We start from the raw sequence: 57,671 nt of genomic DNA, 5'->3' as shown, positions 1-57,671 counted from the left end.
TAAAAATGTACCCCTTGCCATGCCCCATATTCGTAATCGGAATATGCATAGCGCTTAGCGCCTCCATATCTCGGTATATGGTACGTTCTGATGTTTCACAACGTTCGGCAAGCTCTCTTGCCAATATTCCTGGATTTGCCTGAACAATAGTAATAATCCGCATTAAACGTATCAACCGATCAGTCAAGGAAGTCTCTCCTTTACAAAAAGATAGTAAATTAGACTCACTAATTTGCACAAATAAACTAGCACAATTACCTATCTCAACCTATTATTCTTCGTAAAACGAACATCTCCTAACGATATTTCCTTATTAAAAAAGACCTTAGAACTATACGCAGTAAACGATACAAAAGACCCACTCCATTTATTGCGTATGGATAGAAGTAACTCGGCTTCCTCAAGATAATCCATGTCTTCGCTTCTAGCTGCACATATAAGCAATTCATCTGCTTGTCTCGTAAGGATGAACGCCCCTCGCTCAGGCTCCCCTTTCTCATACATACGTAATGCCTTTTTTACAATTGGGGACGTCTCATTCAGCTTTATGTATTTTTCCACCTTCGGGTTGGATGGAATGCTCAGCAGACCAAGATGATGCGTGTAATGGATATAAAGCTGGTCTGTGCGGATCAGCGTTCGCTTTTCCTGTGATGGCTTGCGCCAGCTCCACTCGATCATTCCAATCGTATGTCTTCCGGACGCGTGAGCCGGTATAGAAAACGTTAAAATAGCTTGTCTATATTTTCCCCGTCGCACATCACCACAGTGAACCAGCATGCAATCTCCGTTTTCTGATTGTTTAAACCCGAGCCTCACCCCTTCAGCTTTTAATAGATTTACCCCGTTTTCTGGAATGAACTGAAGTTGAAGGTCACATCCCGCTGCCTTCGGTATTAGATTCCCTTTTCTTTTACGTATAGCCCCATAGCCCCATTCTATCAGTAGATTTACTTGTTTGGACCCATTCGCCGATATAGACTCTTTGTCCCATGTGTACGTTACATTGAGCATTGACTTCACCACTGGTAAATTCCCCCTAAAAGAACATGTAACTCTAAATTAACAGTGTTATCTGACACTATATTGTCAGGGAACATATGTTTGATTGTGAAAATTATACATGGTAATCTTTATGAAAGGGGACCTAATTCGGCAAATAACATTTTCATCCATTCTAATTACATAAATACGCAAAAATAGCCCGGCTTTTGCCGGGCTACATGATAGTCTGCTTCTATATTTAAAATTATGAAATCGTAGTTTCTGTTAAAGATACTTTCGTATTTGTGCAAATATCGGATATTGGAGCAAAAGTAGTGCTATCCACGATAAGCTCCTTCGATAATGGTTTGCCATTTACAGTGATTTTTAAAATTGTATAGTTTTGTTCTCTCTCATTCATCTTTCAAAATCTCCTTCTATATCTATTTTAATATTTCTAGTTCATATATTTTGTTCAAGCCCTGATCAGGTGCGGATGGTTCTTGACTCGTTTGTTGGGAAAAATGCCGGAATGTTGCCGCTTCCTTGATATACCCGTTTTAGGTTACACTTAAACTAATAATCGAGTTTTTTTGATAATCTTTTCCCGTATTTGTCGTCTATATATTCTAAAAGCTGCATCCAAATCATTATATTGTACGTAACCATGTGATATGGGTAATGATCTGTAACATCTAACATCTTGGTTTCTCAAAAGGGGGAACATCACTTGGCACGAGCAACTTATCGCTTTGCTTTGTACCGCCGCATTGTCTGCGCTGCTATAGCGCTTTTGTTTATTTTTGGAGTAACCCGTGTACCCGAAGCTCATGCTGCTTATTGGGATGATGTATATCAAGGCTTTGAGCAGTTTTCACGTTTGCCAGGCGATGTATATCAGCTCAAGGAAAGCTACCGCCAAACACAGGAAGACCTGGAAAAGGCCCGTACCAGCATCGAGACCTACCAGAAGCAAAACGCCCAACTGCTGGAGCAAAATCGCAAGCTGAACGACACCGTTACAGAACTGAAAAATCTCCAAACCCAGCGCGATCAGGCTTCACACCGAAATAAAATGCTCATCCTCACGGCTGTCATTCTGCTGGCCGGTTATTTTATCGGTATCCGACTGTTACGTTATGGGATGCGTCGACGCTCGGGAAGATACTAACTGCCTGAAAGGATGAAGGGTCTGAATGGACATACAAGCAGGACAACACCATGATGAAAGTGTCGGTTCGGTCGTAACGCTCGACCTGGCTGAAGGGGAAAAGCTGCACGTTCTGCATCCGCAGCAAATCATCGCATATCGCGGTCCCAGCTCAGGCCGCAGTGATAAGCTGATGAATATTAAAGGCATGTATCGCAAGCACAAACTGATTCAGGCCGATTTTACAGGCGCTTGCCGGCTAATTGCCGCACTTCCTCCTGGCTTTAGTCTGAAGATGATCAAGCTGGAAGGAAGCGACGATTTGCTATACGATTTCCGCAACCTGTTCTGGTACAGCGCCGGCATCCAAATGCGTACCAAGCTGCTAAGCATGAAAAACATGTTGTTTAGCCGTGATGTCATTAAAATGAAATTTGACGGTATCGGCCACATTGGCATTTTGACGCAGGGATTGGTATGTCAAGAACAGCTTCATCCGTCGGAGCCGATCTACGTCGATGCGAGCAGCGTCATTGCCTATCCCGAAAACGCCAAGCTGGAGTTAACCGTATATGGTAACCATTTGGCCAGCCAGCATATGAACTATCATTTTAAAATGACGGGACACGGTACCGTACTATTTCATGCTGGTGAGCATCATCGGCGACTTCAGCAGGATATGAACGACGATGGCGTGATCAAACGATTTTTAAGGGAAGTCATTCCATTTGGTGGAGTGTTTATCAAATAGCCCTGCCATGCTATAATGGCAATGCTATCAAGGAAGCTGTCTGTCCTTGTGGCAGCTGCTAATGAAGAAAATCCATGCATAACGCATGGGAGAGGTTCGCGAACTCCCTCTATAAAAAACTAACGATGCTTTGTCCTCCGCATTGAAAAATGAATTTGCGGGGCAAGGCCTGTTTTTTGTTGAAGCCGGTTCAAGAACTCTCCTTCTTCCACGTGACAAGACTCTGTGTCTTACACCATTCCAAGAAGATCGAGAGGTTTTTTTTATGTTTACAAACGAAAAAGCAGTCGTCGTATTCAGCGGCGGCCAAGACAGTACAACCTGTTTATTTTGGGCAAAAAAACATTTTGCCGAAGTAGAAACTGTGACGTTCGATTACGGTCAGCGCCACAAGCAGGAAATTGAAGTTGCCGCCGGAATCGCCAGCGAGCTGGGTGTTCCGCAAACGGTACTGGATATGAGCCTGCTCAACCAACTTGCCCCGAATGCCCTCACACGCACCGACATTGACATTACTCAAGAGGAAGGCGAACTGCCTAGCACCTTTGTAGACGGTCGTAATCTATTGTTCCTAAGCTTCGCAGCGGTTCTCGCCAAGCAAAAAGGAGCGCGCCACATCATTACAGGCGTTTGCGAGACAGATTTCAGCGGCTATCCCGATTGCCGGGATTCCTTTATTAAATCGCTGAACGTCACACTGAACCTTTCGATGGACTATCCCTTTGTAATTCATACCCCGCTCATGTGGTTGAACAAGGCCGAAACCTGGCAAATGGCCGATGAGCTGAAAGCTTTTGAATTTGTAAGAACCCGTACACTAACGTGCTATAACGGCATCATTGGCGATGGCTGTGGCGAATGTCCTGCTTGCAATCTTCGTCGTGCTGGACTGGAGCAGTATCTTGCAGTTCGCGGCGCTTCGTCCCAAGGAGCTGAAGGCCATGCGTGAGCCAGGTACCTTTCGTATTGTCGACAAGCTCCAGCAGTTCGGGACAGACATTGAACGCTCTCAGTTGCGTTATCACCGCAAGCGTGTACTCGTAAGCAAACAATTTACGTTCGATGCAGCCCACCATTTGCACTGTTACGAAGGCAAATGCAAAAATCTGCACGGACATACTTATATCGTCGTATTTGGCATAAGCGGTATCCCGAGCGAGATAGGTCTAACGCTGGATTTTGGTGATATCAAAACGATCTGGAAAGAGCGAATTGAGCCTTTTCTGGACCACCGTTACTTGAATGAAACGCTCCCGCCAATGAATACAACGGCAGAAAACATGGTCGTCTGGATCTTTGAACAAATGGAGTCAGCCCTGACCTCGGATGCATACTGCAATCGTGTTGAAGGCGGACGTACCGAGTTTGTACGACTGTTCGAGACACCTACCAGCTACGCCGAATTCCGACGGGAGTGGATGTTCGATGAGTAATACTGTAACTGCTAATACTGTAACTACTCACCAACCTATGGCAACCCCCGACAGGGCTAAAGCAGCCCCTATTCCTGTGCTGGAGATGTTTGGTCCCACCGTGCAGGGCGAAGGTATGGTCATTGGTCGTAAAACGATGTTTGTGCGTACCGCAGGCTGCGATTACCATTGCTCATGGTGCGACTCCGCCTTTACCTGGGACGGCAGCGCCAAGGATCAAATCCGTCGTCTCAGTGCCACTGATATTTGGCAGGAACTACAGTCCATCGGCGGCGAACGGTTCTCGCATGTGACCCTTTCCGGAGGCAATCCCGTCCTGCTGCCACAGCTCGGGACGCTGATTACCCTGTTACGCAGTCAAGGCATTGCTACAGCGGTCGAAACACAAGGCTCCCGTTGGCAGGAATGGCTGTACGATATTGATGAGGTGACCTTATCCCCGAAGCCGCCCAGCTCTGGCATGACGACCAACTGGGACGTGCTGGATGATATCGTGGTCCGTCTGACCAACCGGAAAATGGCTGGAGCGTCCAAGTCTACAACAAACGTCTCCATCACAACGTCCGCAAAGAAATCAGAGGATGAATCGGTCAGACTATATGCTGGAGCATGCAGCCTGAAGGTCGTCATCTTCGATGACACCGATCTTGCCTATGCCCGCACCGTTCATGAGCGCTATCCACACGTACCGTTGTTCCTCCAGACGGGTAATCCAGATGTGAACACGGAGAACACCGGGCAGATCGCAGAGTCTCTTTTACATCGTTATGAATGGCTTATCGACCGCGTCATGGACGATTCCAGACTAAACGATGTAAGAGTACTCCCGCAGCTCCACACCCTCGTATGGGGCAACAAACGCGGCGTATAACATGCATATACAATATATTCCATATGGTCTGTATGTGATACACAAGATACACCAAATTAGTCGAAGTACACCCTCGACACCCAAAGCCATATAAAAAGTGAGAAACCCTCGTCTGCAAGGACGGGGTTTCTCAATAAAATAACGCTCCTTTCATATAGGAGTGCGCATTATTCTCTTCTACACCAATCTATAAGTAAACGGGTAGGGACTTTATGGTGTTGACGGCGGTCAGCAGCGGAGCGGAGGATTTGAAGCTGGAGAAGCGTTAGCGTTCGCCTTTGAAATGGGATTCTAACCTATAGATCTTTTATCAGAAAGAATCCCATTTCAACAGCGATCGGAAGCTCAAATCCTTCGCGAAGCGTCGCCTAACCGAACCGAACCTCCCCACCACCATAACTCCCTCTCTCTTTTACCAAACTAAACCAACTTTAAGGAGCCTCACTCAACATGACCGGAAGAAAACCTGAAGAAATGACCGACGTTACCCTACTTGGCAATCAAGGCACACAATACACATTTGCCTATGATCCCGCCATTCTCGAAAGCTTTGATAATAAACACCCGTACCGCGATTATTTTGTAAAATTCAATTGTCCAGAGTTCACCAGCCTTTGCCCGATTACAGGACAGCCTGATTTTGCGACCATCTACATCAGCTACATTCCTGATATTAAAATGGTTGAAAGCAAGTCCCTTAAGCTGTACCTATTCAGCTTCCGCAACCACGGTGATTTCCATGAAGACTGCGTCAATATCATCATGAATGACTTGATTAAGCTGATGGACCCTCGCTACATTGAAGTATGGGGCAAATTTACGCCACGCGGCGGTATCTCTATCGACCCGTACACCAACTACGGCAAGCCGGGAACGAAGTATGAGCAAATCGCAGAACACCGTATGATGAACCATGATATGTATCCAGAGACGGTGGATAATCGATAGGCTGATCCTCTCTATGCGCTTGCATACAAATATAAATAAGGGGCTGTCCCAATAGTCATAAAATGACTCAAGGACAGCCCCTATGTTTCTAGTCTATCGAAATCATCCATAAGAGTATATCGCTTGTGGCGTCGTTTACACACTCAGATCAAATTTTGATTTTTTATATTCATAAGGGGTCTTACCCATAACTTCCTTAAAAGCTTTTCTAAAAGACTTCTCGTTGGGAAAGCCTGCCTCGTAAGAAATTTCTGTAAGTGACTTATTCGTTGTTTCCAATAAATCAATCGCCTTTTCCAAACAAAGAATTTGCTTGTACTCCGTAAACATCTGACCTGTATATTCATGAAACATTCTCGACAAATAAGCCTCCGAATAGCCACATATTCGGGCTGTTTTCGCTAGGCTAATATTTTCAGCGTAATGTTCTTTAATAAAGTCCATGATCGTCTTTATCTTTTGCTGCTTTTCACTAAATACCTCCGGCTGTAGGTCTGCTGCCTGACTAAAATGATTAACAAGCAAATACTTAAGTTCAATAATTCGGCTTTGCTCTAAAATATAGTCATATTTCCCTTTGGAAATATGCAGGTTATATATATCCATAAATAACTCTCTTAATTTAGAAAGTATAGTATGTTCAACTTGTTGCTCTTGCGTGTTTAATTGGATGGATACTTGTTCATTGGCAAAAAAGGTAGCTGGAAATTGCAGTACAACGACCTGGTTTTCCGTAATACTTTGGGTGGAATGCGGTACATTGCTATTAATGAACAGTGCATCCTTTTCCATCAAAATGGTTATCTTTCCTTCATGCCACACCTTGAGACTTCCACTTGTACAATAAATTAATTCCATATTACTGTGAAAATGCATGGGGATGACTCTTTCTGTATCTGTCGATTGAAACATAAAGAGGTTAATCATTTTTCTTCTGTCTATTTCAATATGTTCATATATTTTCTTCATACGACACCTCATCAACCAGCTATGAGTAATCAACAGTAATTATATTCAGTCATATACTCTAATACTCATACTATACCGATAGTAAAATGCCTACACAAGCTGAAATCTCTTCAGCCGACTAAGACAAAAAAAGGCAGTTCTTCTCGCAAACGGAGAAATGAACAGCCTTTCCTTGCCTGCTTGTAGCTCTCAGGTAAAAGATAAGAATAAAGTTTTAATGATTGATTATGGTATCACATTCCTGCAACTGATAAATCTCAATTTCTCCTTCATTGTCTCCTGCTTCAAGCACCATACTGCGTTGTTCCGTATCTTCCAGGAAATAACGCAGAGAAAATACTTCCTCGCCTTCGTTCACAAAGATCTCCAGACTTGAGCTTTCTATAAATATTTGCATGCCTGCAACTTGACTGGCTAACGTTGCTTTTCTGTACTCTCTCTGGTTCGTCAACCAGTTGGTTCTCCATACGGTTAAACTGTTTTTTTCCGAATCATAGTCAATTTCCACCGCATTTCTGACTATCATTTTGAAGTTCTCTGTAAGCTTCGAAAAATGAACATTGCACTCCACCTGTAGGGAAGGCAGCAGCCAAACCCTATTTTTGTGAATGTTCTCCTTGGAATGTACACCGTCCATTCTTAGCAATTGTAATTCCGGCAATGGTTTCTGGTATAGCACACCGTTAGACAATACGATTTCTCTAGGAAGAGTCAGCGCATGAATCCAGCCTTCCTGAATGGTGGGAACAGCCCTCTCTGCTTCTTCATTCATGGCGCTCATCCATCCGAACATAATGGTTCTATCATTCACCTTGAATGATTGTGGTGCGTAGAAATCAAACCCCCGATCAAGCTCTTTAAAATGGGCAAGGTTTCCGTTGAATTTTCCTGTACTCGTTAATTTCCCAACAACATATCCCGATTGGTTAGGGTTTCTATAATATTCGCCTGCTTCTGGTAAGCCCTGAGGAGAGAACACAAAAATATCATTTTCCGCAAATTGAAGTAGATCAGGGCATTCCCACATATATCCGAATTCATGATCATGGTCCAAAAATGATCCTTGGCATTCCCAATCAGACAAATTTATAGATTTGTAGATAAGCGTATCTCCAGTCAAATCCTCTCTTTGAGCGCCAACGATCAGCCACCAGTTCCCGTTCCGATCTCTCCATACTTTCGGGTCTCGGACATGTCTGGTATAGCCTTGTGGATGTTCAAACAAAGGACCCATTTTCTCGAAATGCTCCCCATCTTCCGAAATGGCTACGCATTGATAGCTTTCTCGGACTCCATCATCCCTGATTACATTTCCTGTGTAAAACAGATACAGCTTTTCATCATGGACTATGGCGCCTCCGGAATAAATGCCGTCCTTGTCATACCATTCCGAAGGCTCCAGCGCTACACCCTTTCTTTGCCAATGCACCAGATCGCTCGAAACAACATGGCCCCAGCATTTATTTCGATGTTCGGTTCCTTTGGGGTTCCACTGATAGAACACATGATATTGTTGATTGAAAAAGGCAAGTCCATTAGGATCGTTTAATAGCCCGTAAGGAGGAGTAATATGATATTTAAGATGATAAGCGTCGCTTTTATTCATGTTTATCCTCCGGTAACAAAGTAAAACTAAAGCTTAGCAAAATGTCCTGTGAGCTTGAACCGATATAAACCTCAAATTCACCTGGCTCACTCTTGTATTCCATTTCACGCCCATAAAATTTGAGCATGTCTTCATCAATTGAAAATTCCACAACTGCAGTCTCGCCGCTTTGTAAAAATACTTTTCTAAAGTCTTTTAATTCTTTCACTGGCCTTGCAACACTTGCAAATTTATCGCGAATATATAATTGAATCGTTTCTTTTCCATCATACGTTCCAGTGTTGGATACAGAAATACGGATATCCACTGACTCATCTGTTTTCATTTCCTTTTGGCTGACGGTTAATAGACTGTATTCAAATGAGGTATAGGATAGGCCATAGCCAAACGGATACAAGGGTTCGTTCACTTCATCTATATATCGGGACGCAAAGCGGTAAGAGCCATTTTCCTTTAAATTCGGTCTCCCTGTATTCAGCTCATTGTAGTAGATCGGAATTTGACCGACGCTACGTGGAAAGGTCATTGCTAATTTCCCGGATGGATTTACTTTCCCATACAATATATTAGCCAGCGCTTCTCCGCCCATCGTTCCCGGATACCAGGCCTGAACAATGGTGTCCACCTTTTCAACAACATTGGTAAGAATCAAAGGTCTTCCGCTATATACGATCAGAACGATCCTTTTGCCCAATAAGCTTAATTCATGAAGTAATCTCAATTGCGGCTCTGGCAGCGTCGGATTCGTTCGTGATCCACCTTCTCCGCTCTGATAAATACTTTCTCCCAAGGCAAGGACTATGACCTCTGCTTCATTTGCATTCCTAATGGCTTCTTGCAGTAGAGCTTCCTCGGACCTTGTTTCAACAGCTAGTTTGTCCGCATATTTATCGAACGTTTCCCTTGCATCAAGAGGTAGCAGATAACTTCCTCTGCATACCGAGAGATTGTCGGGGCCAACAAGCTGTAACAACCCCGTTTTCAAATTAATAGTGTCTGTCTGCTCTCCCTTGATCGCCCACATACCCAGGGTGGAATTTTCTTCTGCATAGGGACCCATTAAAGCTACCTTCGTTTCCTTTGATAATGGCAATACATTATTTTCATTTTTCAGCAGCACAACGGATTCTTCTGCCAAGGACAGTGCCGCTTGTTTATGTTCGTCTGACAGAATGCTGCTGGTTGAACGTTTAACGATTTCCTGTAATCCGCGGAACGGGTCCTCAAACAGCCCCAAATCATTTTTCAGCTGTAAGACACGGTATACAGCTTCATTCAGAAGCTCCAGCATATAGTTGTTACCAGATATTACATTCTTCAATTGATTAGCGTACACTGCCGTCTTCATATCCACATCCACACCCGCCAACAGTGCCAGCCTGGCGGCGGAAGTCTCATCTTCGGCATAACCATGCATGATTAACTCTTCAATAGCGGCGTAATCCGAGATCAATACACCGTCAAACTTCATTTCCTGTCTTAGTACGTCACGGTTAAGCCACTCGTTTCCAGTCGCAGGTATCCCATTCAACGTATTAAAAGCCGTCATGACAAGCTTGGCGCCCGCTTCTATTGCTGCTTGATATCCAGGTAAATAATATTCTCGCAATGCATGCTCCGATAGATCCACGGCATTGTATTCACGTCCCGCTACAGGTGCTCCATAAGCGGCAAAATGCTTGACACAAGCAGCAATTTTATGAGCTGGTACGGCTCCATCTTCCAAGTTGCTGCCCTGGATTCCCAGAACTACGCTTTGCGCATATTTCTGCGCCAGCAAGGTATCTTCTCCAGGTGATTCCATCACCCGCCCCCAGCGAGGATCTCTAACCATATCTACCATGGGGGAAAAGGTTACATGAATGCCTTCCTCGTAGCACTCCTGAGCAGCAATCGAAGCCGCATTCTCTATCCCCTCATAGTTCCAGCTACATGCTTGAGCAATCGGAATTGGGAAAATGGTTCGATAGCCATAGATAATATCCGCCATGAATAACAGTGGAATTTTATGAACCGATTTTTCCAAATAATCGGTTTGCAACCGGATTATTTTTTCCGGGTTGGTAATGTTTAATATGGAGCCCGTGTTATAAATATTATAGTCCGTGTTTAGCCCCAATTTTTTCAAAGGGCCCGTCACAACCGTATCCATGTCTCCTTCAAAAAAATCACCAGTCAGTTGGATGAGCTGGCCGATCTTCTCTTCTATTGAAAGACTGTTCAATTTTTCAAGCAATGTTTTGTTGTCCATGATTTTCTCCACAAAATTTTATTTATTCTCTATTTGTTCTCTATTTTTTCTTTAAATCCAAAGATCCACGTCAACGCAAATGCTACACCAAAACCGATTAAACAAACTAAAGCATACAGAAAAATTTGATTATTCAGATACAATAACAAGCCAGGTATAGCTGTAATCGACATGCCTGTGGCTTGAACATTAAAGATACGTGCGAAGAATCCTCCAACCGCTCCTCCAATCAAGCCCATCACGAATGGTTTACCATACCGAATGTTCACCCCAAAAATTGCCGGTTCTGTAATGCCCAGCAGTGCAGACACGGCAGAAGGATAGGCAATAGATTTGGTTTTTAATCTTTTCGATTTCAGGCCGACAGCTAACGCCGCACCTGCTTGTGCACAAATAGAGGCCGAGCTGATCGGGTTAACCATATTCCAGCCGCCATCCACCAGCATCTGTATTTCGATCAGGTTGAGCGCATGGTGCAGTCCGGTAACGACAATAATCTGATTAATGCCACCATAAATAAACCCGCCAATGCCAAATGGCAATTTCAAAATAGCTGTCACTGCCGATAATATTAAAACCTCTACTTCATGGAAGATGGGACCAATCACGAACAAGCCCAGTACCAGTGTGAGCAACAATGTCAGAAACGGTGTCAGAATCAAGTCCAATGCCTCAGGAACGGATTTCCTGATTCTTTTCTCCATCATCGCTCCCACGATCCCTATAATGAACGCCGGCAAAACGGAGCCCTGATAGCCTGCGATTTTGATGAAGCCCAAAAACAAAAGAGGCTCCTTCACATGTTGAGCGACATCCCAGGAAGTAGGTAAAGAAGGACTTACCAGCATGAGTCCGAGCAAAATTCCCAAGATCGGCGACCCGCCAAACACTCTGAATGCAGACCAGCAGACCAGCACGGGTAAAAAGGCAAAAGCAGTATCGGTCAGTATTTGCGTAAATAATATGAAATTCGCAGAAATATCATCCGGTGTAAGTCCAAATAACTGTAGCAGTGCAGGCTGAGTTACCAAGCCCCTAACTCCCATAAACAAGCCGGTAGCTACCAATGCAGGGATAATGGGAACGAATACATCTCCGAAAACCCGGATCATTCTTTTGAAAAAGTTGTCATCTTGCGTGGAGGCCTTCTCTTTCAGCTCTGCCTTTGATGTCGCAGATACGTTCTGGCCGACCATCGCTTCGTAAACTTTGTTCACGGTACCGGTTCCAAAAATAATCTGATATTGTCCGGAGGTAAAAAAGACCCCTTTTGCCTTATCAATATTTTCAATAAATTCATCATCAATAATATCCCTGTCTTTTACAATCAATCTCAACCGTGTAGCACAATGTGCCATGGAAATAATATTGTCTTCTCCACCAAGCCCTTTAATGACATCCTGGGCTATTTTAACGTATTCTTTCTCAAGACTCATCAGTCTTCTTCCTTTCCTCTGTTCCTCTTAGTTAGTCTGAACCTTTAAAACTTGGACTAATATGCTTCTTAAGAATAACATGACTGCGCTTTCAAACAGTGCGATTATTTTACTACATTAAGGTCAAATTTTGACCTTTTTATACCCTTGGCTATAAATAACTCCGAAAAATAGGCTTTGTACTGGAGGAACAAAAAATGCACCTTCAGAATGGGCACTGGATAATACTTCATGGTTTATCCGGTGTATTCCAAAGGTGCACTTTTTATTGTCCTATTTGGTTACTTCGTGACTTTCAACTGAACACGATCAGCCGTATAGACAATCTTCACTTTATAATTGCTTGGCAAACCTGCTGCTTCAATAGAAGAGAATGCCCCAGTGCGTTTGCCGTAGGTTAAAATGGTGGCACCGCTAGCTGGTACATATTTGTTAGAAAAATTCAGGCGTAATTTTCCGTTAAGTTGGGCGGTTCCCTTAATTTTGAGTACATCATTTTTACTTTGCAGATTGAGTTCAAGCTTACCCTTGGCTGTTTGTTTGTAATTGCTGCCAACAATCAGCTTTCCAGCATTGTTTTTAAGAAGAGTTCCCCCGTTATTTGTAACTGTACCACTTCCGAAAGCTGTCTCCGAATTACCTTCAAGTACGCCTTGATCGATCTGTGTACCACCGGAATACGTATTGCTACCCATAAGCTTCAACGTACCTGTTCCCTTTTTAATCAGCTTTCCAACACCAGAAATATGGTTGCGCCAGCGATCCAATGCATTGAAACCGCCTTTGGAAGCGTCCATATTCACCGTAACATTATTGGCAAAAGCACCGTAGCCATCCGCGGCGGAAAACAGGTTCAAGCGTCCCCATCCTTCGGCATCGTCAAGCACAGGATAACCGGATGGAAGGCCTGTAGTGGCCAATACCCAACGGCGTTGTGTGCTGTCAAGGTAAGGTTGACGTGTCTCCAACAGCACTTCAGCTCCCTTAGGTACTGTCATTGGCGTCGTGGTTGGGTTAATTTGATTAAATCCATACGTTAATCGTTCATTATAATTTTTTTTGTTCGCAGCATAATTGCTGAACCGATCTGGGGCTGTACCTTTTTGGGACAGCAATTGTTTATGAGCATCCTGGTAAGCTGCTTTCTTCAAGTTCCTATTGGCTGGATCAGACAGGATGGCAGCAGCCATCGCCGTTGCCATGACGCGTCCTCCCATAACATCAAGCGGGGAATGCATGCCAGCAACAACACGGTTATTGCCCAGCTCCGAAGCTCGTGTCAGCAATTCCTGATAACGCTCCGGCATGGCATAGGCCATAGCTATGGAACTGAGATATGCAGCATTGGTATGACCGCTAGGAAAGCCGCCATCATTAGTAGCATCAGATTTGAGAGCGGGGATCAGACTTGGGACAATCACCGAATTATCGCTCCAACGGAACGGACGAGGATAACTAAAGTAAGACTTGGCCGGGTTCGTCGTAGAGTAGTCCCCACGCAAGGTATTGACCAGATTCACGACGTTGCCGAGACTGGAGCTGGTATCCCCTGCATTCGTTCCCTCATCTTCATATTTTTTAGTTGTGGCATCGGCCGGAACGTCGTTGATTGTCGTCGTGGCACCTGCCTTCTTTCGATATATATCAGTAAGCGAACCCAGACCGTCGATTACACTGTAGCTCTGATTTCGGCGGTCGTCCAAATAAGCCGCATCGGCCTCACTGGAAGTTCGACGGGCAGCAATATCAATCACTTTTTGAATATTAGCGTCCAGTACACTGCTATTTAGCTTAGTCCCTGTGTCCCAGGTAGCCCCAGGAGTCCAAAGCTTATTAAATTCAGAGAGCAACCCAAGGGTCGGATTGGAGCTTTCCGTCTTATTAGCAGCACTATTATTTTTGTAATGATCTACGAAATATCCCCATGACGGTTCTGTTGGAGTTACTGTTGTTGGCAAGGTTGCTGCACTCGCGAAATTTCCACCCAGAGAACCTAGAAGTAATGGTACAGATAATAATGCAACTGATAGTGGTTTTCTTAGCAATTTCATTCTCAAATCAGATCCTCTCTTCTCTTGTGCTCTTCATCCTGTTTCTACGGAGCTATTATCTATACAACAAGTTGTATGACATAAAGAATCATATCTTAAGTTTGTTAAATAAAGAGCCTAGTTTTGTTAAATTCTTCTTGCTTATTTATATGTAAGAGGAATATCAACAACATTCAACATAGAATAGTTTTTATTGTTTGTAATACTTTCACCATGTTGATATGTGCTTATGATCAATATAGTTGGTGTATTGGCCCATAAAATCTAATTAAGGTAGGTTGTCTTATGAGCGAGGAAACTATTGCTTTCAAATGTGGAGCGTGTAAACAGATACCAGATAAACCCCTTAGAAAACAAAGATTTTGAGATTGTAGCCATCGAAGATGCTATGGACTGGGCGGATTTCAAACATCATACTCCAGATCTAAATAGTGAAATATGGGAAAGAGCATTGATACCTCCGGTAAAAGGTGATTCAAAAAAAGTACAAGTATATTTTCCTTTTCATATGTCCGTTGGAGAAACTTTTTGGACTTTATTCAGACCTGCTTATTCACATTTTAATGGTTGGGAAGAGCAGCCTGATGAGATCAACTTCTCTGCGTTTATTAAATGTAGATTTGAAGACATCATATCGAAAAATGAAAAAAGAGCTTGGATCACTGTCAGAGTGGAGGAAGTCCTGTTATTGAAAAATGTATGTAATGAAATGCCACCCCGTGATGGAACAGGATATCTGGATTCATTTCATATGTTTGGAGAGGCTCAACTATTGCAATATAAGGATTGGATTCTTCTTGATGCAAACGCACAAAGTAATCTTGGGATTTGGGCATTAATTAAAAGAGTTAAGGATGATAACCATTTGGTGGCATATGGCGAATGGGAATTTCATTCCAATTTAGTCTACTGTGGAAATCTAATAATCCCTGAAGACGAGTTGAACCAATTCATGCATGTTAGAGAGTAAAATGATAAGTAAAGGATATCTTATACAGATACAATACACTCAGAGCGAGATAATCTGTTGTAAATTAAAGGACCGAGCAATAAAGAGTATCCAGCAGGATGGGCAAGCAGCGATGAGTAAATAGGGACTTTATCCCACTTTCAGCCATTTGCTGCAAATGGATTGCTTCCTATATCTTAAAATATACATACATACCCGGAGGTTGCCATGACTACTAAATCTGCTACAAAAAATGAAACGGGCCAGTCGCTCCCCCTCCAGGGGCCGCAAGCGAAAGGTACCGTTTTTGCGATTCTGATTGCCATCAGTTTCGTCCATCTGTTCAATGACTCGATTCAATCGGTCATTCCAGCGATCTTTCCGATCCTGAAGGAATCTATGAGCCTGAGCTACACGCAGATCGGCTGGATTTCATTCGCCATCAACTTTACAGCTTCGATCATGCAGCCTGTCATTGGCTTGTTTTCGGACAAACGACCTACGCCCGCTATCCTTCCCATCGGTATGGGCTTTACGCTGACCGGCATGCTGCTGCTCGCCTATGCTGCCGATTATAAAGCGGTGCTAATCGCAGTCATCTTCGTAGGTCTGGGCTCAGCTGCCTTTCACCCGGAAGGCTCGCGCGTGTCCCATATGGCGGCAGGATCACGCCGGGGATTGGCACAATCCATTTTCCAGGTTGGCGGCAATGCAGGCCAATCGCTGGCACCGATGCTCACAAGCTGGATTTTTATCCCGTTGGGGCAATTTGGCGCCATCTGGTTCACAGGTATTGCGGCAGCCGGGATTGTAGTGCAATCATTCATTGCCCGCTGGTACGGTAACGTCCTGCGTACAGAAGGCATTGCACGCAAAAAAGTGGCGACACGCCGCATGAAGCCCGAAGTGCGCAGCCGCATTATGTTTGCCATGATTGTCCTCATTCTGCTGGTATTTGTCCGTTCGTGGTATTCGACCTCGGTGGGAAGCTACTATTCGTTTTACTTGATGGAAGTATTTAAAATGCCATTGGCGGATGCACAGCTGTACATTTTCCTGTTCCTCGGGGCTGGAGCGCTAGGTACCTTCTTTGGTGGTCCGCTGGCAGACCGTTTTGGCAAGCGCAATATGATTTTTCTGTCCATGGTATTAGCTGCACCATTGGCGCTGCTGCTGCCTTATGCCAACCAATTCTGGACGGCGATCCTGCTGGCGATTATTGGATTTATTATGTTGTCCAGCTTTTCGGTCACAGTCGTATATGCACAGATGCTCGTGCCTGGCAAAATCGGGACGGTGTCCGGTCTCATTACGGGCCTGGCCTTTGGCCTTGGCGGTGTGGGTGCACTCGTGCTCGGCAACTGGATCGACAAAGTAGGCATCACCAACATTATGTTCCTATGCGGCTTTTTGCCACTGCTCGGCATTTTAACCTTCTTACTTCCTACAGACAAAACCCTGAATCGCTGGGCGGAAGAAAATGGAGCCGAAGTGTAATAAGCTGACATGCGGCGGCCAACTAGGCCGCTGCACACCTTTATAGCAAAGGTTTTGTAGCAAAGTAACGTAATTCCCCACTTCTACTCTAATTCATTCTCTTCTTCTGCCAAACGCATCAAAATACGGCGCTTCCGATACAGCATTTTCCCTGCTTCAGCTACGTCACTAATAGCGCTTCGATTGGCAATGGAGCCAAACAAAATGCCCGCAATCGGGACCATTTGCAGCAGCTTTTTCCATCCAAACTGATCACGATAGGTGTTAATGACCTCTTTCCAACCCTGCATCTGGGAAAAAACCTGTGCCTGACGTGAAGGATCATCGAACAAGGCCAGTTCCTCTAATACAGCTTTCTTCCCCACAATATCAGATGAAGCGAATTGCATACATTTAATAATAAAAATGCGCTCCTGCTTATCATGGGGGTTAAATCCATAACACAAAGCGATTTCCTGAAGCACCTTGAGTGACAAGCCAAGCAAAATAGGGATATCCGCCGCAATTGTAAACACACCGCCAATTCCCGTGGTTGCTCCCTGAGCGGTGGCAAAGGTAATGCGACCCGACGTCATCTCGTCCGCAGTCTGATCCATGATCGTTAGCGGAAGCTCAGCCGCCTGCTTCAAATCCCACGTGGATTCGGCGCTATGTTCTGCATCTGCATTTTCCCCGGAATGGGGCTGATTCTCCGTATCCGAGGCGGAAGCTGCACCATTTTGCTGAATCATATATTCACGGGCCGTCTTGTTCAGCTTACTCAGGACTGTTTCTTCTTTCACCAAATATTTGCCACCATTCTGAATGAAGCTGCCCATCTCGTTAAGCAGCTGCTCCAGCTTGTCCTTAATGATTTTGGGCGTCAGCCGATCCAACAGCATAAAGGGCCATCTGCCGATTTTTTCCCAGAAAAAAAATATCCTTCTGCTCCTTCTCCCACTTTTCAATCTGCTTCAGCTCTTGGTGCAATACATCCTGACTTTCCCGATATTCTATAAGCGGCTTCATAAGCGTAGACGTCTCCTTTTGACTATGCTAGTTTATGTATGGATAATACGTAAGGAAGGCAAGTTCAGGTTTCTTTTTTTAGCAAACGAGATGTATAGAAAGTTTAAAATTTGTACAGATCGGAGTGTAATGATGAATAATGTAGGGCTTGTCCCTTACCATTGTGAGCATGATGCGATTTTACATACCTTTTATTTGCCCGAGGAGCAGAAGCAATTTACTGGAATGCCAGCTGAAATGCTGGCACTGGCCAAGGAAGACCCACACCGCCATCCAGTCGTGATTACGGCTACTGGAAGGCCGGTTGGATTTTTCATTTTATACGATGGAGATGAATTAGCAGACTATACGAATACTTCTGAGGCACTGCTACTGCGTGCATTTTCAATTAACTACGCAGATCAGGGACAAGGGTTTGCTAAACAAGGACTGCTTCTGCTACCACAGTTCATCTCTACACACTTTCCACATATTCGCGAGATTGTACTAGGCGTCAATGCCCGTAATCTTTCTGCCCAAAGTCTATATCTCAAATGCGGCTTTATCGATGAAGGTAACACTAAAATGGGACAACACGGCTTGCAGCATATTTTTAAAATGAGCCTATAACGCTGACTTCAATAGCCCTCGTAAACAAAAGCTTTCGGCACAAAATGCCGAAAGCTTTTATCATTAAATTTCGCCAATGGAAAAGCTCAATTTGTAGTTGCCAAACTTCGTAAGTTCATCCAGCATGGTATTTAACTCTGACTGTGATGACATGCGCACCCGCATCCAATAACAGCCCTCCCCACTTACCCGATGGATTTCGACAATAGAGGAATGCTCCCGTGCAAAAGTCTGAAAAGCACTGTGAGTCGTTCCTGAATTCAGAAAAACCGTAATAAAGGCATGAATCGTCTGCCCAATTTTCTCCGGGTTCCAGCGTAGTGTATAGCCCTCAATAATACCTGCATCCTGCATTTTTCGAACACGCGCCCCTACTGCTTGGCCTGTCAAATGAACTAGCTGACCGATCTCCTTATGCGTTAAAGAGCTGTCTTCAATTAAATGATGAAGAATACGCAGGTCGGTCTCATCAGGTACGAATAGTTCCATAATTATTTTTCCTTTCATGATGAAACGAGAATGCTGGTTTTCCTTTCAGCAGGCCGTAGCCTGCATCTGCTTGCGTCAGATATGATTGTAGCAGAAACCAAGAACGGCCGAAAATACATTCGGTCAAAAAAAACATTTACGATCAAAGGAGCTTCCATATATGAATATCACACTAATCCGCAACGCAACCTTATGGATCGAATACGCAGGAGTAAAATTTCTGATTGATCCGATGCTGAGTGATGCTGGCCTAAATCCACCAGTTCCCAATACGGAAAACACTCTCCGCAATCCGCTGGTTCCCTTGCCACCACAATGGCAAACGCTTGGACAGCCTGACGTTGTCATCGTCACGCATTTGCATCTGGATCATTGGGACCCGGCAGCAGTACGCTGGCTGGACAAACAGCTTCCCGTCTTCTGCCAGCCCGGAAATGAAGAACAAATCATGGCTGACGGTTTTACACAGGTTACTCCGATTTCGGTGGCTGTTTCTGTCGGAGAAATTGAGATCAACCGTACTGCTGGACATCACGGTACTGGAGAAATCGGGGAGCAGATGGGACCCGTATCCGGCTTTGTATTTCAGGCTCCAGGTGAGCCTGTCGTCTACGTGGCCGGGGATACCATTTGGTGCAGTGAAGTCGCGGAAGCACTGGATAAATACCGCCCAGACTGGACGATCGTAAACGCTGGAGGAGCGCGGTTTACAGTGGGCGATCCCATTATTATGACTGCCCAAGATGTAACAGCTGTTGCACAGCATGCTCCTTACACCCAAGTCGTTGCTGTCCATATGGAAGCCATCAACCATTGTGTACTGACTCGCTCCGAGTTTACGGAACATATCCATCGTGAAGGTCTGGAGAAGCGTGTCCATATTCCGGCAGATGGAGCGACGATTTCGGCATAAGGCGATAATTCCCGATTCACCGTTTGCGCCTATTTCGAATATATTGGATTTCAAAACGCCTAAAAGAAGGGATTATTAAATGAATTGGCAATATCAGCATCCTTATTATGGTACAGAAACCCAATGTAAAGAAGTTCCGATTGCTTTTCCTCCCCAGCATCAATATAGACAGCCGGGGTTGGAATACCTGGTGGTTCCACGCCCTATCTTTGATAATCCAAAGTATATCGGTACGGGAAAGCTTCAGGATCGGGTGGCGATTATTAGCGGCGGGGACAGTGGCATTGGTCGCGCGGTTGCAGTCGCATTTGCCAAGGAAGGGGCCGATGTGGTCATTGCCTATCTCGATGAGCATCGAGATGCGATGGAGACCCGTGATGTCATTCACCGGCTTGGCCGACGTTGCTTGCTAATTCCAGGTGATCTAAGGCTTAGAAGCAACTGCTGTCTGGTTGTTCAAAAAACGATGGAAACCTTCGGTCGTATTGATATCCTCATTAATAATATGGGGATTCAGTTTGTGCGCGAATCCTATTTGGATATCAGTGAACAGCAGCTACGTGATACGTTTGATACGAATATTATTTCCTTCTTCCATATGACTACAGAAGCCTTGCCGTATATGCGGGCTGGGGCCAGCATCGTCAATACGGCATCGGTTACAGCCTATGTTGGGCAAAAAAATATGATTGATTATTCAGCTACCAAAGGAGCCATTGTCAGCTTCACGCGCGCTTTGGCTAATAATCTGGTCGATCAGGGTATTCGCGTGAATGCCATTGCTCCCGGTCCGATCTGGACTCCGCTGAATCCGGCCACACAGTCAACTGAAGTCATTCGCACCTTTGGCAGCAATACGCCGATGAAGCGTGCCGGGCAGCCTTATGAATTGGCTCCGGCCTATGTGCTGTTGGCTTCAGATGATGGCTCCTACATTACCGGCCAGACGCTGCATGTGAACGGCGGACAAATGGTGACGACTTAGTTGGGTTAGCTAATAGCCATAAACCTAACAAAGCAAAAACCTCCAGCATCCACAGTTTCAAGTGGGACTGGAGGTTTGCTTATTTTACAATGTTGAATATAAGCTTAAACTGATCTTTTGTTTTTGTTGTAAATATCGAAGGCAACCGCCAGCAGCAGTACCAAGCCCTTGATCCCTTGCTGCCAGTCAATACCGAGACCAATCAGAGACATACCGTTATTCAGTACGCCCATGACCAAGCCACCGATAATGGCTCCAAAAACCGTTCCGATCCCGCCCGACGCCGAAGCTCCACCGATAAAGCAAGCAGCGATGGCATCCAGCTCAAAGTTCGTACCTGCTCTCGGCGTAGCCGCATTCAGACGTGCAGCAAAGATGAGACCAGAAATGGCAGCCAGTACGCCCATGTTGACAAATACCCAGAATGTTACTTTTTTCGTTTTGACACCAGACAGGCCCGCTGCCTTTTCATTTCCACCCAGCGCATACACATGGCGCCCCATAACCGTGCGGTTCATGACGAAGGAGTATACCACGATCAGGATGAACAGCAGAACGAGAATGTTCGGAATCCCCGCATAGCTCGCGAGCATGAAGGTGAACAGATTAATCACAGCAGCCACCACGATCAATTTGAGTACAAATAACACCTGTGACGGAACCTCAAATCCATATTTAAGCTGAGAGCGGCGTTCGCGAATTTCGTTCACGATAAACCATACCGTAAGTGCAATGCCGACAATGATGGATACCAGGTTATAACCGGTAGATGAAAAATCCGGCAGGAAGCCTGAACTGATTTTCTGGAATCCCCCCGGAAAAGGAGAGATCGATTGGCCTTCCAGCACGATCATTGTCAATCCGCGGAAGAGCAGCATCCCCGCCAAGGTAACGATAAATGCCGGAATCCGTACATAAGCGACCCAGAACCCTTGCCATGCCCCAATTAACGCTCCGACCAGCAAAGCTGCAATCACAGCGACCCACGCTGGAAGCTGCCAATCGACCATCATAATGGCGGCAACCGCACCGACAAAAGCGGCTATGGAGCCGACGGACAAGTCAATATGCCCAGTGATGATAACCAGCACCATCCCGATCGCCAGTACGAGAATGTAGCTGTTTTGCAGAATCAGATTGGTAATATTAATCGGCTTCAATAGCAAGCCGCCTGTCAGCACCTCGAACAAAATCATAATAACGACCAGCGCAATCATCATGCCATATTGGCGGATGTTATTTTTAAATAGTTTAGTTATGGTTTCCATGCTTCACGCCTCCTGACTTGGTCATATATCTCATCAACGTTTCCTGCGAAGCGTCCTCACGGCTAACCTCTCCGGTGATCCGCCCGGCATTCATAACATAAATCCGGTCACACAAGCCCAGTACCTCTGGCAGCTCGGACGAAATAACCAGTACCCCCTTGCCTTCAGCGGCAAGACGATGAATAATCGTATAAATTTCGTATTTGGCACCCACATCTATGCCGCGCGTCGGCTCATCCAGAATCAGAATATCCGGTCCGGCAAAAATCCATTTGCTCAGTACTACCTTCTGCTGATTGCCGCCACTCAGATTGCCCGTTTTCTGCAAAATACTCGGCGCTTTGATGTTCATGCTTTTTTTCATTTCCTCTGCAACGACGACTTCCTCCTGCTCATTAACTACAGCGCCTTTCGCCAGCTTGTTCAGACCGGTCAGCGAAATATTGCGCTTGATATCATCCATTAAAATGAGGCCGTACTCCTTGCGATCCTCCGTCACATAGGCAAAGCCGTTGTTAATCGCGTCTGTAACCGTGTTGTTCTGGATCGGCTTGCCGTCCTTAATCAGTTGACCCGAGATGTTGCGCCCGTATGACTTGCCAAAGATGCTCATCGCCAGCTCGGTCCGTCCCGCCCCCATCAGCCCGGCAATGCCGACAATTTCACCGCGGCGAATGTTCAGATTCACCTGATCCAGCACCTTGCGGTCCGCATGATGCTCGTGATATACCGTCCAGTCCTTCACTTCCAACACGACTTTGCCAATCTCGGCATGACGCTCTGGATAACGGCTGGTCAGATCGCGTCCAACCATTCCGCTAATGATCCGATCCTCTGTGACCTCATCCTTTCTCATATCCAGCGTCTCAATCGTCTTCCCGTCCCGCAAAATCGTAATCGAATCCGATACCTTTGCGACCTCATTCAGCTTGTGGGAGATCAGAATGCAGGAAATGCCCTGTTTTTTAAATTCCAGCATCAAATTAAGCAGATTTTCACTATCATCCTCATTCAATGCCGCTGTTGGTTCATCCAGAATAAGCAGCTTTACCTTTTTAGAGAGCGCTTTCGCAATTTCGACCAGTTGTTGCTTGCCGACCCCGATGTTCGTAACCAAGGTATTGGGGTTTTCACTCAACCCGACCTTGGACAGTAGCTCGCGTGTCCCGACAAAAGTCTCTTTCCAATCAATCACGCCACCGCTGGCGCGTTCGTTGCCCAGATAAATATTTTCTGCAATCGAGAGATACGGGATCAATGCCAGTTCCTGATGGATAATGACGATGCCCAATTCCTCGCTCTGCTTGATATCCTTGAACTCACACGTTTTGCCCTGGAAAATAATATCCCCTTCGTAGGTTCCATGTGGGTATACACCACTCAGTACCTTCATCAACGTCGATTTGCCCGCCCCGTTCTCGCCACACAGCGAATGAATCTCGCCTTCCTTGACCTTGAGATTCACATTTTCCAATGCCTTTACGCCAGGAAAGGTTTTGGTAATTCCCTTCATTTCCAAAATGATTCCAGTCATGGGATACGCTCCTTTCGGTTGGATTCTTATTCTTATTTCAGTCCGATTTGTTCTTTGGTGTAATAGTGACTGCCGACAATATCCTTCTCTACATTCGTCCGATCCACCGAGATTGGATCAAGCAAGTAAGCAGGAATTACCTTTTTCCCGTTGTTATAGGATTTAACGTCATTTACTTCCGCTTGCTTGCCTTGTAAAATGCTGTTGGCCATCACGACCGTTTGCTCAGCCAGCTTACGGGTATCCTTAAATATGGTTTGGGTCTGCTCTCCAGCCACAATGGATTTGATCGAAGCCAGCTCCGCATCCTGTCCGGTAATGATCGGCAGTGGCTTGTTCGCTGATCCATATCCGACCCCTTTCAGGGATGAAATGATACCGATGCTAATGCCGTCATACGGAGAGAGCACCGCATCCAGATTGGCCCCTGAGTAGTAGGCACTCAGCAGATTATCCATCCGCGACTGTGCCAAAGCTCCATCCCATCGCAGTGTAGCGATCTGCGCCATCGTCATCTGCTTGCTGCGCACGACCAGCTTACCGGAATCAATGTATGGCTTAAGTACGGACATCGCACCATTAAAGAAGAAGTATGCATTATTGTCATCCGGCGATCCGCCGAACAGCTCGATATTGAAAGGGCCCTTGCCATCCTTGAGACCCAGCTTTTTCTCAATATATGCCGCCTGTAATACGCCCACCTTGAAGTTATCAAAGGTCGCATAATACGTCAGATACGGTGTGTTGCGAATCAGACGGTCGTAAGAAATGACCTGAATCCCTCGGTCGTGTGCCTTCTGAATTACATCCGTCAGCGTGTTTCCATCGACCGAAGCAATGACCATAACATTAACGCCCTTGGTGATCATGTTTTCGATTTGGGAAATTTGATTTTCCACCACGTCCTCGGCATACTGTAAATCCGTTTTATAGCCTTGCTCCTGAAACAACCGAACCATATTTTCTCCGTCCCCTACCCAACGCTCGGACGATTTGGTCGGCATGGAAATGCCCACATAGCCTTTTTCCTTGCTGCCCGTTCCACTCTCCGCCAGATTGCAGGCCGAAAGCATCAGGGCCAAAACCAGAAGCCAAACAACAACAGCTCCCTTTTTCATATGAAGTTCCCCTTTCCTCATGTGATGCAGGTCATTTGAAGGTAAGGATTTTGCAAAATCCTCAGGTCATTGCTGATTAAAATTGAAATGAGATAGCGCTTACATAAGCGAGGCGATGAGCACCTCTCTTTTTTTATGTGCAAACACATGGTATCATTCCAGGCCGGGGAAGGTCTTTGCAGGTTTTGAACTTTTTTTTATAAAATTTTAACCTTTGTGGTGGGGGAGGTATTACTTAATGACGTTAAGCTTCGTCGACATCAATTAAGAACACCCGCTCCTGGAATCCGCCTCGTGCCTCGGCTTTGTCTGCCCGGAGCTTGTCCAGTTCGGCTACATTCGCTCCATGTACTTCTGCCAGCGCTCGGATGACTTCCAGCATATCCGCCAGTTCTTCCAGCGCGTCCTGATCTTTGTCCGCTGCAAAATACTCCTCAGTCTCTTCACGAAGCTTCGTTCGCAGTTCCTGCTTATACTCCTCTAGGTCCAAAATGCGTGTCCGACATTCCTTACCCTGAGACATAATGATATGCGGGATCCGATCCCGCACCAGCTTGTTGTATGTAGGCATTTCAAATAACACCCTTTCTGATATGAAGAATAAAAAATTTTAACAATTTAATTGAACGGGTTTTCTTTAAAAATAGACGGATACCGCTTAGACGGATCAGCTACGATCCGTTGTGACAGAGACTCTAGAATAGAGTCTGTTTTATAAAGCAACATGTCTACTTCCTCCTGTTTCATCGTCTCCTTGGATGGATCATCCTCTCCTGAAACCAGATAATGCACGGTGCCCATAAACAGTACCATATCTAAACAAGGCTCCGCATCCGAGCGAATTAGCCTGAGCAGATCGTTCATGGATAGGCTGATGGATAAAGGCATGATTTGATTTCGATGCACATAAATGGCCTTTGCCATAGAAAACATGGCGCGATCACAAAGAATGAGGCAATTTAGCCATTGATTATGATCACGCATCATCTGGGCAAGCTGCATTTGGTATTGGGCAAGCTTTTGAAAATCCATCATGCAATTCAATATGTGGGTGTCACTATACTTAGGCAATTTGAAATCAGCTTCACTATGTAGTTGGTTGCTTAAGGAGTAGCGTTTCATGGGGGAATCAACTCCTGATTTAGAATTTCATAAATAAGGGTTTTGCAAAATCCTGAAACAAATGTGAGCAACGTAGCATATCATTAGACCACTAAAATGTATAATTTTCTAGCTATCGGACAAGCTTCATAATGAATATTACTATATAGTAGTTTTTAATTCAATTTACTTACTAACGCATATTAATTAGATGTAACTCTTTCTCTACACTTCTAACTATAGAGAGGTGTATTCATGTCAGAACTATTAGAATTAGTCGGCACACGTATTCGAGATATTCGAAAGTCTAAAGGGCTTTCCCAAGAAGCTTTAGCCGAAAAAGCAGGTTTCAATTCGAGTTATATTGGTTTCATTGAGCGTGCGGAGAGAAATATATCTTTGAAAAATCTGGAGAAAATAGCGAAGGCACTGAACGTGGGCGTCTATCAATTGCTTACATATGTGAAGGAAAATGATGAGCTTACCGAAGAAGATTCGAGTATAAAAGCCATTTTGTCTCTCCTAAGAACTCGTGAAACCAAAGATACTGAGCTGGCCTTAAAGATTCTTACGGATATATTTATTAGAATGGATGAACGATGAAACAAAAAAAAAGGAACTGCACTCTGCAGTTCCCCACCTACCTCTTACGACAACGCCAGCATCGCTTTCATATCTTCCTCTGCGGTCGTAATTAGCTTCAAGCCAAACATCTCCACCAGTACATCAAGTACACCCGAAGAAATAAACTCAGGCGGCTTTGGCCCAATGCGAATATCCTGGATGCCAAGGCTGAACAAGCCTAGCAGGATGGCAACTGCTTTTTGCTCAAACCAGGACAGCACAATGCTGACAGGTAGCTCATTCACCGTACAACCAAAAGCATCCGCTAAAGCCAGAGCGATTTTCACAGTAGAACCGGAATTGTTGCATTGCCCCAAATCAATATAACGTGGAATGCCAGTATCTCCAACGGTGCCGTAGTCCACATCATTAAAGCGGAATTTACCACAAGACGTGGTCAGAATAACCGTGTCGTTCGGCAAGGATGTAGCCAGCTCGCGGTAATAGTTGCCGCCTTTGCCTGGTGCGTCACAGCCTGCGATGACGAAGAAACGGCGGATATGTCCGTCTTTGACGGCCTGAATGATCTCAGGTGCCAGCCCGATGACCGTCTCATGATGGTATCCTGTCGTAAGCACCTGTTCCGAGTCTACATCAGCGGCTGGCAGGGCCAACGCGCGTTCAATTAGTGGAGAGAAGTCGTCGTTCACAATTTTGGCTACACCTTCCAGCCCTGCTACTTCATAAGAGAAGAAGCGGTCTGCATATGTGCCTTTAATCGGCATAACACAGTTGGTCGTGGCAAGAATCGCGCCCGGGAACTCCTCGAACAATCTGCGTTGATCGTACCAAGCCTTGCCGATATTGCCCTTCAAATGTGCATATTTCTTCAACGCCGGATAACCGTGCGCTGGCAGCATTTCCGAGTGGGTGTAGATGTTGATGCCCTTTCCTTCGGTCTGACGCAGTAATTCTTCCAGCGCGTACAGATTATGTCCGGTCACGACGATGCATTGACCTTCGATTTTATTTTGGCTGACGGTAATCGGCTGTGGGATGCCAAAACGATCCGTATGGGCACGATCCAGCACATCCATGATCCGTACAGCTGCATTTCCGACCTTCATTGCCATCTCCAAATGCTCTTGTACATTAAAGTTAGAATTGGTTAAGGTCATATATAACGCTTCATGCGTGATCCGATCCACCTCAGGATCGGTATATCCCAACTGACGTGCATGTGTGGCATAGGCAGCAATCCCTTTTAATGCAAAAATCATTGTATCCTGCAAGCTCGCTACTGTCTCATTTTTTCCGCACACCCCAATGACTTTACACCCGCCACTCGGCGTCTGTTCACACTGATAACAAAACATATCGTTTTCCTCCAAATATTGATAGATATTTGTTCGTTATCTACAGCGTAACAAACCCCTGAACGTGCGGGTGTGATTACACACACACTTTTTAGCACAGATTATCATGAGAGGGCGCAAGGCAATTCCGCAATCCAACATTCCTATTCCGACGAATTTTCCTGAATTCCCCCGCCCTTACGGTACTGCACAGGCGACACGCCCATGGTCTTTTTAAAAGCAGTGCTAAAATAGTGCTGACTATCGTATCCCGTACGTTCTGCTATATCAAGCACAGATAACGTCGTAGAGTCCAGTAGCTGCACTGCTTTGCGGATACGGGCACGCGTGACGAGGGTCACGAAGCTGTCGTTGAGCTCCTTTTTGAGCACACGGCTAAGATATACAGCCGATACCTGTAGCCGCGAGGCAAGAGCTTCCAGCGTCAGCTCGCGATCGGCATAACCTTCCTGAATAAGCTGCCGTGCCCGGCGTACGATGGGAGATAGCTGCGCTTCACCGTACACCCGATCCCGGCTCACCCGGTACGCATTGATTGCGCCTTCCAGCCCACCCTCGTTGGACTCCACATGGGTGTGAACCGCTATATTCAGGTAGCCTCCAATGGCCTGCTCTATAGAAGCGCCGATCGTCTCGGGTGCCTCCTGCCACAGGCATATGCCGATCAGCCCGTTCGCATCGCGAAACAACACATGTGATCGGTCCTCCAGCAGTTCGCCAATAATATTTTCAGCGGCGAAAAGAAACAACTGGCGGTCATTCTCACGCATAATCGTCTGCCGTGCTTCTGCTGCAGGCCACCGTACCGCGCCGATTTGTACAGGCGGCCGGGATGGAAGACGTAAAAACGCCAACTGCTCCATGACGTCTTTTCCCGTGTGCTGTCCTTCCAGCCATTCCAGGCAAAACCGCTGACGCAGCAGCGGAATATTCCGTTCAATCTGCCCGGCAGCTTGTTCTACATAGGCGGCGCGTTTGTGCTCCTCGTCCAGTCGCTGACGAAGCCGTGACAATGCAGCGTGAAGCTGATCCGCATTTACCGGCTTCAGAATATAATCTTCTACGCCAAGCCGTACAGCTTCCTGTGCATAAGCAAATTCATCATGCCCGGAAATGATCAGGCAACGGCACTCCGAGCGTCCTTCCCGCAGCTGCCGAATCAGTTCAATTCCATCCATGAATGGCATATTCATATCGACCAGCACGATGTCGATGCTAAGCTGACCAATCAGTTCCAGCGCTTCTTCACCGTCCTCTGCCTCTGCTACAACCTCCATGCCCAGAGCCGTCCAGTCTAGGCAGTCCCGAATCCCCTCACGGATGATCGGCTCATCATCTGCGATCAATACTTGATAACGTCGGGCCGTCCCTATCGTCACTTCTGGTATGGCTTGGTCAATCAGACTCGCCGTTGTCGCGTTGTCTGTTCCCTTGGATTTCGTCATCCTGACCCTCTCCTTTGTCATAAGGCTTCTTCAGTTGCGCCATATCCAGCAGCAACGGATGAGTGATTGTAACGCAGGTACCTGTCCCTTCCTTACTGTCCAATGTAATTCCATATTCCTCGCCAAAAGACAATCGGATACGCGCTTGTACATTCAGCATGCCGTAGCTTCTGCCATTTGTACGAACTTCCTTTTGTTTCCGTTTTCCTTCCATCGCCTCCAGCGGTATTTCCAGCCATTCACGCAGCTCACGCAGACGCTCTGCCGTCATCCCTGCACCGTCGTCACGTACCGTCAGCAGCAGCTTGCCGTCCTCGGCTTTAGCTTCTACGCAAATCGTGCCTGGACCACGTCTGGCCTTAATGCCGTGGTAAATCGCATTTTCCACCACAGGCTGAAGCATAAGCTTCAACACAAACAGATCCTTCAGCCCGTCGGGTACATTTAATTCCCAGCGAAGTCGGTCACGATAACGGGTTTGCTGGATTTGCATATAGCTTGAGATATGCTCAATCTCAGAGCGCAGCGGAATAAAGTCATCCCCTTTGCTCAGTCCAAGGCGGAACAATCTCGATAACGCCCCCACCATATCGGATACGTCGTCTGCTCCATTTTTTCGGGCCATCCAATGAATGGTATCTAGCGTATTGTATAGAAAATGCGGCTTAATATGCTCTTGAAGACTGCGTAGTTCGGCATCCCGTTTTTGTCGTTCCCTCAGTTCGCTAAGCGACATGAGACGGCGGATTTGCTCCAGCATCCGGTTAAAGCTCCGGCCCAGCATTCCGATTTCATCCCCGCGCTCACTCCATTGGCGAACCGTAAGATCCCCCGTCTCTGCTGTACGCATATAAGACATAAGCCGGAAAATTGGCTGCGCGATAGAACTGGACAATCGCAAGGATGCCGTTAAGCCAAACAGACATACAATGAAAACAAAACAGACAACGTAGAACTGAATTTGCCGCACTTCCAGTGTAGATTCGCGTGCCGGGAATACTCCCACGGTTCTCCAGCCCGTGAACTCGGAAGCCTGGAACATGAACAGCAATTCCCTGCCTCCGGCTTCACGGGTAAACATCCCGCTATCCTCTGGCCCGAACCATTGCGACGGAATGCGCTCAATCAAAGGCATATCTGGCATATATACACTGCGTCCCTTGGCATCTGTCACCATGACATACCCGCTTTTGCCCAAGGTTACATCTCTGGCAGCTTGCGACACAGCCCGCAGCTTGAGATCAATCATAATTACACCCAGTACATGTCCTGTCTCCGAATCCGTGACCGAACGGACGACAGAGACAATTTCACTGTCCTTGTACCGGACATGAGTGGTCACATTACGGTGACTTGGCTGTCCCAGCACAGTGAATATCCCTGCATGCTGCGCCGCCTGTGTGTACCAGTCTTCTTCCGTCAGACTGCGTGTGCTTCGAGCATACATTTCATTGCTGATATAATCTCCTTTTTCGTTCACGATCAGAATCCCGGCAATTTCAGGATATAACGTGGTAAAACCCTGCAAAAATTGCTTCATTTCATACAAGGTATCCTGCTCCTGTACGGAACTTACAACCTGCTTGGAGCCGGGAGCCTGGTTAAGGAGAGGCTTCTGTGCTTGCTCCGCCTGATTTTCTGGCATTACACTACTCGTATGACCCGCGTGACCATCAGCCAGCGTCCGCCCTTTCCAAAACTCCCCAACTTCAGGATTAAACGCAATCAGATACGTCATGTTCTGTAAATTTTCCATTTTGGTATCCAGTGCTTCGTTCACCTTGCCAATTAACTGCATCGTATGGTTTTCCACCTGCCGCTCAATAATCCGTTCCACCGTCCAATTCACCAGCAGGCCTAGTCCCAGTGAAGGCACGATGCCAAACAGCAAGAACAGCACCATGAGCTGATAGCGTAAAGGCATATTGCGCAAGCGTAACCTCGGCATCATTTGATGCATCCCTAAGTGGATGCGCTTCCAATATTTATTTTGCATAATAATCATCTACATTCGCTCGGGTGACGACGGAAATCCCAGTATCCACCCGCACGGGGAGCGGGGTGTTATCTCCAGACGAAGAAGGTGCAGGAATCGTCAAATGATGATGCAGATGGAACAGATATTGAAGTGACCAATAGCCCATATTCCATGTCCCTTGGGCAATCGTTGCCGAGATGGTCCCATCACGAATCATATCCAGTGTCGCTTTATTCGTATCAAAAGAAATAATTTTTAGCGGATGACTGCCTTTTTGGCTCAGTGCCGCCTCACCCACACCTGTTCCTCCGGTGGCTTCGGTCACAAAAATACCCGCCAGTTTCGGATAAGCCTTCATCAACCTTAGCGATTCATCCCTGGACACCATCACGTCAGCACGACCATCTACCACTTCCACCACCTTCATGGCAGGATACTGCCGCTGAATGGTATCGCGAAAGCCGCGCGAGCGTTCCTCATGATTTTGCTGCCCCGGCAGTGTCAGAACAGCGACTTGGCCTTCACGTCCCAACAGCTCAGCCATTTTTTCCGCAGCGGTCACACCCGCCTTATAATTATCCGTGCCCAAAAATGTATACGCCCGGCTCCCCGGCGCTCCAGCGTCAAACAGCACGACAGGAATGTCCGCATCCAGCGCCTTATTAATGACCGGGATCAGGGAGTGTGGATCAATCGCTGATATGGCAATGCCTGCGGGTTTACGGGCAATCGCCTGCTCAATGATGGTCATCTGCTCCTGTGCATCATACCGGGTCGCCCCCCGGTACTCCACCGTTACCCCCAAGGCATCCCCAGCATCCTCGAAGCCTTTGAGCCCGCTTTTCCAATATTCCAAACCGGACTGGAACGTAATCATCATATACGTTTCTCCGATGCTGCCTCGCAGCCCTTTTTCCTCCCAAGCTCCATTCAACCGCTCGGATTGTTCATATCTGAACACATAGAGAGCAAAGGCCGCAATCAACAGCATGTACACCAGCAGCGTTTTCTTCATCCTTCCTCTCCTCTTCCTATGCGCATCCTTAAATTTAATTTGCTTTGTTTTTATTTAGATTGTAAACGCAATCATATTAAATTGGAACCACTTCACTCTCCATACTTTCAGGTAGCGTTAATCCTGCACTAATGTTCCTACGGTACAATACCTACAATTGTGCTAGGAAAAACATGTGCGAATCTTGAGGAAAAGGAGTGATATGGATGAGCAAGCCGCGTATCGCAGAGTGGACAGAACTACGGGGTCTTGCCTACCTCGCTGTCGTGCTTCAGCATTGCATTGGCGAATATATTTATCGCAGCGACATCCAACAGCCGGATTCCGTTATGCTCGCGATGCTGTACCATTTGACACGTTTTGGCACACCGACGTTCGTTTTCCTGTCTGCGGCGCTGTTATTTTATAATGGTAACAAACCGATTGGCTATTCCCGTTATATTGGCAGACGGTTTCGAGATATTTATGTTCCTTTTCTCTGCTGGACGGTTGTTTATTGGGTATGTACTCAGAACTGGTCAACCGCGCAGTGGGGAAATTTATCCTTTTACAAAGGTATGTTCGAGGAAATGATCATCCCTGTCAGCGGATATCATCTATGGTTTGTGGTCATGATCTTTCAGTTTTATATTTGGTTTCCTTTATTTGCAAAAGCAACCGAGCAGATTCGAACGTTTCTACGTCGTTATAGCACCAAAAAGCGCAAGCAGCTTGTTTTGGCTGTCATGCTGATTGCTGCTGCGGCTTATGCGTTGCTGTTACAATGGTCCTACTATGACATGTCTGCATGGAGCGCTTGGTTGCCATCCTTTGGGCAGACCCTGTTAGATTACCGCACTTATAACTTTGTTATGTACTTTTTCTATTTTATGCTGGGCGCAGTATGCGCCTATATGACGGACACCTGGCGGGGATTGGCCCAGCAGACGTTGCCATGGAATGTATTTGTTTTTATTGGTCTGTTCATGCTCATGGGTCATACGATGCTGATCCAGTCGGGCGATACGATCAATCTCAATATTTCTACCTATCTGAAGCCAAGCACCTTCGTACTGATTGTCTCGCAGTTGCTTTTGTTGTATGGGCTGCTACTTCATTTGCAAAAAGACCAGCGTTCCGAGCCGTTTCGTCGTATGCTAAACTGGATCGGACGCTATTCCTTCGGAGGATATCTGGCCCATGCGCTCGTGCTGTCCTTCATATCCTTTTACACCCGTCCGCTTGCCCTAGGGGATCATCATTTTACAGCTACGCTCATTACGTTTGTCGTCGTGGCAAGTGCTTCTCTCGGTATCAGCTGGCTCTTTGCCCATCTGCCTGGCGGCAACTGGATTGTTGGCTCCAAAGGCAGACAGCGATTGAACTGGCGGCTTCATTTTCAGTTCCTTTCCTCCAAACGTTCTTCCAAAAGCACACAGGAGCTTAGCTAGTCATTTTGCCTCAGCGTATCAGCATAGGGATTTCAAGCAACATCAAGGACTTTCGCAGGGCTCACGTATTGAGCTCTGCTTTTTTGCTGTCTAAGTGTGATGAATCATGTTCCAAACTGATTAACATTTTATGACATGGATATGTATTTTATTTTAAAATAAGTCATTATATTGAATAATTATAAGCATTACGTGGGAGAAATCACAGTTTTGCATAATAGGAATGGGGGGATGAACTCAGCATACCATCGTCGTTGTTAAGGATCTGGTCCAAAACTTGGTGAGGCTGCTTCCTGGTCTGAAACATACGGTTGAACTGATTAATCAGTTCATCCAAAAGCATAGACTGCTCCAGTACACAGGCATGTCCTAGGCCATACTCTGCGTAAAGATCATGCATGTGTTGTCTGGCATGTTCCATTTGTTGAATTAACGTTACCTTTTCATCCTTGTTCATCCTACATACCTCCTCATGAATTTCATTTTAAGAAGGGATGTACAAATAGGCCAAGATCAATTTTGAAGCAAAAAATTACAAAATAATACAAAAAGAGACCAGCAATAAGCTGGCCAATAAAATGAATTAGTACTCGTCAAGATCCACCAATGTGTCCTTGAACTTGGATCGTGCCATGGCTTAAATTTGCAGTTTGAGCTGGTACTGTGAATACCAGTAAGAAACTAGTTACCGCCAAGCAAAAAGCCATCTTTTTGATCATTTTTCTCCCACACCTCCTCATAAATAGAATGGAACTGAGCTTGTGTTTTAGGTGCCGCATTTGTTTTGAAATGAAGAAATAATCCAAAACAATTGGCAATGAGTAATACATGGTTAATTGTAACAGCTTTTTCAAAGGCGATTAATAAACATTTGAAACCATATGTATATCTGCCTTTATTTAGGCTGTACTTGGCTATCTTGTACCAAAACCTTACGTATTCTTCTGTTAACACTTGTTGTGTGTACATGTCAGAAGAAGGTGACTCCTGATACGCTGCAATTTGCGATTCAAACCGTCGGAGAATATGATCTACATCTACATTATAGCGATTAGCCACTTCAAGGACATTCAATAGCTCGGCTAAAATCTCTTTTTCGGCAGCTATATGTTCTACGTAATCTGGCAGAACACTAATATCACCAGACATAAGCCTGTTAACATAAGTATTAATTTTCGCCCACTGTTGATACTTGCGTTTCCAATAAAGCGTATCAGAGTCCTGCTCTTTTACCCAATTTAAATCAGCATAACCACGAATATGCTCTAATGCTTGGTCATGGTTGCCTTTGGCATCACAAGCGTTAGCACACAACAATTCGGCATAAACTATGTATACAAACAATGGTCTGCTTAGCTTTTTTCGTGGCTCTGTTCCTTTTCGCTTGGAATTGTGAACCAGATGATATTGGAGTTGTCCTAACTGACCCATTTGATGTGCGAATTCATACACCTTATCCCACATGCTTAATGATCTATAGACATTCGCCAAATCTTTTAAAGCATCCAGTTGCTCTATCTCATCTAAGCGATCCACAAAAGGGGCGAATTCAATAGCAGCCTGAAGGTTTACTGCCCGATCCTGTCCGACTTTGATTTGGAACAAGCGATACTGGCAGATTGCCAATCGTTCTGAATGCTGTTGCTTCTCGCTCTCAGCTACCTTTTTGTACAGGTATGCGGCTGCTTCGCTGTAACCGTCTTTGTACACATTTTCGGCGACTTCAAAGAGCGATGGCAGATAATTAGGGTTATCCAATAATAGAATGACAACTCGCTGCAAGCAGTCCAATCGCCCTAGCTCAATGCATCGGTACAGGAACGGGCTGATTTTTTTCCAGTTGAGCGGACATTCTTCAATGCATTCTTCAATATAGCGTTCGTAAAAATAATCCGGTGGTAAATTCATTCCCGCAGTAATACTATCCAGTTGGTGAACCGACATAGATCGATTGCCCGTCACAATACCACTAACTGTACCTACATTCAAATCGATCGTGTGACCAAACTCGGTCATGGTTAAGCTTTTGCGTTTTAGATAGGTTTGAACTTCTGCCTGTATCGTAGGTGTGATTTCCATGGATAAACCACCCTTTCAGCATCTTCATAGATTCCCATTTCAATAATTCATATAGTTTTGAAACTAATAGTATACTTATTGTTTTTCATTCATGATAATACCATCTTTTGGAACATCGATAAATACTTTTATTTTATAGATTTTTATTTTTTTTATTAGGAGATTATTGGTTGATAGATTATTATGATAAGGAGAAGGTCACTTGAAAAATACAGGTATGACACGTCCCTTGGACACGTTAGGCCGGATTGTTATTCCTAAGGAATTGCGAAACTCTATGGGAATTCAAGCTGGCGAGTCTTTGGAATTTTACTTGGATGTTGAAACAGGATTGTTAAGTATGCGGAAATATATCGGCGTTTGCTGCCATTTATGCTATTCGGTTCAGGATTTAAGCTATTTCAGAGATTCATTTTTATGTAAAAAAATGCATACACGATTTGAAAGGAAACAGCGTCATTTGATCGTCATCACAACTTTGGTTGAACATCTAAGAAGCCTCATTCGTGAGCATCCCACAGCCAAGCAAGGCGAATATGCTGAATGGATTGGCGTGTCACATAGCCGTATTTCCCAGCTTAAAAGCTATTGTAGGTTTCACTTCACTCGCATCCGAGCAAAACTCAATAACCAGTCGCTGTTAATTTCAAGGTGACTGGTTATTTTTTTAATTTGAATCCATACTGACCAAAATTCAACAAGTTAGATTACCAAAACTTATTGATATTGCTGTAAAATATGGATTTAAACTCTTCAAGATGATATATTCTGACTATATGTAATCTTCCTAAAGACGCTTTTAACGGACTTAAACTAAAAAATTGTTAGTGGGTGTATAAATGAAGTCACATGTTCTAATTTATGATGGTTATGTTAGTTTTGAAATTATGCTGGCAACCTATTTTATGAAAACCAAAGGGAATATTGTTACGATTGGAGTAACCAAAGAACCTGTTATTTCCTATGAGGATTTTAAAGTTACGCCTGCGGTAGCCCTTGATGAAGTGGCTGCGGAGGACATTCAACTCCTCATTATACCTGGTGGAGATAACACTCAATTAAAGACAAACAAACAACTTCTAGCTCTCATTCATACCCTGAATAATGATCATAAAGTGATTGCAACCATTTGTTCTGCCACTGAACTATTAGAGCTAGCAGGTGTTTCCCCTAAAAATCATGTGAGTCATCCATCGGGTCTGGAGATCCACAAGAATATCATATCTGCTAAACCCAATAAGTATGTAGATTTTGCAATCGAAATAGGCAAGATCATGAACATTTATACGGATGATGAAGATTTTAATGAAACCATTGATTTTTTTAAGCTTTTTAAAGATAGCTGATTCTCCTCACAACAGTCACTTTATGAAGGAAGTTGAAATATAAGGATAGGATGGGTTCTCCCCATCCTTTTTTGTCGTAAAACGATTCTACTTCAGACTAACGCTTCAATTGAGCCTCATTCGAAGTCCCGGACTTACGATCGAAGGTAATCGGACCTTTACGATTTACAAGCCGCTTCAAATCCACAGTCATTTCATTCTTCAATTTATCAATAAGTTGATCCTCGCGAATGCCTTTGCTTTTAGCTACCTCGGCTAACGATTTCCCTTGCCCCAGCTCTTTCTCTAACTGGACAGGGGTGATACCCAGCAGCCTAGCTACTTTCTCGTTGAGATGGTGATTCAAGCCGCCCGGCCCTTTGCCGTGTCTATGTCTATGCACATGTCCATGCCCGTGGTCATCCTGTGGATCAATATTCCACTGGTGGGCTTCTCCTTGGACAGAATCGTTGGGAGTGAGAGCTTGCAACGGATTACCCGATTCAATACCAGATGCTCCTGCACTCGCAGTACCATACATCATCACTCCTCCATATAGGATAGCAGCGGTCAATTTCCATTGTTTTTTCATGTTGTGGCCCCTCCTTTCATCCTTTTTCATCTATATTTTCTATTTCAGCTTTTTTTATTCATTTTATATGTTTTTCACAACATTTCTTATTTAAAAATAACAAATTCTTGAAAATTGCAATCTGTTGTACAATGGCGGGTAACAACTAGAAGTCGCTACAAAAACATTTATAAGAGATGCGGGTGATGGCCATGGAGTGGTATTTTGCATACAAAGAAGAATTGGAAAAGGTATTTCGTCAAGCGGAGGAACGGACGGCCACATTTCCGGCTCCCTTTCAGCAAGAGGGGTTAGACTACCTGGCACGGTTTAATCCGTTGCGTGAAGACAGTACTCGTAATTACATATGCTATTTGCTTCCATTTTGGCTGCAGGAACTCACCGGACTGCCTCCCGAAACATGTCGCAAGCTGTCACTCGGCAACGTGTTCGTCATGGCTCATTATTTAATCCAAGACGACGTGATGGACACAGCAGCAGACAACCGTAAAACGCAACTTGCCTTAAGCCAGCTTTTCTATACCGAGTGCCAAAACATTTATCAGGAGCTTTTTCCGGCAACCTCCCCTTTTTGGACATATGCCCGGACGTATGTGGACGAATGGGCCGTTAGTGTGGTATCCGAAGGAGCAGCAGACTATTTTCAAGGTGACAGAAATAAGGTCGCACTGAAAGCCAGTCCATTAAAAATGGCCGGAACGGGTGCTCTACTGCTCGCAGACCATGCTGACCTGATCGAGATCGTTACAGCGATGACGGATTTGGCCCTGCTCGTGCTCCAAATGTCGGATGATTGGGCAGATTGGACAGAGGATTTGATGGAGCATAGCTATAACTGCCTATTGTCCCATATTAGCGCCGAACGGAAGAAGCCGTACTGTGAAGGACTAGGACCACAAGAAATTCAGGAAGCGATTTATGTGCGAGGCGCACTCGCTAGCTATGTGAATATTGCGAATCAAGCCGTTCAGGAGCTAGAGACGATGGAGCCTACTATCCACGGCCTGCATAGGTTCGCACATTCCATTGCAGCAGAACTCAGCGAAGAGGCAGCAGAAATTGAAGGCGGACGATCACATTTGCGAAGAGGCGGGCTTGATTATTGGCTCTCCAAAAATATGAAGTAATGCTAGATTTTTCTGAGTCTTACGTGGTATACTGACTAGGTAAATATAACCAATCGAATGAGAGGGTGATTTTTGATGGCTACTGAAGTTCTTCAAACACAAGTCATTCAAAAAGCTTGGGAGGATGCCAGTTTCAGAGAAAAACTGATGGCAGATCCCAAATCTGCAATTCGTGATGTGTTAGGAGTCGTGATCCCCGATCATATCCAAATCAAAACGGTAGAGGAAACGTCTGACCAGTTCTATCTAGTAATCCCTCCAAACCCTTCAGGTGTGCTTGCTACATCCCAGAAGCCTCGCTCGATGTGGTAGATTGGCACTTGTAGCTTATTTAATCTATACTTCTTAATCTCAGGCGGGTGGGCTCAGCAAGCTTCCCTCCGTTTTCTCCGAACGCAAAAAAGCCGGATGTTATCCGGCTACGGGGAAGCGGATGGTCGCTTCTGTTCCCACCCCTTTTGCACTTGTAAAAGATATTTTACCATTCATCGTTTCAATAATCCGAAATGTCACCATCATCCCCAAACCCGTGCCTTTAGTCTTATTCGAAAAATAAGGCTCACCTAGTCTGGATAAGGTCTGAGCATCCATCCCTTCACCATTATCCCGAATATGAATGACTGCTTCTCCATTGTCCACATAAGCCCATATATGAATATGTCCCTGTTCTCGCAGCGCTTCAATACTATTTTTGATAATATTGATAAATGCCTGCTTGAATTTGGAGGAATTCCCGCGCACTTTAATTTCCTGGGGAATATCCAGCGAAATTTTGCCACCTTGCAAATTTGCCATTGGACTGATAATTCCTTCAATATGCTTGAACTCATCCAATATGGTCAACGTTTTGGTATGGTCAAACTCCGGCTTGGCAAAAGTCAGAAAATCGGTAATAATCGCGGACGCTCGATCCAGCTCCTCCAGAGCGATATGCAGATAGTCTTTGTTTTTACCATCCTCCTGCTTGCTCATCAACTGAAGAAATCCACGTGTAACCTGAAGCGGATTGCGCACTTCATGAGCTACAGATGCAGCCAAATCGCTAATAATCTCCATTTTCTCTGAACGTTGAAGCTCATTATTGAACATCTCCAGTTCTCTGGAATACCGAACCACCTGCTTGTGCTTTTCCGCCAGCCTTCTGCCCAAGATCGCAATCAATGCCAGGACAAAACCGAACACGCCCCATTTCCATAAAAACATATTGTAGTGTCCGTCCCGGATAAAGAACCAGCTGAGTTCTGCGATAGTGATGACTGCAAAAAATGCAAAGCCTGTCGATAAAATGATCGCTTCGTGGTCTCCCTTAAGCGCCATGCGAACCGAAGCAAATACCAAAAGTACCATCAAAGCTACGAGCAATATACCGAGGACGATTACACTAAAGAAATAATATACATCGTTGAGTCGCTCCTGTGCTCCTAAATTCACAATCATGATGATGAAGCAGAACAAAGAGTAGGCGGTTAACAATTTTCTGAATTTCCGAATCAGTAAAATCGAATTGATATTTTGCTCAAAAAAGAAGGCTAATGAAGGCAGCAGAATAAATAGCGCCACATCAAAAAGTTGTAAATACAGCTTGCCATAGCCGCGATAGAACGTATATAAAAACGGTGAATACGTTACAATCATCAGACCGATAGACAATACAATCGCACTTAGGGACAACCACATCGCCATACTTGGACGGAACAGGAAGAACGAGCAAATCAATAGCACCAGGGCGATAAAGATAAATGTACTGCCTAGTACAATATCCAAGACATCCATTCTGACCAAGTTTCCCAACAAGTCACGATAATCACCAGTCATCACATTTCCGATAATGCCCAGTCTATTTTTGCTGCTTTCCGTCCATATGTATAATGTTTTACCACTGTCTTCTGGCTTCAGCGGAATCAGAATACGATTATTCTCATAATTATAGCCACGGTACGATTCATAAAAATTGGTACCATCCTTATACAGCGTAATGTGCCTGCCATAAATATTTTCAAAAAGCACCGCTGGTGTTTCATCATTTAACGAAGGTAGCTTAATACGAATCCAGGCGGTGCCTCTATTGCCTGGCTGCTTGAGTAGCTGTGTATCATCTTCAATATGCATCCAGACCTTACTGTGATCATTTACCTCATCTAAAGAGCCATCCTCGTCTTCTGCTCCCCATCTCATATCCCAGGAGGGGATCTTGTACTCCCTTTCCGGGGTCATTTTGGCCGCATAGCCAATGTGGTCCAGCGACAATAGTATCACAATGACCGCTAGCAGAGCGGCGACAGCTTTGGGCACATGCCTCATATTAAGCACCTCAAAGTTACGTAGTAGGATTTACAAATTTGTATATGTTTTAACATTTTTATCTTCCTGAAATTATATTATTCTATACGATGATGTTCATACCTTCTTCATAATAAGGGTATCATGTTCTTTTTAATCATTATTTGTAAAATCTTCATATTGATTAATGATCATTTCCTGTTCGCGTTGCTCCATCTGCTCTCTAAGCCCTATCCAAGGTTCACATTCTTCATCCTCATAGATCGTCCAAATATCGGAGAATAAATAATCGCGTATTTCTACTATTTTTCCGGCCTGTCCGCCGTCTGTCCAATATAAACCATCCGGACGCCGAATAACGGTATGCGAATAACCTGGAGTAGACGCCTTTTGACCGACTCGGATTCGGCTAATCATCGGACCAAACATGTACCATTCCAATTCATATCCCTCCAACTCCTCTTTATCATATCACAGCAGTTACCAAAAAAACGCTAATTGGGAAAGAGCATATCTCTATTCGCATGATTTTAACTTCTTACAGACACACTAACTCTAAGTTTAGCCATTCTGCGGTTTGGGTAAGGTCGAAATAAGCAACAAAAAGTAAAGGAGCTGAGTTAGATGGCAAATCGCGACAATCAAAAGACTGAGCTACAGGATCATGATTTTGAGCCTTCCCTGCAAAATGCAGAAACAAACTGGGAGAATCTGATTGAGGGGCCGGATACTCCTCTGGAGGACGTGCCTGATGCCGATGAACTAACACCGAATAGTCCTGTTGATCCCTCTGCGCCTGCTGAATTCCTGCATGGTACAGATTTGCTGAACGGTACAGACGGGGATGAAGAAGAGCAACTGGACAGTGACGATATTCTGGATTAATTACTGCATATGACAGGATATAAGAAAGCGATTTCTCATCCTGCTATGCGGGTAATGAAGTATATACACCGAAAGGAGTTGACCAATCTCCTATGTATAAAGATCCGATGTCTCAGGCTGATATGGAGTACAAACGCTATAAAGCCTTGAATCCTGTAGAAGAGGATGACCGCAGGACTGCGGACAAGACTCATACGGATGATACCTTAGCCGAAGATAACCCACGAGGAGTCGCATCAGCGAAGCCCGAACCCAGAGATCAAGCAAGATGAAAGAACAGATAGGGAATGCAAAAACTAGAATCGGAAATCAGGGCTTGCCTTCTGCATCCACTTTGTTTAAAATAAGGTCAAATCTTTTGAATACCATGAACAAAGACATAGACGGAGACAAGTAAGCGTCATCGGATTCCCACAGAAAGGTACGTATTGCTGAGAGCGTACCGCTATCCCGCGTTGAAATTCACTCCCGAGTCGAGCCTTGAACCGACGACAGAAGGATTCATTCCTTTGGCCGCAGTAGAGGTTTCCGGAAGCCCCCGTTACGGGCATCAAGCTCAGAGGTTACTGCCGTCGATTGAATGACGTTGACGACTTGCATGTATACTTCTGTAATTAGGGTGGTACCACGGCATTCGTCCCTTGCGACGAGTGCCTTTTTGTGTTATTTTCTGCAAAAAGTCCAAGGGCTGAAAGAAAAAACAATTTAAATTCGGGAAGGGTGTACTGTATGTCGACCAATGAAAATTCTTTGGAGCTGTTGCGGGAACAGCTCGATGCTACAAACTTGCAATTGCTGGAGCTGCTGTCCCAACGCGCTGAACTGGCGGGACAGCTTGGAAAATTGAAAGAAGCTCAAGGAGTGCCTGACTTTGATCCAGTGCGCGAGCAACAAATGCTGGACAAGCTGATTGCAGCTAATCGTGGACCTTTCGACGATGCTACAATTCGCCAGTTGTTCAAAAATATTTTCAAGGCTTCTCTGAACTATCAAAAAGAAGAACACAAAAAACATTTGATTGTCAGCCGCAAAAATCAGCCGGATAGCACGGTTATCAAGGTTAAAGACACACTGGTAGGTGGCAAAGCCTCCATCATGGTTGCAGGACCTTGCTCGGTGGAAAGCTATCAACAAACGCGCGAGGTAGGAGCAGCTCTCAAGGAAGCCGGTGTGCCGATTCTGCGTGGTGGTGCGTTCAAACCACGTACATCTCCGTATGATTTCCAAGGACTGGGTATTGAAGGCCTGCAAATTCTCAAACGCGTTGGCGACGAGTTCGGGCTAGCTACAATCAGTGAGATCGTCGATCCAAGACATTTGGAGGAAGCGATCCCTTACATCGATATCATTCAAATTGGCGCGCGCAACATGCACAACTTTGAATTGCTGAAAGCTGCGGGTGAAACGAGAACTCCGGTTCTGCTCAAACGCGGATTGGCTGCCACCATGGAAGAGTTCCTTCATGCTGCTGAGTACATCGTATCCCGTGGTAATACACAAGTCATGCTGATTGAACGCGGTATTCGTACGTATGAAAAATGGACACGTAACACGCTGGATATTTCCGCTGTTCCGATTTTGAAAAAGGAAAGCCATCTGCCTGTATTGGTGGACGTAACTCACTCTACAGGACGTAAAGACATCCTGGCCCCTTGTGCCAAGGCTGCCCTGGCTGCTGGTGCCGACGGCATCATGGTAGAAGTTCACCCGAACCCGGCAGTCGCTTTGTCCGATGCTCAGCAACAGCTGAACATCCCTGAATTCCACAACTTCCTGTCTGAAGTTAAAGAATCCGGTTTATTCAAAGCGTAAAACTAATTTTGTGCTAAGAATCATAAACCGCTTTCATTTTGTCAGATTATGATGTAGAATCTAATCAGGATTGTGACTGATCATGCAGGCAAAACCTAAATGTATATATGCTCGACTTTTGTTGAGACATATATATGTTTAGGTTTTTTTTATGCCTAAATCTTGAATAATAACAATACCTACATGGTTATAATCCTAAAAAATCATCATAGAAACGTTCAGAGAGGGGAACAGAAATGAGAAAAAGAAAAGGGTTAAGCATTTTTTTGTTAGCTATGATATGTATTTTAATCATCAGTGGTTGCAGTGGTAAGTCGCCAGCCGTCGTAAAGGATGAAAGCGCTGCTCCAACAGAACAACCAGCGGGAAATAAAGTGGAAAATAAAGCGACCAAGGCTAGAACGGTTATTACTACTGACGGAGAAGTAGATGATATGAACTCAGTCATACGCTTTCTTCTCTACTCTAACGAAATGGATTTGTCCGGGATTGTACTGACTAGCTCCGTATATCATTATGCAGGTGATGAAAAGGCCGGCATCAAGCCATTCAGATGGACCGGAACCCAATGGGTAACAGATATGATTGATGCCTACGGAGAGATTTACCCCAACCTAATCAAACATGCTGAAGGGTATCCAAAACCAGAATATATTAAAAGCGTTACCAAGATCGGAAATATTTCAAACAAAGGTGAAATGGACAAGGAAACGGAAGGCTCGAATTTCCTGAAAACACTTTTCCTAGACGATGACCAAAGAGATCTGTATGTACAAACTTGGGGTGGAACCAATACCACAGCCAGAGCTCTAAAATCCATTGAAGACGAATATAAAAATACAGATCAATGGGAAACGATTCAGAAAAAAGTAAGTGATAAACTCGTTCTGTACATCATTTTGGACCAGGACGATAGCTACAATAATTACATCGCCAAAAATTGGCCTGACATCAGAATTATCAATGACCAATCTAACTTCTGGCATTTCGCTTATGCTTGGAAAATGCACACGGAAGAAGTAAACAGCAAGTTACACGGGGAATGGAACTTCAAAAACATTAAAGACGGTCATGGCAAGCTGCTAAATATGTATGCCTTGATGGGCGACGGCAATATCATCAAAGGTGAATTGGATGAAGAACAAAGAGGCAGTGAAGCCTACTTGAAGAAAAATCCACAATACGACAAGTATGACTTTATTTCCGAAGGAGATTCTCCATCTTTCTTCTATTTAATTGATAACGGATTACGGAGCATGGAAAACCCAACCTATGGTGGCTGGGGAGGTCGTTTTGGTGTCGTTAACGATAAATTATTTAGAAATACGGTGTTAGATTATGATGTGCATACGAAAAAATTCGAAGCAGAGTACTCTCTGATGCGTTGGTTTGATGATATTCAAAATGACTTTGCTGCCCGTGCAGATTGGGCTATTGCTTCCGACTATAAAGATGCTAACCATAATCCAACATTGACCATTAAAGAAGGATTAGATCTAACGGCTAGTCCAGGGGAGAACATAACTCTACATGCAGAAGGAACAGATCCTGACGGTGATGCATTGACCTATAAATGGTGGAGATATTTCGAAGCTGACACCTATGAAGATTCTAAGGTCAAACCCGCGCAAGTTAAACCTGAAATGCTGGGTGATATGCAGCTTGGGCTTCACCGAGAATTAGCTGAAGGCGAGAAAGTAAACACGATTGACCTGCAAGGTAGCGACACAAATACTGCAAGTTTTACAGTTCCGGCAGATGCGAAGTCTGGGGATACGATTCATATCATTGCAGAAGTACAGGACAATGGTAAACATTCTTTGAAACATTATCAGCGTGTGATTGTAACCGTAAAATAACAGAAGACAGCACTCAATAAATTAGGCTCATGGAATCATACTCCATGGGCCTGTTTATTTTTGCGTATCGGACCTCGGACAATCTCTATACACGTTTAATACTTTTTTCAGTCAAAGGAACATAATATCCCTTTCCATTCGGACCCATAGCGAATTTATTGCGAAGATGGATTAGATTAGGGCCGAATTTGGCCTCCAATTCTTCACGGAACTCAAATAGGATTTCCATGATATAAATATCATGAATAATCACTTCCGTAATCGGCATTACAAGACCCGGGTGTAGCGTCCATGCAGCACGGCTGTCATCACCAAGTGAAAGTATGCCAGCTACAACCTCCCGGTCATCCACGCTAAGCACAATCCATCGACCACCGATTTCGGACGTAATCTCCTCACTCATATCATGGCGGTAAACAGTAGCAAAATCAAAGTTAAGATCACCATATGCTACAAGGATCACCTCAATTCCTTGCTGAGCAGCTTGCTCTAAGGCATCCCGGAACACCTCGGCATCCTCTTTCCAAATTTCCAGTAAAATTCGGTGTTTTGCTCCCTTCACGCCTTCATTAATGCGATTGATAATGGCTTCATACCCCGAAATATTCCAAATGTTCTCTCTGTTTTGAAACGATGCTGTGTACTGCTCCAAACTCTCTTGCGCCACGTTGAAAATCTGCTCTGCTTTGCGCTTTCTCTGGGCAATCAATTCATGTGGAGGAAGCGGCACATATAGAGGTGTATTTTCTTGACTTACCATGATGTCCCCACGGTTGACCATTCCCGACAAAACCTCGTAAATCTTGGATCTCGGTACTCCAGAGTTCAATGAAACGGCATATCCCGAAAGTGGTGAGCTTTCCAATAAGGTCACATAAGCCTTGGCTTCATATTCACTAAAATTCAAATCACGTAGAATTTCTAATATGTTTGGTTTTGATTTCATGACGTCTTCTCCTCAATTCATGTTCTTCCTTACTATATCACTTCCCCTTGACAAAAACTGATATACAAATTATCTTTTTAGTAGCATTTTCATAGTAGTAACTATAGTAGCTACTATCACTATCATATTTCATAGGGGATGAACTCAGGGAGGATATAACTTGAACAAAGTCATAGCTCATCACAGCGAAAGCAACCGGATTTACTATACTTCTACGATTCTAGCCCTATTGATCTGGAGCACATCGTTTATTGCCACCAAAGCAGCCTATACGACGTTCCCTCCTCTTACCTTGGGTCTATCCAGATTTATCATAGCTTCCATCGTACTAGGTATCGTTCTGCTGATCAAAAAAGAACATGTCAAAGTAAAGCCAAAGGATTTGGCTACGATTTCGTTTAGTGGGGTTTTGGGAATCACTCTTTATTTTTCAATGGAGAATATAGGGGTTAGCCTGACGACCGCTTCCAACGCAGCATTAATTGTCGCATCGTATCCTGCAATTACATCGCTGCTTGAATTTATTTTGTATAAAGTCAAATTATCCAAATATAAAGTCTGCGGCATAGCACTGGCCATGATCGGGGTATATTTCTTAACCTCCGTTGGCGAAAGCTCGGATGGTAAGAATCAACTCATCGGAAATTTAATATTGATTGGCACCGGATTTGCGTGGGCGTTCTACACTTTCATGACGCGTAAGGTTGTGGACAAATATCCGCCGGTGACGTTATCTTTTTATCAAACCGTTGCAGGTAGTATCTTTTTCATACCGTTAGCCCTATTAGAAAAGGATAGCTGGCAGGCTCCGACAACGGGATCGTTTATGTTGCTCATGTATCTGGGTGTGTTCTGCTCCGTTATCGCATTTTTGCTTTATAATTACGGATTAATCAAGCTGTCACCGAGCAGTTCCGTTTCTTTAATGAATTTGGTTCCGATATTTGGGGTGTTGTTCTCTGTCTTACTATTGCACGAAACGATTACATGGCGCCAAATCATTGGCGGCTTGGTCGTTATTATAGGGGTCTTGATGAGTGCGCATCAAACTAACCGTACCTAAAAATATTGCAGCCCTACAATACAAGGGCGAGTGGCCTTTTTAAAAGATCTCGCCCAGTTGGTTATATCTATGCAGTCGGCTTTTTTTTCTTTTATATAAAAAAGGTGGTTATATTGATTGATGAGGTTATCCATAATTACAGACTGTTTGAGCACACTGGCATGATTAAAGCCATGTTTTGCTTGTAAAATATACAGCTTTTGACGGGCATTCTCAAGCTGTTGACGCAAAATGTCGTCTCTTATCATAATATATCCCTCCCTGTCATATGATCAGTGTAAAGGGTTATGAATAATATACTAAAAATAAGGGTTTGGGATAATTATCTAATTGGCCTATCCGGCAGAATGAATATTCTGATCCGTTGCGTTATTTTGGGCTGAAATCGGGAAAACATTTTTTCCCTTCGCCCATAGCAACAACGCTGCAACCAGCAAGATGCCACCGTTTAATACGAAGATCCAGCGAATGGGCATCCAGCTACCAAGCATGCCGCCAATCAGCGGCCCCGCCATCGTCGCGAGCTGGGTAGCTGATTGATTCAGGCTAAAGGCTCGTCCGCGAAACTCTGGCTTGGTGACTTCCACAGTCATTGCATTAATCGCCGGCATGACAGACGCATAAAACAATCCATATCCAAACCGAAGCGCACCAAAACCAACAAAGTTGGTTACAAAAAACTGCAAGATGTTCCCAATCCCCGAACCGATCAGCCCAATCAGCAACACTTGGGCAAAGCCGATTTTCCCTCCAATCCGGCCCCATCGGGGAGCCATCAGCACTGCCGCGATGCCTACAGCTGAGAATACAATCCCGGAACTTAAAGACGCATGGCTACGGTCCACACCCATTTCAAGCACATACACCGTAATTAACGGTTCCAAGATCATAATAGAAAAGGTACTTAATCCAGCTAGAATAAGCAAAAAGTACAATGGCCGATTAGCAATAGCCTCTTTGATATCATCCCGAACATGCGAGCGGGTACTGGTGCCCTTGAAGCTATCCTCTCTAGCGCCAAATGTCGCGATGAACGCAGATACCAGTACAAGAGCCGCTGAGAAAAAAAAAGGCATTTCGATTGCCATAATAATGGCTCACCACACCACCGATCAGCGGACCTATAATGCTGCCAGTCGCTCCAGCAGTCGCCATAATGCCAAGGGCATAGCCCGTTTTTTCTTCAGGCGAGCCCGTTCCGACCAGCGCAATCGCCGCAGGAATAAATCCGGAGAGAAGTCCTTGAAACAAGCGAACTCCTACAAATACATATGGGTCTGTCACTAAAGCACATACCAGATACAATACAGCCAGGCTAAACCCTGAACGAATCAGCATCGGCTTACGTCCATACTTATCTGCCAGCGAGCCCCAAAACGGGGCAATCAGCGCGCTCGCTAAAAAAGTAACTCCAAAGGCAATTCCTGACCATAATTCCAGTTGATCGTTAACCCCCAATTCCGTATTCAGAAAAATAGGTAAAAACGGAATCGACACGGAATAGGCCATGCTGCAAAACAATACTCCGATCCACAAAACAATCAGGTTTCGCTTCCAATATAGATGCATGCTGCCACACGTCCCTTCTGTTCATTCCATTATTACCCTCTAAATTAGAAAAGTCTACCGTAAACCTTAGCCTTTCATCGTGGAACAACCACGAAGAAGCTGATATAATCGAATGGAATGGAGATGATGACATGGCTAAAAAGAGAAATTCGTCTTTCGCTGCTCCTGCGGCTCAGGACAAACCTGCTACCTTAAAGGATCTGTTGAGTCAGGACGTGCTGAACAAGCTTAAGGCTCAAGCCAATGAAGCGCAAGCAGAGCAAGACAAGCGTAAAGAAGACGAACGGCAACGTGCCCTTGAAGCAAAAAAAGCTGAACAAAAGAAGCTGGACAACAACTTTGAACATCTGTTGAATAACAGCAATTTGGACTGGCACAAATATAAATAAGCCAAAACCATTGCGGTTTTGGCCTATCTTTACACTTTATGTTATAGCCAGTCACGAATATGTTGTACTGAGTACAGCACCCCTACCCAAACTGGCAGACTGAACGCCATACCCCATATGAGACCTTTAGCCAGTTTTTTGTCTACCTCCATCATGATCCTGCCCCTTTCCTTGGGAATAGCAGCAGTATGGGTCAAGAATACGGCTTTCAAACCCGTATTTCCTTATCCCCAACAAAAAAGGTATGATAGTAAATGGAAAAGTGTTCTGCGCTGTCCCCAAACTATAAATTAGGATGTTACACCATCCAACCTTTCAGGAGGAATATTAATGAACCGAAAATCGATACGCCCATGGTACACATTGTGCCTGCTGGCCATCATGCTCGTGCTGGTTGCCGGATGTGGCACAAAAGCCACCGATGTGGAAGCTGCAAGCCGGACAAGCACCACAACTCCCGCTGCAACTAAAGACAAAAGCAAGGCTGTTTCACATCCAGTTGTCACGATTGTCATGAACGATGGCAAGAAAATCAAGCTTGAGCTGTATCCGGAAGTAGCACCGAACACGGTTAACAATTTCATCTCCTTGGTGCAAAAGGGAGCTTATAACGGTACCATTTTCCACCGCGTCATCCCCGGCTTTATGATTCAGGGTGGTGATCCGCAAGGTAACGGTACAGGCGGCCCCGGCTACAGTATCAAAGGGGAATTCAAGAGCAACGGCGTTAACAATACACTCAAACATACACGTGGCGTATTATCCATGGCCCGCTCAGCGGATCTGGATTCAGCCGGATCGCAATTTTTTATCATGGTTGACGATGCGGACTACCTCGACGGTCAGTATGCCGCTTTCGGTAAAGTAACGTCCGGAATGGACGTGGTCGACGCTATCGTCAACTCCAAACGGGATAGCAATGACAAACCTACCAAACCAGCTACAATGAAAAAAGTTACTGTAGATACGCTGGGTAAAAAATATCCTGAACCCGTCAAAGTAAAATAATCCGTCTTTCATAACGGGATAACCACAACGACCTTGTGCATACGCATGAGGTCGTTTTTGCTTATCCCCTGATACTTTCTAAGGTGCTGATTCTGTGATGTAGTAAGAGTATATACACAAAAGGAAGCGTTTTCAATCATTATTTTTAGATTTTTTTACTGTTAAATGAGTCTACAGCGTTCGACAAAAAGCAGTAAAGTCGTCTAATTGGATTTGGTCTCGACTGAACGGATGCCTTCCATCTCTTGCAGCAGTGACAACAATTCCTCCACTCCCTCTGACCGAGACAGTTTTAGAAGCATATGAACCATCAACTGCTCACCGTTATTGATGCGCTCGGCGTGAAAGCTGTGAATGGTCAGTTTTTTGTTCTCCAGCAGTTCTTTAATTTGATTCAGTACACCCGGCTCATTATCAACCTGAACTACCACTTGCCGTGTGGACGGGGTAGCCATCTGATAAAAACGACTATGGAGCAAGGACTGAGCCGCCAAAATAAACAGCGTTACACCCGCGCCAAGCCCATACATTCCTGCACCGACAGCAATACCAATCCCGGCGGTAGTCCAGATGCCCGCAGCGGTAGTTAGCCCTTTGATTCTATTTTTTTGTGTAAAAATCATTCCTGCGCCGATAAAGCCAACTCCACTTATAACCTGTGCTGCTATTCTGGAAGGGTCCAGCGATAGGTTAGACCATACAGTCTGGTCTTGAAAACCATATTTGGATACCACCATCATAAGCGACGCCCCGATCCCGACAATGAAATGCGTGCGAATGCCTGCCTCCTTCATCCGACTTTTGCGTTCATAGCCGATTAATGCGCCGCACAATCCGGCAAACATGACTCGAATCAGATAATCCCAATCCCACATACCTTTTTCACTCCACTATTGTTTATGTTATGAAAAGATGTTGCCTTAATATATAATTCATGATGCTCCGGCAAATGAGCCGTTATACAGCTGTTATTTTGTTATTACCCAAATTTTAAGGAACCTTTACTTCATGTTCGAGAAGATTGCGATGCGCCTTTCTTCCCTTGAGTAGCCACAGCTCTGGTGTATCCTGCACACCGTCTATACGCATACTAAATGTTCTGGATGGTAAATTACGTACACGGAGCAATAGACGGTTTCCGTCTGCTGCTGCCGCCACAAGCTCTAGCAGTGTTAGTGAATCATTCGCTAGCTTGCGGTTCAAAGCGCGAGTTGAATCTGCGCTGTCCTCCCGGCTCCAAATACGAAGTTCGCCCACAACCGGGGCTGCAATTCGCTTACTGAAAGAAATAACCACCTCATCTTCGGCGGAACGTTCCGCCCTAAGAGGTACTGGAGGCTCATCGTACATGTAGCCTCCCAGATGGTATTCATACGCAGTCCAGGCGTTGTAATCGCCCTCCAGGGCGGTAGCCCCGAATTGCCGCGTCCACTCGCGGTCCCGAACCATCCGCGCGAGCGAACCGATATCTGCCTGCACTCCGAGGGGCAAGCCCGGATAAGCGGCGCGTATGGACTGCGCGATGCGAGCATAGCCGCGAATATACTGTGGCGGCAGACGGCGACGCATCCAGTCTGGCCAATGGGTCTGGAGTACGTGCATATCCGGGGCTACGCTCCCGATCATGGCTACCGCGTCCAGACCCTGCCATTCCCGCAGCTGACCGGGAATATCGCCACGCCCGCTCACAGCGAGCGACCATGTCGCCACGCAGATGTCCGGCCGGACATCACGCACACCGCCTGCACCGTTCACCAGCTCACGGATGAGCCCATTCACGGCGTCCACGCGCAGATCGACCCACTGTGCGTACAGCTTCGGGACCTTCCGGTAGTAGTTCCGCGCATGCTTATCACGAAAATTCGGAATGTCCTCACTGTAGCGCGCACGGAAGGCACGTTGTGCATGCGGCCCAATATCCCCGTACACTCCACTGCGCAGCCCGTTCCATTCGGGGAAATAAGGCTCCGCCACCTCAAAGCCGTCAAACGGAATATCGGTGACGAGCCGGGCAGCGGCTTTCTTTTTCCATTCCACATAATCCTGGGCAAAATGCGAAAGCCGCTGAAAACCATCATTGGGCTCGCGCAGCAGTTCCATGCGCCATTCCTTCCACGCTGGCGGCAGCTGGGACACGCCAAAAGAACCGTTACCCAGCACCATCGCCCACACCGCGATGCCTCTACGCTGGAAAGCAGCAACAAGCGCTCCGTCCACTTCATTTTCACGCACGACAAAATAATGCACGGTCTGGTAGCCTGCAAGGGCGATCTCATCCGCTATGCTATCCCGCGACCGATTGGCGTAATAGGGAAACAACGGATCAATTTGAATACTGGGACCGTTCATGACCCATGGTTTCATTTTTCCGATTCGTGCTATAGAGTCTGTTATTTCGGATTGGCCCTGTCTCTTATTGTCCAATTCGCTCCACCTCCGTCACTCGCGTGTTCTCCGATACTTGCTCAGAATCTATAGGTTTGCTTTATATCTTCCTACTGGTTCGCCTATGTTACCATATTTCGCAAATGGGGTGAAATACAGCTGCTACTGTTTCACCATCAGCGTTCAGAGGTATTGGAATAACGAGTCAGGTTTAGCTTATGAACGGAATGGGAGGAATAGTCAATGGCAGAGCAGAGATTGCAAGGAAAGATAGCAGTGGTCAGCGGCGGCGGTTCAGGAATCGGTAAAGCAACCGCCATTCGTTTTGCAGAACAAGGCGCCAAGGTGGTCATGCTGGATCGGACACCTGAGCATGCAGAGGAAACCAAAGCAATCATTGAGCAGGCAGGCGGTGAAGCACTTGTGCTGGAATGTGATATTGCCAAGCCAGACATGATTCAGCAGGGGTTCGCTAAAGTCGTGGAAACATACGGAAAGCTGGATATCGTGTTCGCCAACGCAGGCATTAATGGCACCATGGCCCCTATCGAGACCATGGAGCTGGAGGAATGGGACCGCACAATAAATATTAATCTACGCGGCACCTTCGCCACCGTTAAATATGCTGTTCCATACCTGAAAGAACACGGCGGCAGCATTATCATCACCAGTTCCATCAACGGTAACCGAACCTTTTCGGGTATTGGGTTTTCAGCTTACGCCTCTACCAAGGCGGCTCAGGTTGCTTTTATGAAAATGGCAGCGCTGGAGCTGGCACGTTACAAAATACGGGTCAACGCGATATGCCCAGGAGCTATCGACACGAAAATTGATGATAACACGTACCCTACCGAAGACTTGAAGAAGGTACAAATTCCAGTCGAATTTCCGAAGGGCGGAGAGCATCCGCTGGAGGATGCTCCCGGTGAGCCAGAGCAGGTCGCCAATCTGGTCCTGTTTCTCGCCTCAGATGAATCATCTCATGTATCGGGTACAGAGATCTATGTAGACGGAGCAGAATCGCTGCTGCGTTAAGCATAAAGGGGATCGTTGTCCCCGTATAAGCTACTGCTCAGACATTCTTAGCAGCCTTATCCCAAGTCATTACTAGTGGAAAAGGCTGCTTTTGCATGGCTTTACAACTATTTTATAGCGCCCTGTCAGCACCATGCACAGCTCCTTTGCGAAGGCGGACATACAATCTGCCTCCTGGCAGCACCTCAAACAACAGCATCTGAAGAGAAAAGAATAGCAGTGCAATGACCTCTTCTGCCAAAATATAAACAGGGTATGGCCCCAAAACATCCAATATCGATGGTGTCGACGGCTTTCCGGTCAGAAACATGTAGTTGGCACCAAACGCACGGTCTACAATCCACACCATCAACGCCAAGCCATTGAGGAATAGCATAACTCCCCCTACACTCTTCCATGTCGGTCGGAGTCCTGCGATCCAGGTCATATATAGGGCAGCCAAAATAATAGCACTATGAGCTACGAAAAAATGGATAAAACGATAGTGCGGAAAGGCATAAGCCAAATTAGGCGTAAGTACTGCTTGGAGCGCTCCTCCAATTCCGGCAAACAGGACGACCGGATATAACCAACGGCTGCGGAACATAAGCATCAGGATGGACAACAGCAGTGTCACACTGCACAATTCTAAGGGCAACGATGTCTGGACATCCCAAATATGCTGTGTCACATACCATATATTCAAAGTCACCTCTGAGAGAATGAGGACCGTAATTAATAACCAGCGAATTCCCTCACTTACAGGCTTATTTGACCGAACCCATCCCCGCGTTAGCCACAGCAGCAAAGCACATACAATGAGCCCCAGTATAGCCAAAGCATGTGACGGAGTAAAGGCTTCGAACCCTTCCGGCGCATACGCATCGAACCAAGACCCTGACCATAGCCAGTCCATAGAAAGCCCCCCTTCGATTTCTTTCTCTCTTTGTATCTTCTATTTTATACCAAATAGTCGAATATGTTCTAGCCGTCTTTCTTGCTTGTTCAATACCTTAACCTTTATGATAAAAGATATTATATTCAAAGGAGAACACTCATGCCGATTAATCGCCGATTAATTACAGATCAGGATTTCAGCGAGGCACTGGAACGTCATCTTCGTGTCCGGGTATTTCAAGATGACCAATTGATTGGCTCAGGCGGGACGATAATCCGTTTTGACGATCAGACCATCGTTGTGCAGTCTAGCGTCAGTGACCTGGCTTACCATCCCAGAAAACAATGTGAATTTTTTGAAATTAAAAAATAGCCACCACACACCGGAGAACCATTTTGCTTCGTTTTCCGGTGTGTAGCAGCTACGTTTTTATGGGTATGCATCATGCCTCACATGACGTTTTTAGTTATAATTGATTCCACGTGTTTTCATCATGAGTTTATTCGTAAGCACTTTCAAGTCCTCGGAAGAGGATGAAATTTCCTGCATAATAGCCGTCTCCTCATGAGCAGCCGTATAAATTTTGTGAGCACCTTCAGAGAACGCCCCTGACATTTGCTGGATACGATGAATCTGCTCAAAGGTTTGATCCACCCGATTCGTCTGCTCTGTTACGGCTTCTTCCATGGTGCGAATGCTTTCGACAAATTCACGTACAATAGCGTTCAAACGGTTCAGCGTCTGGTCGACAGAGCTTGTCCGTTCCGCCTCAGCACTGACTAGAGACGTTTGCTGATGCATCAACTCCACGGTCTCTACGATTTGTGACTGTACACGGCTAACGATAGCATTAATTTGCTGTACAGACTCCGTACTTTGGGCGGCCAGTGCGCGAATTTGGTGCGCCACTACAGCAAAGCCGTTCCCTTCTTCTCCCGCACGTGCCGCTTCTATAGAAGCATTCAGCGCCAACAGATGGGTCTGTTCGGCAATATCCTTCACCGTGCTTGTAATCGCTTCAATTTGTGAAGCTTCTTTTTCCAGTCGTGCAATCACCTGCTGTGAACGACTATGTGAAGCTGTCAGCTCACCCATGCCATCCATCAGGGATGAAAATACAGTCTGCGTTGAATCCACCGAATGCTCCATATGGCCAGACAATTCCAGCATATGTCCCGATTTGCTACGCATCATTTTAAAATCGCCCAGCATTCGATCCGCTGTTTTAATTGATTGGGCAGATGCTTGCTTTTGCTGCTCCACGCCATCCAAAATATCTTCTACTACCGTAGACATGGACTCGATTTGCGCCGTAGCTTGTACAATAGCCAAGCTCAGATTTTCTGCACTTTGCGAAGTTGTTCTGGTGCTATACGAGATCTCATTGAACATATCTTTAATGTTCAACATCAGATGCCGAAATGCATCGTACAACACTTTGATTTCATCATCTGAACGACGCTCTGGAATGACGACAGACAGGTTGCCCGCCGAAGCTTCCTCTGCCGCCTTGGCCAATCTAACAATCGGCCGTGTAAGTAATTTTGAGATCAACCAGCCCAAAATGCCACTCCACAGGACACCCAATAACAAAATAATCGAGGTGTATACCCATTCCTGTGTACCATGAGCAAGCCAGTCCTTGAGTACAAAAATAAAAAAAGCGCTTGTTCCATAGGTTATTGCTGAAATCAAGACAAATGCAGTAACCATTTTCGTACCTAGTGACATCTTCATGTACTGTAGCCCACCCCAAAAAACTCAAATTTGATTCCATTTTACCATAAAATTGCTACATTTCTAGTAGTATTTTTCACAGACACCTATATTTATAAGCATAAAGATGCAGAGCCTTAAGTCTCCTGACCTAACTACAAAAACAACCTTCTATTCAGGCAGCAAACTGCGTCAAAAAAAGTGGACGAATCGCTCTGCCGCCTACGTTGCAGGCCATTCGCCACATCTGAAGCGATCTATTGCTTCGCCATGCCATTTTCCATCATTGAGAATAACTGTCATCCTTCTGTTCAACAATCGCCTTTTTAACCGCTTCAATTGTGTCTATTTGGTGACTGTTTTTTTCCAGTACAGTAAACTCCCATAATCCGCTGGTCAGCTTGTCTCCTTGCTGGATATCAAAACGTTCGGAAAGCATCCAACCGCCAATCGTATATACGTCCCCGGCCTCAATATCTGTCTCCAAGCGCCGATTGACCTCATGGATAAGCGCCTGTGATTTGAGTATGTAACGATGATCATCTGTTTTTGTAATGAGTGGTGTTAGCGCTGCGGGGGTTTCGGTATCCGTATAGGAAGGAATGTCTCCAACAATTTCCTCCATAATGTCCTCTAGGGTGACAAGCCCAGACGTTCCACCATATTCATCCACCAGCACCGCTACTGGAATACGTCGTTTTTGCATCTGAATCAGCAGATCCCGAGCCTGAACCGTCTCAATCACCTGAAGCACCGGATGAATGTAAGAAGCCATCGTTGTATTTCCTGTGCTATGCCCACGGGCCAAATCATGCAGAGCTTCCTTCACACGAATCATCCCGATAATACGATCCCGGTCCCCATGTTCAGCTACAGGTAGAAAATTATAAACTTTGTCCTCGATCAGCTCCATAAACTCGGCTACCGTTGCCTGGTGAGATATAGAACGGATGTGGATGCGCGGTACCATAATTTCCTGCGCCGCACGGTCGTCA

54 protein-coding genes, 4 pseudogenes, 1 riboswitch and 1 other annotated feature (2 of these 60 only partly in view) are annotated in these 57,671 nt (G+C 45.4%); of the genes and pseudogenes, 26 read left to right on the top strand and 32 right to left on the bottom strand.

The features are described 5' to 3' along the window. From C400_RS0106615 to C400_RS27490, 3 genes are all read right to left on the bottom strand, one after another. Positions 1–187, bottom strand: partial view of a helix-turn-helix transcriptional regulator gene (locus C400_RS0106615; protein ID WP_017426403.1) — the 5' end (the start) only. Its footprint begins 797 nt before the window's first position; only the first 187 of its 984 coding nucleotides appear in the window; its start codon is at positions 185–187; its stop codon lies off the left edge, out of view. Positions 188–258: 71 nt separating this feature from the next. Continuing rightward, complete coding sequence (locus C400_RS0106610) at positions 259–1,026, bottom strand: hypothetical protein (protein WP_016821328.1); 768 nt, start codon at positions 1,024–1,026, stop codon at positions 259–261. A gap of 223 nt (positions 1,027–1,249) precedes the next feature. Beyond that, positions 1,250–1,405, bottom strand: a complete 156-nt coding sequence (locus tag C400_RS27490; protein WP_016821329.1) for a hypothetical protein — start codon at positions 1,403–1,405, stop codon at positions 1,250–1,252. Positions 1,406–1,714: 309 nt separating this feature from the next. Here C400_RS27490 and C400_RS0106600 point away from each other — a divergent pair, with 309 nt between their 5' ends. The 6 genes from C400_RS0106600 to queF all read left to right on the top strand — a co-directional run bounded on the left by C400_RS0106600 (position 1,715) and on the right by queF (position 6,137). Further along, positions 1,715–2,155: a hypothetical protein gene (locus C400_RS0106600; protein WP_017426402.1), complete on the top strand. Its 441-nt coding sequence runs from the start codon at positions 1,715–1,717 to the stop codon at positions 2,153–2,155. A gap of 25 nt (positions 2,156–2,180) precedes the next feature. Beyond that, positions 2,181–2,885, top strand: a complete 705-nt coding sequence (locus tag C400_RS0106595; RefSeq protein WP_017426401.1) for an AIM24 family protein — start codon at positions 2,181–2,183, stop codon at positions 2,883–2,885. A gap of 85 nt (positions 2,886–2,970) precedes the next feature. Further along, positions 2,971–3,014: riboswitch (PreQ1 riboswitch) on the top strand. Positions 3,015–3,150: 136 nt separating this feature from the next. Next, on the top strand, positions 3,151–3,834 hold the full coding sequence (gene queC, locus C400_RS0106590; protein WP_016821332.1) for a 7-cyano-7-deazaguanine synthase QueC: 684 nt from the start codon (positions 3,151–3,153) through the stop codon (positions 3,832–3,834). After that, the gene (gene queD, locus C400_RS0106585; protein ID WP_017426400.1) at positions 3,827–4,318 is read left to right on the top strand and encodes a 6-carboxytetrahydropterin synthase QueD; all 492 of its coding nucleotides are present in this window, start codon (positions 3,827–3,829) and stop codon (positions 4,316–4,318) included. The genes queC and queD overlap by 8 nt, the downstream gene beginning before the upstream one ends. Beyond that, positions 4,311–5,189, top strand: a complete 879-nt coding sequence (gene queE, locus C400_RS0106580; RefSeq protein WP_017426399.1) for a 7-carboxy-7-deazaguanine synthase QueE — start codon at positions 4,311–4,313, stop codon at positions 5,187–5,189. Before queD ends, queE begins: the two co-directional genes overlap by 8 nt. Before the next feature lie 450 nt (positions 5,190–5,639). Then, on the top strand, positions 5,640–6,137 hold the full coding sequence (queF, locus tag C400_RS0106575; RefSeq protein ID WP_017426398.1) for a preQ(1) synthase: 498 nt from the start codon (positions 5,640–5,642) through the stop codon (positions 6,135–6,137). Positions 6,138–6,272: 135 nt separating this feature from the next. Here the strand turns inward: queF and C400_RS0106570 are convergent, their stop codons facing one another. The 5 genes from C400_RS0106570 to C400_RS0106550 all read right to left on the bottom strand — a co-directional run bounded on the left by C400_RS0106570 (position 6,273) and on the right by C400_RS0106550 (position 14,450). Continuing rightward, positions 6,273–7,106 (bottom strand): AraC family transcriptional regulator, encoded by an 834-nt coding sequence (locus tag C400_RS0106570; RefSeq protein WP_017426397.1) that lies wholly within the window; start codon positions 7,104–7,106, stop codon positions 6,273–6,275. 214 nt (positions 7,107–7,320) lie between these two features. Then, positions 7,321–8,712: a glycoside hydrolase family 32 protein gene (locus C400_RS0106565; protein ID WP_017426396.1), complete on the bottom strand. Its 1,392-nt coding sequence runs from the start codon at positions 8,710–8,712 to the stop codon at positions 7,321–7,323. Further along, positions 8,705–10,963 (bottom strand): beta-glucosidase BglX, encoded by a 2,259-nt coding sequence (gene bglX / locus C400_RS0106560; protein ID WP_017426395.1) that lies wholly within the window; start codon positions 10,961–10,963, stop codon positions 8,705–8,707. The genes C400_RS0106565 and bglX overlap by 8 nt, the downstream gene beginning before the upstream one ends. Positions 10,964–10,992: 29 nt before the next feature. Next, positions 10,993–12,399, bottom strand: coding sequence for a sucrose-specific PTS transporter subunit IIBC (locus C400_RS0106555; protein WP_017426394.1), 1,407 nt, complete (start codon positions 12,397–12,399; stop codon positions 10,993–10,995). Positions 12,400–12,680: 281 nt separating this feature from the next. Next, complete coding sequence (locus C400_RS0106550; RefSeq protein WP_017426393.1) at positions 12,681–14,450, bottom strand: acid phosphatase; 1,770 nt, start codon at positions 14,448–14,450, stop codon at positions 12,681–12,683. Positions 14,451–14,763: 313 nt separating this feature from the next. Between C400_RS0106550 and C400_RS27485 the strand changes: the two genes are divergently transcribed. Both C400_RS27485 and C400_RS0106535 read left to right on the top strand, forming a co-directional pair. Further along, positions 14,764–15,420, top strand: coding sequence for a hypothetical protein (locus C400_RS27485; protein ID WP_232795323.1), 657 nt, complete (start codon positions 14,764–14,766; stop codon positions 15,418–15,420). A gap of 207 nt (positions 15,421–15,627) precedes the next feature. Continuing rightward, positions 15,628–16,896: an MFS transporter gene (locus C400_RS0106535; RefSeq protein ID WP_017426391.1), complete on the top strand. Its 1,269-nt coding sequence runs from the start codon at positions 15,628–15,630 to the stop codon at positions 16,894–16,896. A gap of 83 nt (positions 16,897–16,979) precedes the next feature. On the opposite strand, the pseudogene C400_RS0106530 reads toward C400_RS0106535, so the two are convergent. Next, a pseudogene (locus tag C400_RS0106530) lies at positions 16,980–17,904 on the bottom strand (EcsC family protein). 132 nt (positions 17,905–18,036) lie between these two features. On the opposite strand from C400_RS0106530, the gene C400_RS0106525 reads away from it, so the two are divergent. Next, positions 18,037–18,513 (top strand): GNAT family N-acetyltransferase, encoded by a 477-nt coding sequence (locus tag C400_RS0106525; protein WP_017426390.1) that lies wholly within the window; start codon positions 18,037–18,039, stop codon positions 18,511–18,513. Positions 18,514–18,576: 63 nt separating this feature from the next. Here C400_RS0106525 and C400_RS0106520 read toward each other — a convergent pair whose 3' ends face one another. After that, positions 18,577–19,002, bottom strand: a complete 426-nt coding sequence (locus C400_RS0106520) for an Lrp/AsnC family transcriptional regulator (RefSeq protein ID WP_017426389.1) — start codon at positions 19,000–19,002, stop codon at positions 18,577–18,579. Positions 19,003–19,162: 160 nt separating this feature from the next. Here C400_RS0106520 and C400_RS0106510 point away from each other — a divergent pair, with 160 nt between their 5' ends. Together C400_RS0106510 and C400_RS0106505 are read left to right on the top strand one after the other, a co-directional pair. Further along, positions 19,163–19,915: an MBL fold metallo-hydrolase gene (locus tag C400_RS0106510; RefSeq protein WP_017426387.1), complete on the top strand. Its 753-nt coding sequence runs from the start codon at positions 19,163–19,165 to the stop codon at positions 19,913–19,915. A 79-nt stretch (positions 19,916–19,994) separates the two neighbouring features. Next, the gene (locus tag C400_RS0106505; protein WP_016821348.1) at positions 19,995–20,900 is read left to right on the top strand and encodes a glucose 1-dehydrogenase; all 906 of its coding nucleotides are present in this window, start codon (positions 19,995–19,997) and stop codon (positions 20,898–20,900) included. 104 nt (positions 20,901–21,004) lie between these two features. On the opposite strand, the gene mmsB is transcribed toward C400_RS0106505, so the two are convergent. The 5 genes from mmsB to C400_RS0106480 form a co-directional block, all read right to left on the bottom strand. Beyond that, positions 21,005–22,168: a multiple monosaccharide ABC transporter permease gene (gene mmsB, locus C400_RS0106500; protein WP_016821349.1), complete on the bottom strand. Its 1,164-nt coding sequence runs from the start codon at positions 22,166–22,168 to the stop codon at positions 21,005–21,007. Next, complete coding sequence (mmsA, locus tag C400_RS0106495; protein ID WP_017426386.1) at positions 22,152–23,702, bottom strand: multiple monosaccharide ABC transporter ATP-binding protein; 1,551 nt, start codon at positions 23,700–23,702, stop codon at positions 22,152–22,154. Before mmsA ends, mmsB begins: the two co-directional genes overlap by 17 nt. Before the next feature lie 32 nt (positions 23,703–23,734). After that, positions 23,735–24,820, bottom strand: coding sequence for a multiple monosaccharide ABC transporter substrate-binding protein (gene chvE, locus C400_RS0106490; protein ID WP_017426385.1), 1,086 nt, complete (start codon positions 24,818–24,820; stop codon positions 23,735–23,737). 244 nt (positions 24,821–25,064) lie between these two features. Next, the gene (locus tag C400_RS0106485) at positions 25,065–25,391 is read right to left on the bottom strand and encodes a nucleoside triphosphate pyrophosphohydrolase (RefSeq protein ID WP_017426384.1); all 327 of its coding nucleotides are present in this window, start codon (positions 25,389–25,391) and stop codon (positions 25,065–25,067) included. 47 nt (positions 25,392–25,438) lie between these two features. Next, positions 25,439–25,942, bottom strand: coding sequence for a hypothetical protein (locus tag C400_RS0106480; protein WP_017426383.1), 504 nt, complete (start codon positions 25,940–25,942; stop codon positions 25,439–25,441). A 234-nt stretch (positions 25,943–26,176) separates the two neighbouring features. On the opposite strand from C400_RS0106480, the gene C400_RS0106475 reads away from it, so the two are divergent. After that, complete coding sequence (locus tag C400_RS0106475; RefSeq protein WP_016821354.1) at positions 26,177–26,524, top strand: helix-turn-helix domain-containing protein; 348 nt, start codon at positions 26,177–26,179, stop codon at positions 26,522–26,524. Between the two features lie 44 nt (positions 26,525–26,568). Here C400_RS0106475 and hcp read toward each other — a convergent pair whose 3' ends face one another. The 4 genes from hcp to C400_RS0106455 all read right to left on the bottom strand — a co-directional run bounded on the left by hcp (position 26,569) and on the right by C400_RS0106455 (position 32,299). Continuing rightward, positions 26,569–27,861 (bottom strand): hydroxylamine reductase, encoded by a 1,293-nt coding sequence (gene hcp, locus C400_RS0106470; RefSeq protein WP_017426382.1) that lies wholly within the window; start codon positions 27,859–27,861, stop codon positions 26,569–26,571. A gap of 143 nt (positions 27,862–28,004) precedes the next feature. Further along, complete coding sequence (locus tag C400_RS0106465; RefSeq protein WP_017426381.1) at positions 28,005–29,306, bottom strand: response regulator; 1,302 nt, start codon at positions 29,304–29,306, stop codon at positions 28,005–28,007. Then, a complete protein-coding gene (locus C400_RS0106460) occupies positions 29,257–31,257 on the bottom strand; it encodes a cache domain-containing sensor histidine kinase (RefSeq protein ID WP_038978144.1) in 2,001 nt (666 codons plus the stop codon). The genes C400_RS0106465 and C400_RS0106460 overlap by 50 nt, the downstream gene beginning before the upstream one ends. Before the next feature lie 34 nt (positions 31,258–31,291). Next, positions 31,292–32,299, bottom strand: coding sequence for a substrate-binding domain-containing protein (locus tag C400_RS0106455; RefSeq protein ID WP_017426379.1), 1,008 nt, complete (start codon positions 32,297–32,299; stop codon positions 31,292–31,294). 206 nt (positions 32,300–32,505) lie between these two features. Here C400_RS0106455 and C400_RS0106450 point away from each other — a divergent pair, with 206 nt between their 5' ends. Continuing rightward, complete coding sequence (locus C400_RS0106450; RefSeq protein ID WP_017426378.1) at positions 32,506–33,729, top strand: acyltransferase; 1,224 nt, start codon at positions 32,506–32,508, stop codon at positions 33,727–33,729. A gap of 202 nt (positions 33,730–33,931) precedes the next feature. On the opposite strand, the gene C400_RS0106445 is transcribed toward C400_RS0106450, so the two are convergent. Together C400_RS0106445 and C400_RS0106440 are read right to left on the bottom strand one after the other, a co-directional pair. After that, complete coding sequence (locus C400_RS0106445; RefSeq protein ID WP_016821360.1) at positions 33,932–34,186, bottom strand: aspartyl-phosphate phosphatase Spo0E family protein; 255 nt, start codon at positions 34,184–34,186, stop codon at positions 33,932–33,934. Between the two features lie 224 nt (positions 34,187–34,410). Beyond that, a complete protein-coding gene (locus C400_RS0106440; protein ID WP_016821361.1) occupies positions 34,411–35,808 on the bottom strand; it encodes a helix-turn-helix domain-containing protein in 1,398 nt (465 codons plus the stop codon). Between the two features lie 202 nt (positions 35,809–36,010). Here C400_RS0106440 and C400_RS0106435 point away from each other — a divergent pair, with 202 nt between their 5' ends. Beyond that, entirely contained in the window at positions 36,011–36,463 is a 453-nt protein-coding gene (locus tag C400_RS0106435; RefSeq protein WP_017426377.1) for an AbrB/MazE/SpoVT family DNA-binding domain-containing protein, read from the top strand. Positions 36,464–36,647: 184 nt separating this feature from the next. Then, positions 36,648–37,154, top strand: coding sequence for a DJ-1/PfpI family protein (locus C400_RS0106430; RefSeq protein WP_017426376.1), 507 nt, complete (start codon positions 36,648–36,650; stop codon positions 37,152–37,154). A gap of 97 nt (positions 37,155–37,251) precedes the next feature. On the opposite strand, the gene C400_RS0106425 is transcribed toward C400_RS0106430, so the two are convergent. Continuing rightward, positions 37,252–37,725: a hypothetical protein gene (locus C400_RS0106425; protein ID WP_016821363.1), complete on the bottom strand. Its 474-nt coding sequence runs from the start codon at positions 37,723–37,725 to the stop codon at positions 37,252–37,254. A 191-nt stretch (positions 37,726–37,916) separates the two neighbouring features. Here C400_RS0106425 and C400_RS0106420 point away from each other — a divergent pair, with 191 nt between their 5' ends. Beyond that, positions 37,917–38,852: a hypothetical protein gene (locus tag C400_RS0106420; RefSeq protein WP_026065385.1), complete on the top strand. Its 936-nt coding sequence runs from the start codon at positions 37,917–37,919 to the stop codon at positions 38,850–38,852. 75 nt (positions 38,853–38,927) lie between these two features. Next, the gene (locus C400_RS0106415; RefSeq protein ID WP_016821365.1) at positions 38,928–39,164 is read left to right on the top strand and encodes an NHLP leader peptide family RiPP precursor; all 237 of its coding nucleotides are present in this window, start codon (positions 38,928–38,930) and stop codon (positions 39,162–39,164) included. A gap of 99 nt (positions 39,165–39,263) precedes the next feature. Here the strand turns inward: C400_RS0106415 and C400_RS0106410 are convergent, their stop codons facing one another. Together C400_RS0106410 and C400_RS0106405 are read right to left on the bottom strand one after the other, a co-directional pair. Continuing rightward, positions 39,264–41,153, bottom strand: coding sequence for an ATP-binding protein (locus C400_RS0106410; protein ID WP_017426374.1), 1,890 nt, complete (start codon positions 41,151–41,153; stop codon positions 39,264–39,266). A 132-nt stretch (positions 41,154–41,285) separates the two neighbouring features. Continuing rightward, positions 41,286–41,573, bottom strand: coding sequence for a hypothetical protein (locus C400_RS0106405; RefSeq protein ID WP_017426373.1), 288 nt, complete (start codon positions 41,571–41,573; stop codon positions 41,286–41,288). A 183-nt stretch (positions 41,574–41,756) separates the two neighbouring features. Between C400_RS0106405 and C400_RS0106400 the strand changes: the two genes are divergently transcribed. From C400_RS0106400 to C400_RS0106380, 4 genes are all read left to right on the top strand, one after another. After that, positions 41,757–42,017 (top strand): hypothetical protein, encoded by a 261-nt coding sequence (locus C400_RS0106400; protein WP_013369720.1) that lies wholly within the window; start codon positions 41,757–41,759, stop codon positions 42,015–42,017. A 92-nt stretch (positions 42,018–42,109) separates the two neighbouring features. Next, positions 42,110–42,289: a hypothetical protein gene (locus tag C400_RS0106395; RefSeq protein WP_016821368.1), complete on the top strand. Its 180-nt coding sequence runs from the start codon at positions 42,110–42,112 to the stop codon at positions 42,287–42,289. Positions 42,290–42,388: 99 nt separating this feature from the next. Continuing rightward, positions 42,389–42,662, top strand: a binding site (T-box leader). An 84-nt stretch (positions 42,663–42,746) separates the two neighbouring features. Continuing rightward, positions 42,747–43,829, top strand: coding sequence for a bifunctional 3-deoxy-7-phosphoheptulonate synthase/chorismate mutase (locus tag C400_RS0106385; RefSeq protein WP_013369718.1), 1,083 nt, complete (start codon positions 42,747–42,749; stop codon positions 43,827–43,829). 236 nt (positions 43,830–44,065) lie between these two features. Next, on the top strand, positions 44,066–45,688 hold the full coding sequence (locus tag C400_RS0106380; protein ID WP_016821370.1) for a DUF1593 domain-containing protein: 1,623 nt from the start codon (positions 44,066–44,068) through the stop codon (positions 45,686–45,688). 85 nt (positions 45,689–45,773) lie between these two features. On the opposite strand, the gene C400_RS0106375 is transcribed toward C400_RS0106380, so the two are convergent. Beyond that, a complete protein-coding gene (locus tag C400_RS0106375; RefSeq protein WP_016821371.1) occupies positions 45,774–46,634 on the bottom strand; it encodes a TrmB family transcriptional regulator in 861 nt (286 codons plus the stop codon). A gap of 160 nt (positions 46,635–46,794) precedes the next feature. Here C400_RS0106375 and C400_RS0106370 point away from each other — a divergent pair, with 160 nt between their 5' ends. Further along, positions 46,795–47,697 (top strand): DMT family transporter, encoded by a 903-nt coding sequence (locus C400_RS0106370; protein WP_016821372.1) that lies wholly within the window; start codon positions 46,795–46,797, stop codon positions 47,695–47,697. Between the two features lie 80 nt (positions 47,698–47,777). On the opposite strand, the pseudogene C400_RS26130 reads toward C400_RS0106370, so the two are convergent. Next, positions 47,778–47,945, bottom strand: a pseudogene (locus tag C400_RS26130) (aspartyl-phosphate phosphatase Spo0E family protein); the annotation flags it as partial. An 87-nt stretch (positions 47,946–48,032) separates the two neighbouring features. Further along, positions 48,033–49,266: pseudogene (locus C400_RS0106360) on the bottom strand (MFS transporter). A gap of 131 nt (positions 49,267–49,397) precedes the next feature. Here C400_RS0106360 and C400_RS0106355 point away from each other — a divergent pair. Together C400_RS0106355 and C400_RS0106345 are read left to right on the top strand one after the other, a co-directional pair. Continuing rightward, positions 49,398–49,655, top strand: coding sequence for a YqkE family protein (locus C400_RS0106355; RefSeq protein ID WP_016821374.1), 258 nt, complete (start codon positions 49,398–49,400; stop codon positions 49,653–49,655). 330 nt (positions 49,656–49,985) lie between these two features. Next, positions 49,986–50,663, top strand: coding sequence for a peptidylprolyl isomerase (locus C400_RS0106345; protein ID WP_017426371.1), 678 nt, complete (start codon positions 49,986–49,988; stop codon positions 50,661–50,663). A gap of 203 nt (positions 50,664–50,866) precedes the next feature. On the opposite strand, the gene C400_RS0106340 is transcribed toward C400_RS0106345, so the two are convergent. Continuing rightward, positions 50,867–51,538 (bottom strand): MgtC/SapB family protein, encoded by a 672-nt coding sequence (locus C400_RS0106340; protein ID WP_016821376.1) that lies wholly within the window; start codon positions 51,536–51,538, stop codon positions 50,867–50,869. Between the two features lie 115 nt (positions 51,539–51,653). After that, positions 51,654–53,087 (bottom strand): hypothetical protein, encoded by a 1,434-nt coding sequence (locus C400_RS0106335; RefSeq protein ID WP_017426370.1) that lies wholly within the window; start codon positions 53,085–53,087, stop codon positions 51,654–51,656. A 204-nt stretch (positions 53,088–53,291) separates the two neighbouring features. On the opposite strand from C400_RS0106335, the gene C400_RS0106330 reads away from it, so the two are divergent. Beyond that, entirely contained in the window at positions 53,292–54,083 is a 792-nt protein-coding gene (locus C400_RS0106330) for an SDR family oxidoreductase (RefSeq protein ID WP_016821378.1), read from the top strand. A 112-nt stretch (positions 54,084–54,195) separates the two neighbouring features. Here the strand turns inward: C400_RS0106330 and C400_RS0106325 are convergent, their stop codons facing one another. Further along, positions 54,196–54,978 carry a YwaF family protein gene (locus C400_RS0106325; RefSeq protein WP_017426369.1) on the bottom strand — a complete coding sequence of 261 codons (783 nt, stop codon included), beginning with the start codon at positions 54,976–54,978 and terminating at the stop codon, positions 54,196–54,198. Positions 54,979–55,119: 141 nt separating this feature from the next. Between C400_RS0106325 and C400_RS0106320 the strand changes: the two genes are divergently transcribed. After that, entirely contained in the window at positions 55,120–55,332 is a 213-nt protein-coding gene (locus tag C400_RS0106320; protein WP_016821380.1) for a hypothetical protein, read from the top strand. A gap of 90 nt (positions 55,333–55,422) precedes the next feature. On the opposite strand, the gene C400_RS0106315 is transcribed toward C400_RS0106320, so the two are convergent. Beyond that, positions 55,423–56,697 (bottom strand): methyl-accepting chemotaxis protein, encoded by a 1,275-nt coding sequence (locus C400_RS0106315; RefSeq protein ID WP_016821381.1) that lies wholly within the window; start codon positions 56,695–56,697, stop codon positions 55,423–55,425. Positions 56,698–56,959: 262 nt separating this feature from the next. Next, a pseudogene (locus C400_RS28665) lies at positions 56,960–57,671 on the bottom strand (hemolysin family protein) (it continues 633 nt past the right edge of the window).

The sequence above is a fragment of the Paenibacillus sp. ICGEB2008 genome (genome assembly GCF_000307675.1).
Lineage (GTDB): Bacteria > Bacillota > Bacilli > Paenibacillales > Paenibacillaceae > Paenibacillus > Paenibacillus polymyxa.
Note: the sequence above shows the minus strand (reverse complement) of the source record. Positions and strands in the feature narration are given on the sequence as shown.

Bases quoted from the DNA above. Each gene is read 5' to 3' on its own strand.
- C400_RS0106340 (WP_016821376.1), bottom strand. From the start codon at position 51,538: ATGTGGGATTGGGATTATCTGATTCGAGTCATGTTTGCCGGATTGTGC.
- C400_RS0106380 (WP_016821370.1), top strand. From the start codon at position 44,066: ATGAGAAAAAGAAAAGGGTTAAGCATTTTTTTGTTAGCTATGATATGT.
- C400_RS0106325 (WP_017426369.1), bottom strand. From the start codon at position 54,978: ATGGACTGGCTATGGTCAGGGTCTTGGTTCGATGCGTATGCGCCGGAA.
- C400_RS0106425 (WP_016821363.1), bottom strand. From the start codon at position 37,725: ATGAAAAAACAATGGAAATTGACCGCTGCTATCCTATATGGAGGAGTG.
- C400_RS0106485 (WP_017426384.1), bottom strand. From the start codon at position 25,391: ATGCCTACATACAACAAGCTGGTGCGGGATCGGATCCCGCATATCATT.
- C400_RS0106455 (WP_017426379.1), bottom strand. From the start codon at position 32,299: ATGAAGAAAACGCTGCTGGTGTACATGCTGTTGATTGCGGCCTTTGCT.
- C400_RS0106345 (WP_017426371.1), top strand. From the start codon at position 49,986: ATGAACCGAAAATCGATACGCCCATGGTACACATTGTGCCTGCTGGCC.
- C400_RS0106415 (WP_016821365.1), top strand. From the start codon at position 38,928: ATGGCTACTGAAGTTCTTCAAACACAAGTCATTCAAAAAGCTTGGGAG.
- C400_RS0106440 (WP_016821361.1), bottom strand. From the start codon at position 35,808: ATGGAAATCACACCTACGATACAGGCAGAAGTTCAAACCTATCTAAAA.
- C400_RS0106445 (WP_016821360.1), bottom strand. From the start codon at position 34,186: ATGAACAAGGATGAAAAGGTAACGTTAATTCAACAAATGGAACATGCC.
- C400_RS0106505 (WP_016821348.1), top strand. From the start codon at position 19,995: ATGAATTGGCAATATCAGCATCCTTATTATGGTACAGAAACCCAATGT.
- C400_RS0106595 (WP_017426401.1), top strand. From the start codon at position 2,181: ATGGACATACAAGCAGGACAACACCATGATGAAAGTGTCGGTTCGGTC.
- C400_RS0106400 (WP_013369720.1), top strand. From the start codon at position 41,757: ATGGCAAATCGCGACAATCAAAAGACTGAGCTACAGGATCATGATTTT.
- C400_RS0106480 (WP_017426383.1), bottom strand. From the start codon at position 25,942: ATGAAACGCTACTCCTTAAGCAACCAACTACATAGTGAAGCTGATTTC.
- C400_RS0106420 (WP_026065385.1), top strand. From the start codon at position 37,917: ATGGAGTGGTATTTTGCATACAAAGAAGAATTGGAAAAGGTATTTCGT.
- C400_RS0106385 (WP_013369718.1), top strand. From the start codon at position 42,747: ATGTCGACCAATGAAAATTCTTTGGAGCTGTTGCGGGAACAGCTCGAT.
- C400_RS0106450 (WP_017426378.1), top strand. From the start codon at position 32,506: ATGAGCAAGCCGCGTATCGCAGAGTGGACAGAACTACGGGGTCTTGCC.
- C400_RS0106330 (WP_016821378.1), top strand. From the start codon at position 53,292: ATGGCAGAGCAGAGATTGCAAGGAAAGATAGCAGTGGTCAGCGGCGGC.
- C400_RS0106510 (WP_017426387.1), top strand. From the start codon at position 19,163: ATGAATATCACACTAATCCGCAACGCAACCTTATGGATCGAATACGCA.
- C400_RS0106565 (WP_017426396.1), bottom strand. From the start codon at position 8,712: ATGAATAAAAGCGACGCTTATCATCTTAAATATCATATTACTCCTCCT.
- mmsB (WP_016821349.1), bottom strand. From the start codon at position 22,168: ATGGAAACCATAACTAAACTATTTAAAAATAACATCCGCCAATATGGC.
- C400_RS0106570 (WP_017426397.1), bottom strand. From the start codon at position 7,106: ATGAAGAAAATATATGAACATATTGAAATAGACAGAAGAAAAATGATT.
- C400_RS0106475 (WP_016821354.1), top strand. From the start codon at position 26,177: ATGTCAGAACTATTAGAATTAGTCGGCACACGTATTCGAGATATTCGA.
- bglX (WP_017426395.1), bottom strand. From the start codon at position 10,963: ATGGACAACAAAACATTGCTTGAAAAATTGAACAGTCTTTCAATAGAA.
- C400_RS0106525 (WP_017426390.1), top strand. From the start codon at position 18,037: ATGAATAATGTAGGGCTTGTCCCTTACCATTGTGAGCATGATGCGATT.
- queE (WP_017426399.1), top strand. From the start codon at position 4,311: ATGAGTAATACTGTAACTGCTAATACTGTAACTACTCACCAACCTATG.
- C400_RS0106465 (WP_017426381.1), bottom strand. From the start codon at position 29,306: ATGACGAAATCCAAGGGAACAGACAACGCGACAACGGCGAGTCTGATT.
- C400_RS0106315 (WP_016821381.1), bottom strand. From the start codon at position 56,697: ATGAAGATGTCACTAGGTACGAAAATGGTTACTGCATTTGTCTTGATT.
- C400_RS0106375 (WP_016821371.1), bottom strand. From the start codon at position 46,634: ATGAAATCAAAACCAAACATATTAGAAATTCTACGTGATTTGAATTTT.
- C400_RS0106355 (WP_016821374.1), top strand. From the start codon at position 49,398: ATGGCTAAAAAGAGAAATTCGTCTTTCGCTGCTCCTGCGGCTCAGGAC.
- C400_RS27490 (WP_016821329.1), bottom strand. From the start codon at position 1,405: ATGAATGAGAGAGAACAAAACTATACAATTTTAAAAATCACTGTAAAT.
- queF (WP_017426398.1), top strand. From the start codon at position 5,640: ATGACCGGAAGAAAACCTGAAGAAATGACCGACGTTACCCTACTTGGC.
- queC (WP_016821332.1), top strand. From the start codon at position 3,151: ATGTTTACAAACGAAAAAGCAGTCGTCGTATTCAGCGGCGGCCAAGAC.
- C400_RS0106460 (WP_038978144.1), bottom strand. From the start codon at position 31,257: ATGATGCCGAGGTTACGCTTGCGCAATATGCCTTTACGCTATCAGCTC.
- C400_RS0106395 (WP_016821368.1), top strand. From the start codon at position 42,110: ATGTATAAAGATCCGATGTCTCAGGCTGATATGGAGTACAAACGCTAT.
- C400_RS0106430 (WP_017426376.1), top strand. From the start codon at position 36,648: ATGAAGTCACATGTTCTAATTTATGATGGTTATGTTAGTTTTGAAATT.
- C400_RS0106535 (WP_017426391.1), top strand. From the start codon at position 15,628: ATGACTACTAAATCTGCTACAAAAAATGAAACGGGCCAGTCGCTCCCC.
- C400_RS0106520 (WP_017426389.1), bottom strand. From the start codon at position 19,002: ATGGAACTATTCGTACCTGATGAGACCGACCTGCGTATTCTTCATCAT.
- C400_RS0106550 (WP_017426393.1), bottom strand. From the start codon at position 14,450: ATGAAATTGCTAAGAAAACCACTATCAGTTGCATTATTATCTGTACCA.
- C400_RS0106410 (WP_017426374.1), bottom strand. From the start codon at position 41,153: ATGAGGCATGTGCCCAAAGCTGTCGCCGCTCTGCTAGCGGTCATTGTG.
- chvE (WP_017426385.1), bottom strand. From the start codon at position 24,820: ATGAAAAAGGGAGCTGTTGTTGTTTGGCTTCTGGTTTTGGCCCTGATG.
- C400_RS0106555 (WP_017426394.1), bottom strand. From the start codon at position 12,399: ATGAGTCTTGAGAAAGAATACGTTAAAATAGCCCAGGATGTCATTAAA.
- queD (WP_017426400.1), top strand. From the start codon at position 3,827: ATGCGTGAGCCAGGTACCTTTCGTATTGTCGACAAGCTCCAGCAGTTC.
- hcp (WP_017426382.1), bottom strand. From the start codon at position 27,861: ATGTTTTGTTATCAGTGTGAACAGACGCCGAGTGGCGGGTGTAAAGTC.
- C400_RS0106320 (WP_016821380.1), top strand. From the start codon at position 55,120: ATGCCGATTAATCGCCGATTAATTACAGATCAGGATTTCAGCGAGGCA.
- mmsA (WP_017426386.1), bottom strand. From the start codon at position 23,702: ATGACTGGAATCATTTTGGAAATGAAGGGAATTACCAAAACCTTTCCT.